The sequence below is a fragment of the Aromatoleum tolulyticum genome (assembly GCF_900156155.1).
Classification (GTDB): Bacteria; Pseudomonadota; Gammaproteobacteria; order Burkholderiales; family Rhodocyclaceae; genus Aromatoleum; species Aromatoleum tolulyticum.
On sequence record NZ_FTMD01000005.1, the window covers coordinates 54,692 to 111,488 of the forward strand.

The 56,797-nt window shown below is 67.1% G+C and carries 51 protein-coding genes and 1 pseudogene (2 of these 52 cut by a window edge); 30 read left to right on the forward strand and 22 right to left on the reverse strand.

Going from position 1 to position 56,797, the window contains the following annotated elements; all coding sequences use genetic code 11:
* Both cysW and BW991_RS08930 read left to right on the forward strand, forming a co-directional pair.
* On the forward strand, positions 1–71 hold the final stretch of the coding sequence (gene cysW, locus BW991_RS08925; RefSeq protein ID WP_076601754.1) for a sulfate ABC transporter permease subunit CysW. 826 nt of this gene lie to the left of the window's left edge; only the last 71 of its 897 coding nucleotides appear in the window; its start codon lies beyond the left edge, outside the window; the stop codon is at positions 69–71.
* Entirely contained in the window at positions 68–1,135 is a 1,068-nt protein-coding gene (locus tag BW991_RS08930) for a sulfate/molybdate ABC transporter ATP-binding protein (protein ID WP_076601755.1), read from the forward strand. The genes cysW and BW991_RS08930 overlap by 4 nt, the downstream gene beginning before the upstream one ends.
* A gap of 21 nt (positions 1,136–1,156) precedes the next feature.
* Here BW991_RS08930 and BW991_RS08935 read toward each other — a convergent pair whose 3' ends face one another.
* From BW991_RS08935 to BW991_RS08970, 8 genes are all read right to left on the reverse strand, one after another.
* Entirely contained in the window at positions 1,157–1,579 is a 423-nt protein-coding gene (locus tag BW991_RS08935) for a VOC family protein (protein ID WP_076601756.1), read from the reverse strand.
* Between the two features lie 40 nt (positions 1,580–1,619).
* Entirely contained in the window at positions 1,620–2,402 is a 783-nt protein-coding gene (locus BW991_RS08940; protein ID WP_076601757.1) for an ankyrin repeat domain-containing protein, read from the reverse strand.
* Between the two features lie 164 nt (positions 2,403–2,566).
* The gene (mfd, locus tag BW991_RS08945; protein ID WP_076601758.1) at positions 2,567–6,028 is read right to left on the reverse strand and encodes a transcription-repair coupling factor; all 3,462 of its coding nucleotides are present in this window, start codon (positions 6,026–6,028) and stop codon (positions 2,567–2,569) included.
* A gap of 70 nt (positions 6,029–6,098) precedes the next feature.
* A complete protein-coding gene (locus BW991_RS08950) occupies positions 6,099–6,836 on the reverse strand; it encodes a dienelactone hydrolase family protein (protein ID WP_244551650.1) in 738 nt (245 codons plus the stop codon).
* Positions 6,833–7,945, reverse strand: coding sequence for an AmmeMemoRadiSam system radical SAM enzyme (gene amrS / locus BW991_RS08955; protein WP_076601759.1), 1,113 nt, complete (start codon positions 7,943–7,945; stop codon positions 6,833–6,835). The genes BW991_RS08950 and amrS overlap by 4 nt, the downstream gene beginning before the upstream one ends.
* 1 nt (position 7,946) lies before the next feature.
* Positions 7,947–8,504: an AmmeMemoRadiSam system protein A gene (amrA, locus tag BW991_RS08960; RefSeq protein ID WP_076601760.1), complete on the reverse strand. Its 558-nt coding sequence runs from the start codon at positions 8,502–8,504 to the stop codon at positions 7,947–7,949.
* Positions 8,482–9,309, reverse strand: coding sequence for an AmmeMemoRadiSam system protein B (gene amrB, locus BW991_RS08965; protein WP_076601761.1), 828 nt, complete (start codon positions 9,307–9,309; stop codon positions 8,482–8,484). Before amrB ends, amrA begins: the two co-directional genes overlap by 23 nt.
* A 55-nt stretch (positions 9,310–9,364) precedes the next feature.
* Entirely contained in the window at positions 9,365–10,636 is a 1,272-nt protein-coding gene (locus BW991_RS08970) for an MgtC/SapB family protein (RefSeq protein ID WP_076601762.1), read from the reverse strand.
* A gap of 151 nt (positions 10,637–10,787) precedes the next feature.
* Here BW991_RS08970 and ispD point away from each other — a divergent pair, with 151 nt between their 5' ends.
* The 4 genes from ispD to BW991_RS08990 all read left to right on the forward strand — a co-directional run bounded on the left by ispD (position 10,788) and on the right by BW991_RS08990 (position 13,197).
* Positions 10,788–11,492 carry a 2-C-methyl-D-erythritol 4-phosphate cytidylyltransferase gene (gene ispD, locus BW991_RS08975; protein WP_170879071.1) on the forward strand — a complete coding sequence of 235 codons (705 nt, stop codon included), beginning with the start codon at positions 10,788–10,790 and terminating at the stop codon, positions 11,490–11,492.
* Position 11,493: 1 nt separating this feature from the next.
* A complete protein-coding gene (gene ispF, locus BW991_RS08980; protein ID WP_076601763.1) occupies positions 11,494–11,991 on the forward strand; it encodes a 2-C-methyl-D-erythritol 2,4-cyclodiphosphate synthase in 498 nt (165 codons plus the stop codon).
* A 31-nt stretch (positions 11,992–12,022) separates the two neighbouring features.
* Positions 12,023–12,547, forward strand: coding sequence for an RNA 2',3'-cyclic phosphodiesterase (thpR, locus tag BW991_RS08985; RefSeq protein ID WP_244551651.1), 525 nt, complete (start codon positions 12,023–12,025; stop codon positions 12,545–12,547).
* Positions 12,548–12,711: 164 nt separating this feature from the next.
* Positions 12,712–13,197 (forward strand): aminoacyl-tRNA deacylase, encoded by a 486-nt coding sequence (locus BW991_RS08990; protein WP_076601765.1) that lies wholly within the window; start codon positions 12,712–12,714, stop codon positions 13,195–13,197.
* A gap of 125 nt (positions 13,198–13,322) precedes the next feature.
* Here the strand turns inward: BW991_RS08990 and BW991_RS08995 are convergent, their stop codons facing one another.
* The 4 genes from BW991_RS08995 to BW991_RS09010 form a co-directional block, all read right to left on the reverse strand.
* Positions 13,323–13,763, reverse strand: a complete 441-nt coding sequence (locus BW991_RS08995; RefSeq protein WP_076601766.1) for a host attachment protein — start codon at positions 13,761–13,763, stop codon at positions 13,323–13,325.
* Between the two features lie 242 nt (positions 13,764–14,005).
* The gene (locus BW991_RS09000) at positions 14,006–14,470 is read right to left on the reverse strand and encodes a flavodoxin family protein (protein ID WP_076601767.1); all 465 of its coding nucleotides are present in this window, start codon (positions 14,468–14,470) and stop codon (positions 14,006–14,008) included.
* Positions 14,467–15,282 (reverse strand): M90 family metallopeptidase, encoded by an 816-nt coding sequence (locus BW991_RS09005; RefSeq protein ID WP_076601768.1) that lies wholly within the window; start codon positions 15,280–15,282, stop codon positions 14,467–14,469. The genes BW991_RS09000 and BW991_RS09005 overlap by 4 nt, the downstream gene beginning before the upstream one ends.
* A gap of 4 nt (positions 15,283–15,286) precedes the next feature.
* Positions 15,287–16,180, reverse strand: coding sequence for a DMT family transporter (locus tag BW991_RS09010; RefSeq protein ID WP_076601769.1), 894 nt, complete (start codon positions 16,178–16,180; stop codon positions 15,287–15,289).
* A gap of 131 nt (positions 16,181–16,311) precedes the next feature.
* Between BW991_RS09010 and BW991_RS09015 the strand changes: the two genes are divergently transcribed.
* Together BW991_RS09015 and BW991_RS09020 are read left to right on the forward strand one after the other, a co-directional pair.
* The gene (locus BW991_RS09015) at positions 16,312–18,516 is read left to right on the forward strand and encodes a RelA/SpoT family protein (RefSeq protein WP_076601770.1); all 2,205 of its coding nucleotides are present in this window, start codon (positions 16,312–16,314) and stop codon (positions 18,514–18,516) included.
* 60 nt (positions 18,517–18,576) lie between these two features.
* Positions 18,577–21,759, forward strand: coding sequence for an EAL domain-containing protein (locus BW991_RS09020; RefSeq protein WP_076601771.1), 3,183 nt, complete (start codon positions 18,577–18,579; stop codon positions 21,757–21,759).
* 11 nt (positions 21,760–21,770) lie between these two features.
* Here the strand turns inward: BW991_RS09020 and ppk1 are convergent, their stop codons facing one another.
* A complete protein-coding gene (ppk1, locus tag BW991_RS09025) occupies positions 21,771–23,852 on the reverse strand; it encodes a polyphosphate kinase 1 (protein WP_076601772.1) in 2,082 nt (693 codons plus the stop codon).
* A 195-nt stretch (positions 23,853–24,047) separates the two neighbouring features.
* Here ppk1 and ppx point away from each other — a divergent pair, with 195 nt between their 5' ends.
* From ppx to BW991_RS09060, 7 genes and pseudogenes are all read left to right on the forward strand, one after another.
* Positions 24,048–25,556, forward strand: coding sequence for an exopolyphosphatase (gene ppx / locus BW991_RS09030; RefSeq protein ID WP_076601773.1), 1,509 nt, complete (start codon positions 24,048–24,050; stop codon positions 25,554–25,556).
* Positions 25,557–25,563: 7 nt separating this feature from the next.
* Entirely contained in the window at positions 25,564–26,688 is a 1,125-nt protein-coding gene (locus BW991_RS09035) for an MlaE family ABC transporter permease (RefSeq protein ID WP_076601774.1), read from the forward strand.
* A pseudogene (locus BW991_RS09040) lies at positions 26,685–27,293 on the forward strand (ABC transporter ATP-binding protein); the annotation flags it as partial. The gene BW991_RS09035 and the pseudogene BW991_RS09040, both read left to right, overlap by 4 nt.
* Before the next feature lie 170 nt (positions 27,294–27,463).
* On the forward strand, positions 27,464–28,417 hold the full coding sequence (locus tag BW991_RS09045; RefSeq protein ID WP_076601776.1) for an MlaD family protein: 954 nt from the start codon (positions 27,464–27,466) through the stop codon (positions 28,415–28,417).
* A gap of 59 nt (positions 28,418–28,476) precedes the next feature.
* Entirely contained in the window at positions 28,477–29,043 is a 567-nt protein-coding gene (locus BW991_RS09050; protein WP_170879072.1) for an ABC-type transport auxiliary lipoprotein family protein, read from the forward strand.
* Between the two features lie 95 nt (positions 29,044–29,138).
* A complete protein-coding gene (locus BW991_RS09055; RefSeq protein ID WP_076601989.1) occupies positions 29,139–29,942 on the forward strand; it encodes an enoyl-CoA hydratase in 804 nt (267 codons plus the stop codon).
* Between the two features lie 52 nt (positions 29,943–29,994).
* Positions 29,995–30,765, forward strand: coding sequence for a TatD family hydrolase (locus BW991_RS09060; RefSeq protein WP_076601777.1), 771 nt, complete (start codon positions 29,995–29,997; stop codon positions 30,763–30,765).
* A gap of 27 nt (positions 30,766–30,792) precedes the next feature.
* Here BW991_RS09060 and BW991_RS09065 read toward each other — a convergent pair whose 3' ends face one another.
* Positions 30,793–31,404: a TetR/AcrR family transcriptional regulator gene (locus tag BW991_RS09065; protein ID WP_076601778.1), complete on the reverse strand. Its 612-nt coding sequence runs from the start codon at positions 31,402–31,404 to the stop codon at positions 30,793–30,795.
* Between the two features lie 184 nt (positions 31,405–31,588).
* Between BW991_RS09065 and BW991_RS09070 the strand changes: the two genes are divergently transcribed.
* The 3 genes from BW991_RS09070 (at position 31,589) to BW991_RS09080 (ending at position 35,156) form a co-directional block, all read left to right on the forward strand.
* Positions 31,589–32,338, forward strand: a complete 750-nt coding sequence (locus tag BW991_RS09070; RefSeq protein ID WP_076601779.1) for an electron transfer flavoprotein subunit beta/FixA family protein — start codon at positions 31,589–31,591, stop codon at positions 32,336–32,338.
* Between the two features lie 2 nt (positions 32,339–32,340).
* Positions 32,341–33,273, forward strand: coding sequence for an electron transfer flavoprotein subunit alpha/FixB family protein (locus tag BW991_RS09075; RefSeq protein ID WP_076601780.1), 933 nt, complete (start codon positions 32,341–32,343; stop codon positions 33,271–33,273).
* An 86-nt stretch (positions 33,274–33,359) separates the two neighbouring features.
* Complete coding sequence (locus tag BW991_RS09080; protein ID WP_076601781.1) at positions 33,360–35,156, forward strand: acyl-CoA dehydrogenase; 1,797 nt, start codon at positions 33,360–33,362, stop codon at positions 35,154–35,156.
* A 107-nt stretch (positions 35,157–35,263) separates the two neighbouring features.
* Here the strand turns inward: BW991_RS09080 and BW991_RS09085 are convergent, their stop codons facing one another.
* Genes BW991_RS09085 through ompR form a run of 6 tightly spaced genes read right to left on the reverse strand, consistent with a single transcriptional unit; the run spans position 35,264 to position 39,451 of the window.
* Positions 35,264–36,046 carry a peptidylprolyl isomerase gene (locus BW991_RS09085; RefSeq protein WP_076601782.1) on the reverse strand — a complete coding sequence of 261 codons (783 nt, stop codon included), beginning with the start codon at positions 36,044–36,046 and terminating at the stop codon, positions 35,264–35,266.
* A complete protein-coding gene (locus tag BW991_RS09090) occupies positions 36,046–36,336 on the reverse strand; it encodes a BolA family protein (protein ID WP_076601783.1) in 291 nt (96 codons plus the stop codon). Before BW991_RS09090 ends, BW991_RS09085 begins: the two co-directional genes overlap by 1 nt.
* Positions 36,333–36,632, reverse strand: a complete 300-nt coding sequence (locus BW991_RS09095) for a YciI family protein (protein ID WP_076601784.1) — start codon at positions 36,630–36,632, stop codon at positions 36,333–36,335. Before BW991_RS09095 ends, BW991_RS09090 begins: the two co-directional genes overlap by 4 nt.
* Positions 36,632–37,240, reverse strand: a complete 609-nt coding sequence (locus tag BW991_RS09100) for a septation protein A (RefSeq protein ID WP_076601785.1) — start codon at positions 37,238–37,240, stop codon at positions 36,632–36,634. The genes BW991_RS09095 and BW991_RS09100 overlap by 1 nt, the downstream gene beginning before the upstream one ends.
* A gap of 41 nt (positions 37,241–37,281) precedes the next feature.
* Positions 37,282–38,742, reverse strand: coding sequence for an ATP-binding protein (locus BW991_RS09105; RefSeq protein ID WP_076601786.1), 1,461 nt, complete (start codon positions 38,740–38,742; stop codon positions 37,282–37,284).
* Positions 38,714–39,451, reverse strand: coding sequence for an osmolarity response regulator transcription factor OmpR (gene ompR / locus BW991_RS09110; protein ID WP_076601787.1), 738 nt, complete (start codon positions 39,449–39,451; stop codon positions 38,714–38,716). Before ompR ends, BW991_RS09105 begins: the two co-directional genes overlap by 29 nt.
* Before the next feature lie 679 nt (positions 39,452–40,130).
* On the opposite strand from ompR, the gene tsaB reads away from it, so the two are divergent.
* The 3 genes from tsaB to BW991_RS09130 are packed head-to-tail and all read left to right on the forward strand — an operon-like array spanning position 40,131 to position 42,162.
* Positions 40,131–40,823: a tRNA (adenosine(37)-N6)-threonylcarbamoyltransferase complex dimerization subunit type 1 TsaB gene (gene tsaB / locus BW991_RS09120; RefSeq protein WP_076601789.1), complete on the forward strand. Its 693-nt coding sequence runs from the start codon at positions 40,131–40,133 to the stop codon at positions 40,821–40,823.
* The gene (rimI, locus tag BW991_RS09125; protein WP_425290209.1) at positions 40,820–41,272 is read left to right on the forward strand and encodes a ribosomal protein S18-alanine N-acetyltransferase; all 453 of its coding nucleotides are present in this window, start codon (positions 40,820–40,822) and stop codon (positions 41,270–41,272) included. Before tsaB ends, rimI begins: the two co-directional genes overlap by 4 nt.
* Positions 41,273–41,304: 32 nt before the next feature.
* A complete protein-coding gene (locus tag BW991_RS09130; RefSeq protein ID WP_076601991.1) occupies positions 41,305–42,162 on the forward strand; it encodes a uracil-DNA glycosylase in 858 nt (285 codons plus the stop codon).
* 39 nt (positions 42,163–42,201) lie between these two features.
* Here BW991_RS09130 and lplT read toward each other — a convergent pair whose 3' ends face one another.
* Positions 42,202–43,455 carry a lysophospholipid transporter LplT gene (gene lplT, locus BW991_RS09135; RefSeq protein WP_076601790.1) on the reverse strand — a complete coding sequence of 418 codons (1,254 nt, stop codon included), beginning with the start codon at positions 43,453–43,455 and terminating at the stop codon, positions 42,202–42,204.
* 178 nt (positions 43,456–43,633) lie between these two features.
* Here lplT and BW991_RS09140 point away from each other — a divergent pair, with 178 nt between their 5' ends.
* The 9 genes from BW991_RS09140 to BW991_RS09180 all read left to right on the forward strand — a co-directional run bounded on the left by BW991_RS09140 (position 43,634) and on the right by BW991_RS09180 (position 56,003).
* Positions 43,634–44,551 carry a LysR family transcriptional regulator gene (locus BW991_RS09140; RefSeq protein WP_170879073.1) on the forward strand — a complete coding sequence of 306 codons (918 nt, stop codon included), beginning with the start codon at positions 43,634–43,636 and terminating at the stop codon, positions 44,549–44,551.
* The gene (gene radA / locus BW991_RS09145) at positions 44,551–45,924 is read left to right on the forward strand and encodes a DNA repair protein RadA (RefSeq protein WP_076601792.1); all 1,374 of its coding nucleotides are present in this window, start codon (positions 44,551–44,553) and stop codon (positions 45,922–45,924) included. The genes BW991_RS09140 and radA overlap by 1 nt, the downstream gene beginning before the upstream one ends.
* Positions 45,925–46,201: 277 nt before the next feature.
* On the forward strand, positions 46,202–46,813 hold the full coding sequence (locus BW991_RS09150; protein WP_076601793.1) for a TetR/AcrR family transcriptional regulator: 612 nt from the start codon (positions 46,202–46,204) through the stop codon (positions 46,811–46,813).
* The gene (locus BW991_RS09155) at positions 46,810–47,994 is read left to right on the forward strand and encodes an efflux RND transporter periplasmic adaptor subunit (protein ID WP_076601794.1); all 1,185 of its coding nucleotides are present in this window, start codon (positions 46,810–46,812) and stop codon (positions 47,992–47,994) included. Before BW991_RS09150 ends, BW991_RS09155 begins: the two co-directional genes overlap by 4 nt.
* A complete protein-coding gene (locus BW991_RS09160; RefSeq protein WP_076601795.1) occupies positions 47,991–49,184 on the forward strand; it encodes an ABC transporter permease in 1,194 nt (397 codons plus the stop codon). Before BW991_RS09155 ends, BW991_RS09160 begins: the two co-directional genes overlap by 4 nt.
* Positions 49,185–49,271: 87 nt before the next feature.
* On the forward strand, positions 49,272–49,973 hold the full coding sequence (locus tag BW991_RS09165) for an ABC transporter ATP-binding protein (protein WP_076601796.1): 702 nt from the start codon (positions 49,272–49,274) through the stop codon (positions 49,971–49,973).
* Between the two features lie 310 nt (positions 49,974–50,283).
* Positions 50,284–53,475, forward strand: coding sequence for a PAS domain S-box protein (locus BW991_RS09170; protein WP_084205023.1), 3,192 nt, complete (start codon positions 50,284–50,286; stop codon positions 53,473–53,475).
* A 1-nt stretch (position 53,476) separates the two neighbouring features.
* Positions 53,477–53,893 carry a response regulator gene (locus BW991_RS09175; protein ID WP_076601798.1) on the forward strand — a complete coding sequence of 139 codons (417 nt, stop codon included), beginning with the start codon at positions 53,477–53,479 and terminating at the stop codon, positions 53,891–53,893.
* Between the two features lie 4 nt (positions 53,894–53,897).
* Positions 53,898–56,003: a putative bifunctional diguanylate cyclase/phosphodiesterase gene (locus BW991_RS09180; RefSeq protein WP_076601799.1), complete on the forward strand. Its 2,106-nt coding sequence runs from the start codon at positions 53,898–53,900 to the stop codon at positions 56,001–56,003.
* Between the two features lie 21 nt (positions 56,004–56,024).
* Here the strand turns inward: BW991_RS09180 and BW991_RS09185 are convergent, their stop codons facing one another.
* A protein-coding gene (locus tag BW991_RS09185; protein WP_076601800.1) for an ABC1 kinase family protein crosses the window boundary here: on the reverse strand, positions 56,025–56,797 show its 3' portion. The gene runs 916 nt beyond the window's last position; 773 of the gene's 1,689 nt are visible here — the last part of the coding sequence; the start codon falls outside the window, past its right edge; it ends in the stop codon at positions 56,025–56,027.

Consider the following 56,797-nt stretch of genomic DNA (forward strand, 5'->3'; position numbering starts at 1 on the left):
AAATGCTGACCGCCGATCTGCCGCCCGAAAAAACCGAACAGACCCCGACCGTGGCCACGGAACGCCCATGAGCATCGAAATCCGCAACATCAGCAAGCGCTTCGGCAACTTCGTCGCGCTGGACGACCTCTCCCTCGACATCCCGACCGGCGAACTGGTCGCGCTGCTGGGGCCTTCGGGCTGCGGCAAGACGACGCTGCTGCGCATCATCGCGGGCATGGAAACGCCCGACTCCGGGAACGTGCTGTTCGGCGGCGAGGAGGCGACGCACGTGCATGCGCGCGAGCGCCAGGTCGGCTTCGTGTTCCAGCACTACGCGCTGTTCCGCCACATGTCGGTGTTCGAGAACGTGGCCTTCGGTCTGCGCGTGCGTCCGCGCAAGGATCGCCCGAGCGAGGCCGAGATCCGCGAGCGCGTGATGGGCCTGCTCAAGCTCGTGCAGCTCGACTGGCTCGCGCAGCGCTACCCCTCCCAGCTCTCCGGCGGCCAGCGCCAGCGCATCGCGCTTGCCCGTGCGCTGGCGGTCGAACCCAAGGTGCTGCTGCTCGACGAACCCTTCGGCGCGCTCGACACCAAGGTGCGCAAGGAACTGCGCCGCTGGCTGCGCCGCCTGCACGACGAGATGCACATCTCCTCGGTGTTCGTGACGCACGACCAGGAAGAGGCGCTGGAAGTCGCCGACCGCGTCGTGGTGATGAACCGCGGTCACATCGAGCAGATCGGTTCGCCGGACGAGGTCTATTCCAGCCCGGCGTCGCCCTTCGTCTATCAGTTCCTCGGCAACGTGAACGTGTTCCACAGCCGCCTGCACGGCAGCTGGGCCGAGGTCGAGCGGGAAGGGGACGCGCGCGCGGCGGGGTCGATCGCGTTCGTGCGCCCGCACGACATCGAGCTCGACGTGGCGCCTATCGCCGGCGGCATGACGGCGGGGGTACGCCACGTGCATCGCATCGGACCGCTGGTGCGCGTCGAACTCGAGCACGATGGCGAGACGATCGAGGTCGAGCTGACGCGCGAGCGCGCGGCGAGCCTCGATCTGCCGGTCGGCAAGACCGTGTGGATCAAGCCGCGCCAGGCCAAGGTGTTCGCCGCCGAAGCGACTGCACCGGCCGGAAAGCAGCCCTTCCTGTTCTGATCGGCTGCCCCCGGCGGGCGGCTACTCTTCCGGAACAAACTGCGGGTTCCACACCACTTCCCACAGGTGGCCGTCCGGGTCCGCGAAATAGCCGGCGTAACCGCCCCAGAACGTGTTGCCGGCCGGCTTCACGATGCGTGCGCCGGCCTGCCGGGCCTGGTCCATGACCGCATCGACGTCCTGTTTCGATGCAACGTTGTGCCCCAGCGAGCATTCGGTGGAGGAGGGGGCGCCGGCAGGCAGTCCCGTATCGTGCGCGAGACTGTTCCGTGGCCAGAGCGCCAGCTTGACGCCGTGCTGGAGGTCGAAGAATGCGACGGCGCCATGTTCGAACTCGGTACCGATGATGCCTTGTGTGGGAAGGCCGAGGCCGTCGCGGTAGAAGCGCACGGCGCGCTCGAGGTCGTCCACGGCGAGGGTCAGGACTGTCAGTCTGGGCTTCATGTTTCCCTCCTGATATGTTGCGGCGTTGCCGGACGCAGGCTCAGCGCGTGGCCCCCTTGTCCCGGATCAGTTCGGCGACGTGCCTGGCTTCCACCGTGTCCAGTTTGCACGCAAGCGCGAGCGCGGATTCGCCTTTGCGGGTGCTGGTGAAGACGTCCGCGCCGTGTTCGACCAGCAGCCGGGCGATGTCCGCCACCCCGCCCGACAGCGACAGCAGGAGGGGCGTGTTGCCCAACGGATCGCGCACGTTAACCTGTGCGCCGCGGATGACGAGCGCCTCGGCAATGCTGCGGTAGCCCTCGGTCGGTTTGCCGCAGGCGACGAGGAGGGGCGTGAGGCCCAGGCGGTCGCGCGCGTTCACGTCCGCGCCGGCGTTCACCAGGATGCTGGCAATCACGGTGAAGCCGCTCTTCAGGGCGAAGAGCAGCGGCGGGGTGCCGTCGACCTCGATGCCGTGGATGCTGAATTTCGCTCGCACGAAGAGGTCGATGAGTGGGCGGTCGCCGGCGCGCAAGGCGGCGATGAATGCTTCCCGGTCGACGGTGATGCCGCGTTCGGCGAGTTCGCGGACCGCATGTTCGCGCCGCTCGGCTTGGCGGAAGGTCTCCAGTTCGCGGAATTCTCGCAGCGTGATGATGTCGGCCAGCACGAGGGGTGGAAAGCCCTGGCGGTCGCCGCGCTTGTCGATGAGGAGATCGCTGAAGTAATCGTGGATTTCGGGCGTATCCCACAGGAATTCGATGCGCGTGAGGATGCGGTCGAATTTCTCTTCGAGGTGGATCGGATACTTGTCGCCCAGGCACTCGAAGAGGGGGTGCTTCATCGATGTAGTTCCAGTCGTCGGGCGAACGCCGGAGTGGCATTCCCGTTATCTCGCAAACGATTTCCATTCTTGCATGATCGAGCCCGTTTCGGGGCCTCGGCGCGGCGGTCGCGGCACGGTCCCCGGACCGTGCCGCCGCAGCGCTGAGGTCGGGGGCGGGGCCGTCAGGCCCTGACCGCGTCGAGCAGCTCCCGTACGCCCTGCACGCGCTGTTTCAGGTTGGGCAGGCTGGCCTTGCGGATCAGCCGGTCGGGGCCGGACATCTTGGTGTTGCGGTCCTTCTGGATCAGCATGATCACCTTGACCGGATCAATCGGCGGGTTGGGCCCGAACTGGACGCTGATCTGCGCGTCGCTGGCGTCGAGCTTGGCGACGCCGTAGGGCTTCACGAGCAGGCGCAGGCGGTGCGATTCGATCAGGGCCTGGGTCTGCGGCGGCAGCTCGCCGAAGCGGTCGATCAGTTCCTCCTGCAGGCTGCGCAGCTCGTCGTCCGCATCGCAGTTGGCCAGGCGCTTGTAGAGCGTCAGACGCTCCTGCACGTCGGGGCAGTAGTCGTTCGGCAGCAGCGCGGGCGTGTGCAGGTTGATCTCGGAGACGACTTCCAGCGGCTGGCTGAGGTCGGGCTCCTTGCCCGCCTGCAGGTCGCGCACGGCGCGCTTGAGCATCTCGGTGTACAGGCTGAAGCCGACCTGCTGGATCTCGCCGGACTGATTCTCGCCGAGCACCTCGCCCGCGCCGCGGATCTCCAGGTCGTGCATCGCGAGGTAGAAGCCGGAACCGAGCTCCTCCATCGCCGTGATCGCCTCGAGGCGCTTCTGCGCCAGTGCCGTCGGCTTGGCATGGGCGTCCGTCAGCAGGTAGGCGTAGGCCTGGTGGTGGCTGCGCCCGACGCGGCCGCGCAGCTGGTGGAGCTGGGCGAGGCCGAAGCGGTCGGCGCGGTTGATGATGATGGTGTTGGCAGTGGGGATGTTGATGCCGGTCTCGATGATGGTCGTGCACAGCAGCAGGTTGGCGCGCTGCGACGTGAAGTCGCGCATCACGCGTTCGAGTTCGCGCTCCGGCAGCTGGCCGTGGCCGACGACGATGCGTGCCTCGGGCACCAGTTCCGCGAGGTCGTCGCGCACGTTTTCGATCGTCTCGACCTCGTTGTGCAGGAAATACACCTGGCCGCCGCGCTTGAACTCGCGCAGCACCGCCTCGCGCACGATGCCCTTGCTGTGGCGCTGCACGAAGGTCTTGATCGCGAGGCGCTTCTGCGGCGCGGTGGCAATCACCGAAAACTCGCGCAGGCCTTCGAGCGCGAGGCCGAGCGTGCGCGGGATCGGCGTCGCGGTGAGGGTCAGGATGTCGATCTCGCTGCGCAGCGCCTTCAGGGCCTCCTTCTGGCGCACGCCGAAGCGGTGCTCCTCGTCGATGATGACGAGGCCGAGGCGCTTGAAGACGACGTCCTTCTGCAGCAGGCGATGCGTGCCGATGATGATGTCGACCTTGCCTTCGGCGAGCTGCTTGAGGGCTTCGGCCTGTTCCTTGGCGCTCTTGAAGCGCGACAGCTCGGCGATGCGGATCGGGAAGTCGGCGAAGCGGTCGGCAAAGGTCTGGTAGTGCTGTTCGGCCAGCAGCGTGGTCGGGGTCAGGACGACCACCTGCTTGCCGTCGGCCACCGCGATGAAGGCCGCGCGCAGGGCGACCTCGGTCTTGCCGAAGCCGACGTCGCCGCACACGAGGCGGTCCATCGGCCGGCCGGATTTCATGTCGGCGATGACGGCGTCGATCGCGCCCTGCTGGTCCGGGGTGGTCTCGAAGCCGAAGCCTTCCGCGAACGCGTCGAGGTCGTGCTGCTTGAAATCGAAGCGGTGGCCGGGGCGGGCCGCGCGCTGCGCGTACAGGGCCAGCAGTTCGGCCGCGGTGTCGCGCACCTGCATGGCGGCCTTGCGCTTGGCCTTGTCCCACTGGCCGGAGCCGAGGCGGTGCAGTTCGACGGCCTCCGGGGCGGCACCGGCGTAGCGCGAGATCACGTGCAGCTGGGCGACCGGCACGTAGAGCTTGTCGCCGTTGGCGTATTCCAGGTCGAGGAACTCGGTCTGCCCCTCGCCGAGGTCCATGTGGATCAGCCCGAGGTAGCGGCCGATGCCGTGCGACTCATGCACCACCGGGTCGCCCGGTCGCAGCTCGGAGAGGTCGCGCAGCCACCCCTCCATCGTCGCCGCCTTGCGTGCGTCGCGGCGGGCGCGCGTGCGCGTGGTGGCGGCATACAGCTCGGATTCGGTGACGATCGCGATCTTCGCGTCGGGCAGCAGGAAGCCGGTGGCGAGCGGGCCGACGCCCAGCGCGAGGGGCTCGGATGATGCGAGAAAGCCCGCGAAATCCGCACTTGCAGCGGGTTTCAGCCCGTATTCGGCGAAGAATTCCGACATCGTCTCGCGCCGGCCCGGGGCGTCGGCCAGCACCAGCATCCGTCCGCCAGCCGCGGCCCATTCGCCTTCGAGGAAGGCTTTGAAACGATGCAGCGGATCGGTCGCCTTGCGCTCCACGGACAAGTCGGGGAGCTGCGCCGCCGCGGCGGCGGTTTCGGCGCCGGCATCCGGTGCGGCGATGTGGACGCGCGGGCGATCCTTGAGCGCGGTGTAGAAGGACTCCTGGCCGAGGAACAGCGCTTCCGGCGGCAGCACCGGACGTGTGCGGTCGCCCTTGAGGAAGTCGTAGCGCGAGCGCGTGTCGCGCCAGAACTCGTCGATCGCGGTCGGAACGTCACGGTGCAGGACCACTGCGGCATCGGCCGGCAGGTAGTCGAACAGGGTAGCCGTGTCGTCGAAGAACAGCGGCAGGAAGTACTCGATGCCCGCCGGTGCGATGCCGTTCGACACGTCCTTGTACAGCGACACGCGCGAGGGGTCGCCCTCGAAGGTTTCGCGGAAGCGGCTGCGGAAGTGCGTGCGTCCCTTCTCGTCCATCGGGAACTCGCGCGCCGGCAGCATGCGGATCTCCGGCACGGGATAGACGGTACGCTGCGTGTCCGGATCGAAGGTCTTGATGCTCTCGACCTCGTCGTCGAAGAGGTCGATGCGGAAGGGCAGGGCCGCCCCCATCGGATAGAGATCGACCAGTCCGCCGCGGACCGAGAATTCACCGGGGCTGACCACCTGCGTGACGTGGGTGTAACCGGCGATCGCCATCTGGTTGCGCAGCTGGTCGACGTCGAGTCTCGTGCCCTGCTTCAGGAAGAAGGTGTAGGCCGCGAGGAAGGCGGGCGGCGCCATGCGGTACAGCGCCGTCGAGGCCGGCACCAGGACGACGTCGGCCTCGCCGCGGCTCACCGCGTACAGCGTCGACAGGCGCTCGGAGATCAGGTCCTGGTGCGGCGAGAAGCTCTCGTAGGGCAGCGTTTCCCAGTCGGGCAGCAGGTGCGTGCGCAGGCCCGGCGCGATCCATGCGATCTCGTCCTGCAGGCGCTGGGCGTCGAGCGGGTTGGCCGTCACCAGCAGCAGGCAGCGCCCGCGCGACGCGAGCTGGGCGACCGCGACCGCGTCGGCGGAGCCGGCGAGGGCGGGGAGGTCGAGGCGTGCGCCGGGTTTCGGGAAGGCGAGGGAGGCGAGCTGCGGAATCAGGGCGTCGAGCGGTCGGGACATCGGGCTGTTGCGGCCGGGCCGCTAACGAACGTGTGGGGAAAGGGTAGAAGGGCGGCAAACGAGGAGCGGATTATAGGGGATGCGCCGGCGGTGATTGGTCCGCAGTTCCCGCTGATGCCGGTTCGGCAGCGGTGCCGTCGTGGATGCGTTGCTCGGCCGGGCCGGGCGCGGGCAGTTTCTCTCGCAGCCATGCTGCAGCGAGTTCGCCGAAGCGTTCGATGACTCCCGGTTCGCGGAATTCGTCCGACGCTCCGTCGAGCACTTGCCAGTCGTGCGGGCAACGCAGATGTTCGAAGGCCTGACGGATCATTGCGGCCTGCGGGTCGTCGCTGCCGACCACCATGCGCAGCGGCACGGCAAGCGTGTTGAGTGGCGTCAGGCCGGCGAGGTCGGGCCGGCCTGCGCGGCAGACGATCGCCGACAGCCTGTCGCCAGCCTTCCATCCGGCGCGGATCGCCGCGCCGCTCGCGGTGTCGGAGGAGACCAGGCCCACTCCGAGTCCGGCCAGCGGCGGCTGGTGGCCGACCCAGTCGAGCACCGCCACCACCCGGTGGGCCATCTGCGGTACGTTGAAGCGGGCGTCCGGGTCCCGCGCTTCCTCGTAGGCGGTGAGCAGATTGATCAGCAGCGTCGCGAACCCGGCACGCTGCAGTTCGCGCGCCACGCGCAGGTCGCGCGACTGTCCGAACGGGCTGCCGGCCGGCCGCAGCACCACGGCAAGGCCATCCACGTCGGGCGCATGCACGAGCTCGCCGTTGAGCCAGATGTGCTCGAAGGGAATGCTGATGTCGGTCGTTCGCAGTTTCACGATTGGGTGGTTCCGGGTCTGGGTTTCGCAGGCACGGCGGGCTGCCGATGGATGGCGACCGGGATGCGCCGCGAACCGAAGGGCGACGAGAAGTGCCCAAAGCGGCCGGCGAGTGCGGTGCCGCACTTGCGGCAGGCGCCCGCGTCGTCGAGCGCGTAATCGAGGATTTCGTACCAGTCGCGTTCGATCAACGCGGTGCCGCAATGCGTGCAGCGCGTGATGCCGCCTTCGCGGTCATGCACGTTGCCGGTGTAGACGTGCTTCAGCCCTTCCGCGAGCGCGATGCGGCGCGAGCGTGTCAGCGTTGCCGGCGGCGTCGGCGGAAGGTCGGTGAGCTTGAAGTCGGGGTGGAAGGCGGTGAAGTGCAGGGGCACTTCGGTGCCCAGTTCCTTCGCGACCCATTGCGACAGCGCGCGGACCTCGTCCTCCGAGTCGTTGAGCCCCGGGATCAGGAGCGTCGTGATCTCCACCCACACATCGCTCTCGTGAACCAGCCACTTGAGCGTATCGAGCACCGGCTGCAGGTGCGCGCCGCATTCCCTGACGTAGAACTCGTCCGTGAATGCCTTGAGGTCGACGTTGGCGGCATCCATGTGGGCGTAGAACTCGGGGCGCGCGAGTTCGGTGATGTAGCCGGCCGTCACGGCAACCGCCTTCAGGCCCCGCGCATGGCACGCCTTTGCCGTGTCGATCGCATACTCGGCAAAGATCACCGGGTCGTTGTAGGTGAACGCCACGCTGCTGCAACCCCAGTCCGCAGCGGTGCGTGCGATCTCCTCAGGGGCGGCGGCGTCCATCAGGCGGTCCATGTCGCGGGATTTGGAAATATCCCAGTTCTGGCAGAACTTGCACGCGAGGTTGCAGCCCGCGGTGCCGAACGAGAACACGCTGGTGCCGGGGTAGAAGTGGTTGAGCGGTTTCTTCTCGATCGGATCGATGCAGAAGCCCGAGCTTCGTCCATAGGTGGTGAGGACGATCGCGTCGCCTTCGCGCATGCGCACGAAGCACGCCCCGCGCTGGTCCGCGTGCAGCCGGCAGTATCGCGGGCACAGATCGCACTGGATGCGACCGTCGTCAAGATGATGCCAGTAGCGCGCGGGGTAGTTCATTTCACGGTTCCTTCCACTTTCGCACCGTGTAGGTCGCCGCCATCAGGTCCGGAGTGGGGCGATCCGGTGCGAGGCCGGCCTTCTGCTTGAGCGCAGCGAGGAACATGCGCGGTTCCGGGAGCTGCTCCCATACCTGCGGCAGGAAGGTCGCGCTGCGACAGCCGGAGAACAGCAGCAGTCCATCGACCCCGGGACGCAGCTTGCGTATCAGCTCGTCCTCGCCCGAGAACTCGACGAACTCGGGGGGCGACAGCAGCGACACCTCGATGTCCACCTTGTCGAGTTCCTCGCGCGACATCGGCGGAAATCGCGGATCCCTCGTTGCGGCACCCACCGCATTGATTACGACATCTTCGCCGAGCGATCGTTGCGGGCGGACGCTGCCGATGCAGCCGCGCAGTTCCCCTTTGCGCCTGATCGTCACGAAAGTCGCGCCGCGTTCGGTGAGCCGTGGATCGCCGTCGGGCGGATCCTTCTCGGCGCCGAGTTCGTGCGCGATCGCGTGTCGCGCACGCGCAAGCAGGATCTGGCCGAGTTCAGTGTCGGGCGGAAGCGGCATGGCTGGACGATTCGCAGAACGCGATGCTGGTGTAGCCGACGACGCGCGCGCGGTCCCCCGCCGTGTCGCCGGAGTTGCGCAAGTCGAGCAGATGCGGTTCGACGCCGTGACGTGCCGCGACGCGCAGCAGTCCGTTGATCGGCGTCGCGCCGCAGGCCTGGTCGTGGTCGAGGCCGGTGCGCAGCTTGAGGATCTGGTCGACCGAACTGCGGTCGGTGCAGCAGGCCTGCGCATAGGGCTGATAGTGCGAGAGGTCCGAGCTGATGACGATCAGTGTTTCGGGGCCGCCCCACAGCGCGTCGAGGATATCCGCGACCTGATCGCCGCTCGCGCCGCCCACCAGCAGCGGGACGAGCTCGAAGGCGTCGAGGATGGTCTGCAGGAAGGGAAGCTGCACCTCCAGGCAATGCTCGAGCGCATGCGGGCGGTCGTCGACGACGACATCGGCGCGTTGCTGCAGCGCGAGCCAGTCCTTGCGGCTGACCGGCACAGGTCCGAGCGGCGTCGAAAACACCTGGGCCGCCGGCAGCGCGAACGATGCGACGGGCATGCGGTGGGCGGGCCCCAGCAGCACCACGCGCCGCACCACGTCGCGCAGCCCTGCCGCCGCCGCATACGCGCTGGCCGCAACCGGACCGGAATAGACGTAGCCTGCATGCGGCACGATGAGCGCCTTCGGCGCGGACACGGCTTCCAGTGGCACGGCGGTCGAGAGCATTTCACCGATCTGGGCCTGCAGCACCTGCGGATCGTCGGGATAGAAGTAGCCGGCGACCGCAGCGGGGCGAATGGAGGCAGTGGCCATGGAATTCCTTTCGGGTGAGGTGGCGGGAACGAACGCGTTGTTCAGCCTTTGCTAATTATAGGCTTCCCGGAAACATTGCGAGCCAGGCGATCCCGCCGCCCAGGCCGGCCGCGACCGCGCCCATGCCGCCGAGAATCTTCATGCCCAGCGGCCGTCCGCCCACGACGACGGCAATGCCGGTCTTGAACGCGAGATTCGCGATCATTGCCAGGCAGATGGCGATCGCCGCGACGTCGAGCGCGAGCTTCCCGAGGTTGAAGAGGCGCATGCTGGACAGCGCGATCGCATCCATGTCGGTGAGGCCGGACACCAGCGCGAGGGCGTACATCCCCTGCTTGCCCGCGATCTCGGAGAGCCAGGCAGAGACGAAGAGCACCACGGCATATACCGCGCCGAAGCCGAGCGCGGCGCGCAGTTCGGTCGGGTTGCGCGTTTCGGGCATGAAGGCCTGGCCGCTCGTCTGCTCGCGCCAGTACCAGAACAGGCTGAGTGCGCCGAGGAGCAGGGCGGGGGCGATCGCCAGCGCCAGCGACTTCACGACGCCCGGCGCCACCACCGCCGCGATCACGGCGACGCGGATCATCATCACCAGGTTCGCGAGCACGATCACGAGTGCCGCCATCGGGGCGGAGCGCGGTGTTTCGCGCGCATTGCGTGCGTAGATGAGCGTCGTCGCGGTGCTCGATGCGAGTCCGCCGGCGATGCCGACAAAGGCCGCGCCGTAGCGCGCGCCGACCAGGCGCAGCGTCGCGTAGCCCGCAAGGCTCAGGCCCGAGATCAGCACCACCATCCACCAGATCTGGCGCGGATTGATCGCGTTGTACGGGTCGAAGGTTTCGTCCGGGAGAAAGGGCAGGATGACCAGCGACAGGACGGCGAACTGGAAGATCGAGATCCATTCCTTCGCCTCCAGCCGCGTCGCGACGCCCCGCAGCTCGGTCTTGAAGTAGAGCAGGATCGTCGTCGCAACCGACAGGATCACCGCCACCATCGCATGTCCCAGCCATACGGCGACCCCCAGGCAGTAGCACACCAGCAGGGCGGCCACGGAGGTCGTCCCCGGATCGACCGGATCCGGATGGCGCAGGTAGGCGGCGATGATCATCGCGCCGATGATCGCCATGCCGACGACCACCGGCGCGATGGAGACGAGGTGCTCGCCGAGCATCGCGGCCAGCGCGCCGAACAGGCCGACGATGCCGAAGGTGCGGACGCCGGCTCGCGCCGACGCGACGCGCTCGCGCTCGAATCCGATCAGCAGACCGATGCCGATCGCGATCAGGAAAGCCTCGATCTGGGCAAGATCGACCGGTTTTGCAAAGGGCACTGCGGGCTCTCCTTTCACTCGTTCTGTGCGGGTTTCGCGGGGCGGCCTCGTTCCTTCCTTCCTGTTTGCAACTTTATTCCAATCGCCGCCGGCGCGCACGCGATGGGCGGAGTTTCGCCAGGCCTGGTGCGGCACGGTTAGAATCCGCGCCATGCAGAACTTTCATCCCCGCCATTTCGCGATCGTCCCGGCTGCCGGCAGCGGCAGCCGCATGGGCGCATCGCAGCCGAAGCAGTATCTCGAGCTGCTCGGCAAGCCGCTCATCCGGCATTCGCTCGAAGTGCTGTGCGCGACGCCGGAGATCGACAAGGTCTTCGTCGTGCTCTCGGTCGGCGATGCGGAGTGGAAGCGCCACGACTGGTCCGGCCTCGGCCCCAAGCTGGTGCCGCTGTTCTGCGGCGGCGCCACGCGCGCCGACAGCGTGCTGGGCGGCTTGCGCGCGATTGCGCGCGAGGCGGAGCAGTCGGACTGGGTGCTCGTGCATGATGCGGCGCGCCCCTGTCTCGCCCGCTGGCACATCGAGAAGCTGATCCGCGATCTCGCCCACGACGAGGTCGGCGGCATTCTGGCGGTTCCCGTCGCCGATACGCTCAAGCGTGCCGACGCGCATCGCCACGTGCTCGAGACCGTGCCGCGCGACAGCCTGTGGCAGGCGCAGACGCCGCAGATGTTCCGCTACGTGATGCTGCGCCGTGCGCTGGAGGCCGCGAGCAACGTCACCGACGAGGCCAGCGCGATCGAGGCCGCCGGCCTGCGGCCCCGGCTGATCGAGGGCGACGCCACCAACCTGAAGGTCACCTATCCGCTCGACCTGCACCTGGCCGAGTGGATCCTCACGAACAGGGAGTCCCGTTGAGATGAAAGTACCCTTCCGCATCGGCCAGGGCTTCGACGTGCATGCCCTGGTGCCGGGACGCCCGCTGATCGTGGGCGGGGTCACGATTCCCTATGAGCGCGGGCTGCTCGGCCATTCCGACGCCGACGTGCTGTTGCACGCGCTGACCGATGCACTGCTCGGTGCCGCGGGTATGGGCGACATCGGGCGCCTGTTCCCCGACACCGATCCGCAGCACGCCGGCGCGGACAGCCGCGTGCTGCTGCGCGAGGCCTACGCCGCCGTGCGTGCTGCCGGCTTTGCGGTCGTCAACGTCGACGCCACGGTGATCTGCCGCGCACCGCGGATCCTGCCGCATGCCCCGGCGATGGTCGCGAACATCGCGGCCGACCTCGGGATCGAGGAAGCGGTGGTGAATATCAAGGGCAAGACCACCGAGAAGCTCGGCTTCACCGGTCGCGGCGAAGGCATTGCCGCCCAGGTCGTGGCCCTGCTCGTACAGGATGACGCGGCTGCCTGATCCTGCGCCCGGCGCAAGGCAGCGCGCGCGGGTGTACTTCGCCCTCTGGCCCGCGCCGGCGGTCGCGCGCAGGCTGCACAAGGAGGCCGAGTGCGCACACGGACTCGCCGGTGGTCGCCGCATGCGCCGCGACACCCTGCACCTGACGCTCGCCTTCATCGGCGACATTCCGCGCGCGCGCCTCGACGACCTGCGCGCGGCGGCGGGCAAGGTCGCATTCTCGCCGTTCATGCTCCGGCTCGACCGCGTTGCCGGCTGGCGCCACAACCACATCGTGTGGGCGGGGGCGAGCGAATTGCCGGAGGAACTGGAATCGCTCGTGACGCAGCTCAACGCCGCGCTCGCCGAAGGGGGCTTCCCCGTCGAACGCCGCAAGTTCGCCGCGCACGTCACGCTGCTGCGCAACGCACGCGGCGAGTTTCCGGCAGCGGAGCTCGATCCTCCGATCGAATGGCCGGTGGGCGAATTCGTGCTGGTCGAGTCCGATCCCAAGCCCGAAGGGGCGCAATACACCGTGCTCGAATCCTGGCCGGGCACAGCCGGCGCGCAGGACTGAGCCGGCGGGCAGGGGGGTGCTGCATCCCTGCAAGCTCGCCGCCGGCATCCTAAAATACATCGTCGGCGAACGCGCAGGGGCGCCGCAGGGAGGGTTTCCGGATCCCAATATTGCCAAGGGCGACGTACAAGAATTGCCCGCACCTGATGACCAGGAGAACTGCCATGGCAATCCCGTCGAGAGTTCACGAATACATGATGGAGCACGGTCTGCGCTACGACGTGCTGAGCCATCCCCATTCCCACAGCAGCATGGATACCGCGCACCTTGCGCGCATTCCGGCGAGCAGCCTCGCGAAATCGGTCGTGCTCGAGGACGACCACGGCTACCTGATGGCCGTGCTGCCGTCGACACAGCACGTGCAGCTGGGCATCCTGAGCCGGGCGATGCATCGCGAGTTGCGCCTGGCGAGCGAGTCCGAACTGTCCGAGCTGTTCGGCGACTGCGAAGCCGGTGCGGTGCCGCCGCTGGGGGCGGTCTACGGCATGCGCATGATCGTGGATGAAAGTCTCGCCGACGAGGACGAGATCTACTTCGAGGCTGGCGACCACGAAAAAATCATCCAGATGAGCCGCAGCGACTTCATGACCATGATGGAAATGGAGAATGCCGAGCGCATGCAATTCAGCGGGCGCCAGTGGCGGCATTGAAATTACGGCGCGCGCGCAGCGCAGGTGAAAAAAAAGCGGGGCGCCAAGCGCCCCGCTGCTCTTCGGGACCGCTCATCACGGTCCCATCGTCTCCTGAAGAGAGACGCTCGAAGAATCGGCCGGAATCAGACGAACAGGCAGGACGCGAGGCGTTCGCGCAGCACCGGTTCGGGTTCCTTGGTGTAGTCCTTTTCGAAGCGGTCCGTGATCAGCTGGGCGGTCGGGTTGTCGAGCACCGAATTGAGCATTCCCATGAATGCCGGCGGCGCGAAGACGATGGCCCGGCCGAATGCGTTCGTGGCTCGTCCTTTGTATAGCTCCTGTGCAATCTCCTGGGCAAAGACCTTGGCCTCGTGAGTCTTGGGCTGCGTCTGTGCCTGCTTCGAACCCGATGCGTTGCCTGCCGAGGGTGACGCTCCGGCGCGGTCTGTTACGAGTTCGGAATTCTTCTGTCGACTTTCGGGGTGGATCAGCTCCTTAACCAGCGTCAGGCCCTTGTTGGGACCAAGGTTCGCATACAGTTTGGCCAGGCTGGCATTGGCAACCAGAATCCAGGTAATCGCCATGAATCGTCCTCCGGGATTTGAGTCGAACGGACAGCACGCTGCGCCTGCGAAAGCAGCGATTCCAGCTTAGACCGGCTGTCACAGGATCGCAATCGAATTTCGTCTGCGGCGTTTGCAGCGATTCGCGAAAGGCGCGCAGGACCTGGATTCACAGGACTTTTCGGGTGCCGGACATACGCCATAAAACCCTTATGGAATATCAGCGCACGCATCGTTCGTGCCCGTGCGGGCCGGCCGGGCGGTCAGAAGATCCCGAGCGCGAGTCCGCTTGCGATCGCCTCGCCGAGTTCCTCGCATTGCACGAGCGCGTCGTCGGTGACGAGCTTGCGTACGATCACCGCTTCCGCCACCGCCTTCCATCCATAGCCGCGGGCGATGCGTTCGATCTCGCGCACCGCGCCCGTCCCGTCGTTCCCCGCGCTGACGAACACGGCGTAGGGCAGGGCCGTGAGCTTGCCTTCGCAGGGGTAATAGGTGCGATCGAAGAAGTCCTTGAGCGCGCCGGACATGTAGCCGAAGTTCTCGGGCGTGCCGAGCAACAGGGCGTCACAGGCGAGCAGGTCGTCGACGCCCGCATCGAAGGCCCGCTTCACGACGGTTTCGGTCTCGGCCACGCGTCGCGCGCCGCGCACGACCGCCTCCGCCAGACGGCCGGTATTACCGGACTGGGTGTGATACACGACCAGCAGCCGCTTGCGTTCGCTCATGGCGATTCGACGCCCGCGTCCCGCGGCGGTTCGCCGTACACGCGCCGTTCGCCGGCCGCGGGGTCGGCGCCGTAGAACTGCCGCAGCTGCTCGTAGATTGCCGGGAAGTCCTCCTGCAGCAGGCAGGGGGCTTCGAAGAAGGTCTCGGACGCGACGGCGAAGAACTCGCCCGGGCTCTCGGCGCCGTAGGGGTCGAGCGCCGTCTCCTGGTGTGTGTCGACCTGCCGGCAGAAGCGCTCGTAGCCCGCGGAGAAGGCCTGCGCCCACGCCTTGCGCGACATCCCCGCGGGCAGCAGGGGCAGGCCGTCGACCTCGCCGTTTTCCATGTCGAGCTTGTGGGCGAACTCGTGGACCACGACATTCACACCCTCCGGCGCGTCCTGCTCGTCATGCCACGACACCAGCACCGGGCCGCCTTCCCACGCTTCGCCGAGCACCTCGTCGTCGTATTCGTGCACGACGCCGGTCTCATCCATGATCTTGCGCGGAATGACGAAATCCCCCGGGTACACGATCACGCCGATCCAGCCGCGGTAGGCGTGCAGCCCGATGCGCAGTACCGGCAGGCAGGCCTGCAGGGCGATCGTGACGATGACCTCGTCGGTGAGCGCGAAGCCGCGGGCGCCGTAGAACTGCTTCTCGGCGATGAAGGCGCGCGCCAGTTCGCGCAGCCGCCGGCGGTGCTCCGGCCCGAGGTAATCGAGGAAGGGCAGCCGCGCTTCCGCACGCGCCCACATCTCGTCGGAAACCGACACCGCATCGACGCGGCGCGTCCTGCGCCAGCGGCGGAAGCGTTCGAGGATGCCGATCATCGCGTCAGCGCCCCGGGCCGCGCGTGGCCAGCACGATGCCCGAAAACACCAGCGCGATCCCCACGAAGTGGTACCACAGCGGCCGCTCGCCGAGGAAGACCGCCGCCAGCAGGGTCGTGAACACCGGCATCAGATGGATGAACTGCGCGCCGCGGTTCGGGCCGACGGCTGCCACGGCGGCGTTGTAGAACACATAGCCGAGAAAGCCGGGGAAGATCCCCGTGTACAGAATGCCGGCGATCGACGCGGCGCTGACGGCAATCGTCCGTCCTTGGTCGATTTCCCACAGATAGGCGGGGATCAGCGGCAGCAGGCCGACGAGCGTGAAGGCGGCGAGCAGCAGCATCGGATCCACCCCGGCAGGGCGCCGCTGCAACCCGACGGTGTAGATGCCCCAGGTCAGCACCGCGAGCAGCATCCACAGGTCGCCGTGGTTGAGGCTCAGTCCGAGCAGGGTCGCGATGCTGCCGTGGCTCACGATCGTCATGACGCCGGCGAAGGACAGCACGATCGCCAGCGTCTCCAGCCGTCCGAGGCGCTTGCCGAGGAACAGGAACGCCAGCACGATCGTCGCGATGGGCGTGAAGGAGTTGAGCAGCGTCGCGCTCGTTGCGGTCGTGTACTGGAGCGCGATGTAGGCGAAGGTGTTGTAGCCGCCGACGCCGACGAGGCCGAGGAACACCACCGTCGGCCAGCGCGCCCGCAGTTGCGGCCACTGGCTGCGCAGGTGGGGCAGTGCGAACGGGAGCATCAGCATCAGCGCGATCGTCCAGCGCCAGAAGGCCAGCGCCAGCGGCGGGACCGCGCCATGCAGGCCGCGGCCGACGATCATGTTGCCGGACCAGAACAAAACGGTGAGGGTGAGCAGGAGGTAGGGGTTGGCGAAGGTCTTTTTCATTTTGCGTGTGCGCCCCGGGTGCCTGTCGGCGCATCCGCAGGGCGCATCGGTCGGGCCGAAGATGATCTCACACTGCGCGTGTGTGGCGTGCTGCGCGGCGTGTTTGGCGCACCATATGGGATAATCCGCACATGGTTTCCGTCACGCATGCAATTTCCCAGTCCGAGTCCGCAGCCCCCATCGACTTGCTCGCCGAAGGGCTGAGCACGGAGGAGCGCGCGGCCATCGTCGATGCCGTTGCCCTTGCCGAGGGTGTCTATGAAGGACATTTTCTCGGCACCGGTGAATCCGTCTGGACCCACGCGATCGGCATGGCGCTGATCGTGGCCTCGTTGCGCCTCGACGTCGAGACGCGGATCGCGGCGATCCTGTTCGCTGTCGGCGACTACATCGACGGCGCCACCGACAAGATCGCGGAAAAGTTCGGCCAGCCTGCCGCGCGGCTCGTCGACGGGCTGCGCCGCCTGAACGGCCTGCGCCTGCTCACGCGCATGACCGCCACCGCGACCGCGCCCGAGATCCGTGCCCAGACGGAAGTCCTGCGCAAGATGCTGCTCGCGATGGTCGAGGACATCCGCGTCGTGCTGCTGCGGCTCGCGTCGCGCACGCAGACGCTACGCTATTTCACCGAACACAAGGTCGACGTTCGCACCGATGTCGCGCGCGAGAGCCTCGACATCTACGCGCCGCTCGCGAACCGTCTCGGCGTGTGGCAGCTCAAGTGGGAACTGGAAGACCTGTCCTTCCGCTTCCTCGAACCGGAGACCTACAAGCGCATCGCCAAGATGCTCGACGAGCGCCGGGTCGAGCGCGAGGAATTCATCCAGTCGTCGATCGAGCGGCTGCAGAAGGAAATCGCCGCAGTCGGAATCGAGGCCGAGGTCTACGGGCGGCCGAAGCACATCTACAGCATCTACAACAAGATGCGCGCCAAGCGGCTCGACTTCTCGCAGGTCTACGACATTCGCGCGCTGCGCGTGCTGGTCGACAACGTACGCGACTGCTACACCGTGCTCGGCATCGTGAACCAGCTGTGGCAGCCGATCGGCCAGGAGTTCGACGACTACATCACGAACCCCAAGGGCAACAACTACCAGTCCCTGCACACCGCGGTGCTGGCCGGCGACGGCCGCGCGCTGGAAGTCCAGATCCGCACGCACGAGATGCACCGTCACGCGGAGCTGGGCGTCGCCGCGCACTGGCGCTACAAGGAAGGCAGCAAGAGCCACGGCAGCGACTACGACGAAAAGATCGCGCTGCTGCGCAGCCTGCTGTCATGGCGCGACGAAGTGACCGACTCGGCCGACTGGGTCGAGAAATTCAAGCGCGCCTCGCTCGACGATGCCATCTACGTGCTTACGCCGCAGGGCAAGGTCGTGGACCTGCCGCGCGGCGCCACGCCGATCGACTTCGCCTACCGCCTGCATACCGACCTCGGACACCGCTGCCGCGGGGCCAAGGTGGACGGGCACCTGGTGACGCTCAACACGCAGCTCGAGAACGGCCAGACCGTCGAGATCACCGTCGCCAAGGAGGGCGGTCCCTCCCGCGACTGGCTGAACCCGACGCAGCACTACGTCGCGACCAGCCGCGCGCGCAACAAGATCCGCCAGTTCTTCAGCCAGCAGGAAGAGGAAGAGCTGCTGGCGCGCGGGCGCAGCTTCGTCGCGCGCGAACTGCAGCGCGAGCGCCAGTCGCGTGCGAACATCGACGAACTTGCCGGCAGGCTGGGATTCAAGAACGCGGAATCGATGTACCTCGCCGCCGGCCGCGGCGAAGTCGGGCCCCGCTCGGTGCAGATGGCGCTGCGTGAGGGCGAGGCGCCCGAAGCGCCTGTTCCGGAACCCGAGATCGTCATCGGCCGCAGTCATAAGAACGAGTCCAACGACAAGGTGCTGGTCGTCGGCGTCGGCAAGCTCATGACCTCGCTCGGCCGCTGCTGCAAGCCGGCCCCTCCGGATGCGATCGAAGGCTTCGTCACCCGCGGCCGCGGAGTGTCGATCCATCGCATCGATTGTCCCGACTTCCAGCGCCTGGTGCGCGACCATCCGGAACGGGTCATCAAGGCGGATTGGGGCGAACAGGCCTTCAACAACCGCGAGTCGGTCTTTCCGGTCGACGTCGCCGTTCAGGCGGCCGACCGGCAGGGGTTGCTGCGCGACATTTCCGAGGTCCTGTCGCGCGAGAAACTCAACGTCATCGCCGTGAATACGATCACGAAGAAGGGTACGGCGTTCATGCGCTTCACGATGGAGGTCAACAGCGTCGCACAGGTGCAACGCGCGATCGCGCTCATCCGCGAAGTGCGCGACGTGATCGACGTGCAACGCAAGTGACGTGCGGTTCCGGAGGAGGAGCAGGAAGCGTAACGAGGTCCTGAAGCCGAGCGTCCGATCATGATTTCACTGGACTGGTGTCGCCCCGACAGGCTGCGTGCAGGCGTGGCGAAGTTGTGCGCCGGGCTCCTGCTCGTCCTGACCGCCGCGGGCGTGTCGCTCCACCTGGGCGTTGTCCACGCGAAGGAGGCGCCTGCGGGGGGAGTCGCACACGATCCCGTCGAGTTCGCCGTCCTGTCGTTCAGCCCGCTGGATGAAGCCCGCGCGCGCTGGCAACCGCTTGTCGATTACCTGAACGGTGCCGTCGAGGGCAGGCGCTTTGTCCTGCGCGTGCATCACCTCGACGACCTCGTCGCAGCGCTGGCGAACGGGCACATCGACTTCGTGCTCGTGAATCCTGCGCTGTACGTGCAGCTGACCTACCAGCACCACCTCTCCTCGCCGCTCGTCACCCTGGTGAACAAGGAAGACGGGGTGCCGGTCAGCGCCTTCGGCGGGGTCATCTTCACCCGCGCGGACCGTTCCGACATCGATTCCTTGGACGATGTCGGCCATGTTCGAGTCGCGACGGCGGGGCGCTCCGCATTCGGCGCCTACCAGATGCAGGTGGCCGAGTTGCTGCGTGCCGGTGCGCAGCCGCCGCGCGTGCAGCTTCTCGTCGAAACCGGACAGCCCCAGAACAAGGCCATCGACGCCGTGCTGGAAGGGCGCGCCGACGTCGGTTTCGTCCGTTCCGGCGTGATCGAATCGCTCGCGCGCCAGGGCCGGCTCGACCCCGCGCAGCTCAAGCTGATCGGCTCGCGGCGCTATCCCGGCTACCCGTTTCCGGTCAGCACGCGGCTGTATCCCGAATGGCCGGTCTTCGCAATGCCGCAGGTGCCCCACGATCTCGCCCGGCGCGCGACCGCGGCGCTGCTCGCCTTGCCTCACGACGGTGCAGTCGCCGACACGCTGCGCATCTCCGGTTTCACGATTCCGGGCGATTACCGCCCGGTGGACGACCTGTTGCGCGAACTGCGGCTGCCGCCTTTCGACCGGGCGCCGGAATTCACCCTCGTCGACGTCTGGCAGCGCTGGAAATCCTATGCCGTCTCCCTGCTGCTGGCGGGCTTCGCGCTGGTCGCGTTCGCGACCTTCCGCCTCGGCTGGATCAATCGCCGCCTTGCGCGCGCGCAACAGGAAAGCCAGCGACTTGCGGCAAATCTTTCGCAGGCGCAGTCCGTCGCACGGATAGGCAGCTGGAACCTCGATGCGCGAAGCAACACCCTCGTGTGGTCGGACGAAACGTACCGGCTATTCGACGTCCGGCCGGGAACGCCGGTCAGTTACGACGATTTCCTGCAGTTCATCCATCCCGACGATCGGGCAGCGATTGACCTGGCTTGGCAGGCCGCACTGCAGGGCGCGCCTTACGACGTCGAGCACCGCATCCTGCGCAACGGGGGAGTCGCGTGGCTGCAGGAGCGGGCCGACCTGCGTTTCGACGCGGACGGCAAATTTCTGGGGGCCATCGGCACGGTCCAGGACGTTACCGCGCGCAAGCTCGCCGACGACGAGCTGCGCAAGCTCTCGCTCGCCGTCGAGCAGAGTCCGGAGTGCATCTTCATCACCGATCCCGACGGACATATCGAATATGTGAACGATGCACTGGTCCGCATCACCGGTTTTTCCCGCAACGAGGTGCTGGGACGCAACCCGCGCATCTTCAAGTCGGGCAAGACCTCGTCCGAGACTTTCCGCGAGATGTGGTTGACCCTGCAGCGTGGCGAGATCTGGCAGGGCGAGATCGTGAACCGGCGGCGCGACGGCAGCGAGATCATCGAGTATTCGATCATCGCGCCGGTGCGGGAGTCTGACGGCACCGTCAGCCATTACCTCGCAATCCAGCAGGACATCACCGAACGCAAGGCCGCCGCCGAGCGCATCCATCATCTCGCCTTCTACGACGAGCTGACCGGGCTGCCGAACCGCAGCCTGCTGATCGACCGCATTTCGCAGGTGCTGGCCTCGCGCCAGCATCAGGGCTACAGGGAGGCCTTGCTGCTGTTCAACATCGACCGTTTCAAGGTTGTCAATGACGCACGCGGCAGCGTGCTCGGCGACGCACTCCTGACGGCGGTGGCGGCGAGACTGCGCGACGTCGTGCGCGAAGGCGACACCGTGGCGCGCATGGCTGGCGACGAGTTTGCCCTGATGCTGCCCGTGGTCGACCGTACGGCCGAGGCCGCCAGCCGGCATGCGTTGCAGGTCGCCCGCAAGATCCGGGCGGCGCTGGAAACCCCGTTCGAGCTGGGCGGGGAGACGGTACGCATCACCGGCAGCATCGGCATCACGCTGTTCCCGGAAGAAGACAGCGACACGCCGAGCGAAATCCTGCGTCGTGCCACCACGGCGCTGCATCGTGCCAAGGAGAGTGGCGAAAGCCACCCGGCATTCTTCGAAGCCAGCATGGGCGAAACGGCTGCGGAGAGCTTCCGCATCGAACGCGAACTGCGTGCCGGCATTCCGCGCGGCGAGCTTCGCCTGTTTCTCCAGCCGCAGTTCAGTGCATCCGGCGATATGGTCGGTGCGGAAGCGCTGGTGCGCTGGCAACACCCGCAGCGCGGACTGGTGGCTCCGGGCGTCTTCGTGCCGATCGCCGAAGAATCGGATCTCATCGTCGAACTGGGCATCTGGGTCATGAACGAGGCCTGCCGGCTGATCGCGGTCGCGGCGAGGCAGGGTCTTCCGCTCGCGCTGTCGGTGAATATCAGTCCACGGCATTTCCGCAGGCCCGAGTTCAATTCCTGGGTGCGGGAGGTGCTCGACAGGACCGGCGCCGAGCCTGCACGGCTCACGCTCGAGATCACCGAGGGGCTGATCATCGACAACGTGAGCGACGTCGTTGCGAAGATGAACGAGCTGTCGGCCCTCGGCATCCGTTTTTCGATCGACGATTTCGGTACCGGCTACTCGTCGCTCGCCTACCTCAAGCGCCTGCCCATCGACGAACTCAAGATCGACAAGACCTTCGTGCAGGATGCGCCCCATGACCCCAGCGATGCCGCCCTCGTGGAGACCATCCTGGCGGTGGCACGCCAGCTGCAGCTGAAGGTCGTCGCGGAAGGGGTGGAAACGGCCGAGCAGGCCGAGTTCCTGAACAGCCGCGGCAAGGTCGTGCATCAGGGCTATCTCTTCGGCCGCCCGGCGCCTGCCGACGAATGGATGGCGCGCTGGACCGCGAAAGCGGGGGCCGACGCCTGACGCAGGCGCCCTCAGTTGCCCTTCGCGAGTTCCGCCAGCAGGATGATCTGTGCCGCGCGATGCACCCCGCGCGGCGTCTTGTGCCGGTAGCGGCCATCTTCCAGCATCTCCCACGCCTGGCAGTTGTCGCCGAGGTAGGCGCGCAGGCCTTCCTTGATCACGCGGCGCTTGAGGCGCTGGTCGAGCACGGGAAAGGCGATCTCGATGCGGCCGAAGAAGTTGCGGTCCATCCAGTCCGCGCTCGACAGGTAGACGCGGTCCTCGCCGCCTGCGCGGAAGTAGAAGATGCGGTGGTGTTCGAGGAAGCGTCCGACGATGGAGCGCACGCGGATGTTGTCCGACAGACCCGGTACGCCCGGACGCAGGGCGCACGGGCCGCGCACGATGAGGTCGATCTCGACGCCGGCCTGTGACGCCGCGTACAGCGCCTCGATCGTTTCCGGCTCGAGCAGCGCGTTCATCTTCGCCATGATCTGCGCGCGTCCGCCCTGACGCGCAATCTCCGCTTCGGCCTCGATCGCCTCGATCACGTTGCGCTGCAGCGCGAAAGGCGCCTGCCAGAGATGCTTGAGGGTGGACGCCTGGCCCAGACCGGTCAGCTGCTTGAAGACCTCGGCAACGTCCTGGCCGATTTCCTCGTTGCAGGTGAGGAGGCCGAAATCGGTGTAGAAACGCGTCGTGCGCGGGTGGTAATTGCCGGTGCCCATATGCACGTAACGGCGCAATGCGCCGTCCTCGCGCCGCACCAGCATGAGCAGTTTCGCGTGGGTCTTGTAGCCGAACACGCCATATACCACGTGGGCGCCCACCTCCTCGAGCTTGTTCGCCCAGGTGATGTTGGCCTCTTCGTCGAAGCGGGCGCGCAGCTCCAGCACCACCGTCACTTCCTTGCCCTTCTGTGCCGCGCGCACCAAGTGATCCATCAGCACCGAATCGGTGCCCGTGCGGTACACGGTCATCTTGATCGCGAGCACCTGCGGGTCGTCGGCCGCTGCCCGCAGTAGCTCGATCACCGGGCTGAAGCTCTGGAACGGGTGGTGCAGCAGGATGTCCTGGCGTCGGATCGCGTCGAAGATCTCGACACGCTGCTCCAGCGCCTTCGGCAGGCTCGGCTGGAAGGGCGGGTAGTTCAGGTCCGGGCGGTTCACCCAGTCCGGCACCTGCATCAGCCGCACCAGGTTCACGATGCCCGGCGTGCGATACAGCTCCTTCGGGGTCAGGCGGAAATGCTGCAGCAGGAAGGCGGCCATTTCCTCCGAGCAGTTGTCGGCCACTTCCAGGCGCACCGCGTCGCCGAAATGGCGCTGCTGCAGTTCGCCCTTCAGCGAGGCGCGCAGGTCCTTCACTTCTTCCTCGTCGACGAAGAGGTCCGAGTTGCGCGTCACGCGGAACTGGTAGCAGCCGTGCACGTGCATGCCCGAGAACAGCTCCCCGACGTGGCGGTGCAGGACGGAGGACAGGAACACGAAGCTGTACTCGTGTTCGCAGATCTCGGCGGGCAGGCGGATCACGCGGGGCAGCGCGCGCGGCGCCTGCACGATCGCCGCGCCCGAGTCGCGCCCGAAGGCGTCGAGGCCTTCCAGTTCGACGGCGAAATTCAGGCTCTTGTTCAACACGCGCGGGAACGGATGCGCCTGGTCCAGTCCGATGGGCGTGAGCACCGGCATCACTTCGCGCATGAAATAGTCGCGCACCCAGGCCCCCTGCGCCTCGCTCCACAGGCTGCGGCGCAGGAACACGATGCCCTGGGCTTCCAGCGCCGGCAGGATATCGTCGTTCAGCAGGGAATACTGCTCCGCAATCAGCGCATGGACTTCCTGGCTCACGCGGTCGAGCAGCTCGTTCGGCAGCAGACCGTCGGTGCCCGGGGTGCGGCTGCCGAGTCGGATCTGCTCCTTGATCCCCGATACGCGAATCTCGAAGAACTCGTCGAGATTGCTCGACACGATGCACAGGAAGCGCAGGCGCTCGAGCAGCGGCACCGTCTTGTCCGCCGCCTGCGCCAGCACCCTGCGCTGGAACTGCAGAAGCGACAATTCGCGGTTGAAGAAGTGGTCGGTGGGGAAGTTCTGCGGACGGGCTGGTCTGTGCATCGGTGCGTTTCTTGTGCGCGGAATCGGTCGCACAATTATGTGACATTTGTGTTGCGGAATCATGACGACGTGCGGCCGGCATGAACGGCTGCGCGCGGGGCGGTGATTGCCGCGAGCGCGTGTGCCGGGCGGCCGTCGCCCGGGGTGGTAGAATGACCGCCATTGCCCTGTAGCCGTCGCCCCAGTCCCCTAGCCATGATGCACGAGCTGATCGCCGCGATCGATCTCGGATCCAACAGTTTCCGGCTGCAGGTCGGAAGGATCGTCAACGACCAGATCTATCCGCTGGACGGACTCAAGGAAGCGGTGCGTCTTGCGGCCGGTTTGTCCCCCAACAAGATTCTCGACACAGCGGCGCAATACCGCGGCCTCGCGGCGCTGCAACGCTTCAACGAGCGTCTGCGGGGCTTCGACGGCGACTCCGTGCGTGCGGTGGCGACGAACACCCTGCGCGTGGCGAAGAACGCTCCGGAGTTCCTGGTGCAGGCGGAGGCCGCGCTGGGCGTGCCGATCGAAGTCATCGCCGGTCGCGAGGAAGCGCGGCTCATCTACGTCGGCGTCGCGCACACGCTGCCCGATCCGCACCGCCAGCAGCTCGTCGTCGATATCGGCGGCGGCTCCACCGAGTTCATCATCGGCAAGAGCTTCGAGCCCATCCTGCTCGAATCGCTGTACATGGGCTGCGTCAGCTACAGCCTGCAGTATTTCCCCGACGGAAAGATCGACAAGCGCGGACTGAAGGACGCCGAAATGGCGGCCAGCCGCGAGCTGCAGGCGATTGCCCACGCGTACCGCGAGGCCGGCTGGGAAGTGGCCGTGGGGTCGAGCGGCTCGGCCAAGGCACTCGTCGAGATCCTCGAGCAGAACGGCCTGTCCGACGGCGGCGTCACGCGTGAAGGCCTGGAGCGCCTGAAGGCCATCCTGCTGCGCGCAGGCAGCCTCGACCGCCTGCAGCTCGCCGGACTGCGGGGGGATCGCCTGCCGGTCCTGCTCGGCGGCTTTGCGATCATGTCGGCGGTGTTCAAGGAATTCGGCCTCGAGCGCATGGTGTTCTCCGAAGGTGCGTTGCGTCTGGGGGTGCTCTACGACCTTCTCGGACGCTACCACCACCATGACCTGCGCGATGCCACGGTGTCGGCCTTCGTCGCGCGCTATGGGGTGGATCGCCGTCAGGCCGACGAGGTCGCGAACACCGCGGCGCATCTTTTCGGCGGGCTCGTTCCCGAGAGCGTGCACGGCGACGGCGTGCATCCCGACCTGCGCTTCCTGCGCTGGGCCGCGTCACTGCACGAGATCGGCATATCGGTCGCGCACTCGAGCTACCACAAACACAGCGCCTACATCCTTGCGAACGCGGACATGCCCGGCTTCTCGCGCATGGACCAGGGGCGGCTCGCGCGCCTCGTGCTCGCGCATCGCGGCAAGCTCGAGCGTGTCGCCGCGCTCGATCCCGACAGCCCCGACTGGCCCCTGATCGTCTGCCTGCGCCTGGCAGCCGTCATCCACCGCGCGCGCGACGGCCGCGGCGTTCCGCCGATCCAGCTCCGCCGCGACGGCCGCGGCTTCATCGTCACCGCGAAGGATGGCTGGCTCAAGCAGCTACCGCTCACGGCGGCGGCGATCGACGAGGAACAGCGGCAGTGGTTCTCCGTCGGACGCAGCCTCGTCCTGCACACGCATACAGGCCGCACGCTCGCCGCCTGAGACCCGAATGCGCAGCCCCGAGATCGCAATCGATCCGGCGACGGTGCCCGGCGCACGCAGCCTGGTGCGCCTGCAGGGCGACTGGACGCTGCGCGCGCTGTCCTACCGGCTGCGGAGTTTCCGCGAGCAGCTCGCGGGCAGGCGCGACGACGCGGCGTGGTCCTTGACGGGCATAACGCGTCTCGACAGCTTCGGCGCCGCGCTGCTGTGGCATGCGTGGGGCAGGCGCTGGCCGGAATGCATCGAAATCCCGGACGACCTGCGCGCGATCGTCGGCCGCGTCGCTGCCAGTGCGGAGTCGCCTCTGCCGCGGGTACGGCGCTTCGGTATCGTCGACGCCGTCATCGTGCTCGGCGGCGCGCTGCTTTCCTTCCGCGACCACGCGCTCGATTTCACCCGCCTGCTCGGCCAGTTGTGCCTCGATCTCGCCTACCTCGCGCGCCATCCCGCGGAGTGGCCGCTGCGCGAGATCTCCGCCAACGTGTACAAGGCGGGGTTCAAGGCGATGCCGGTGGCCGCGCTCGTGGGCTTTCTGATCGGCGTCGTGATGTCGTATCTTTCGGCGCTGCAGCTGCGCGCCTTCGGCGCGGACATCTTCATCGTCAACATCCTGGGGCTCGGCATCATCCGCGAGCTCGGGCCGGTGCTGGTGTCGGTGCTGGTCGCCGGCCGTTCCGGTTCTGCAATGACCGCCCAGCTTGGCGTGATGCGCGTGACCGAGGAGATCGACGCCCTGTCCGCGATGGGAGTCTCGCGCACCATCCGTCTCGTCCTGCCCAAAGTCATCGCGCTGACCCTCGCCATGCCCTTGCTGGTGCTATGGACCTCATCGGTTGCGTTGCTCGGAGGCATGCTGTCGGCGTGGTTGCAGCTCGATCTCGGCATGGCCTTCTTCGTCGAACGGCTGCCGCAGGTCGTGCCGCTTGCGAATCTCGTCATCGGCTTCGCCAAGGGGGCGGTGTTCGGGCTGATGATTGCCCTCGTGGCCTGTCATTTCGGGCTGCGCGTCAGCCCCAACACGGAAAGCCTGTCGGCCAACACGACGGCGTCGGTCGTCTCGTCGATCACCGTCGTGATCCTGGTCGATGCGCTGTTCGCGATCGCCACGCGCTCGATCGGGGTGCCGCGATGAGCGCGTCGCCGGTGATCGAACTGCGCGGCATCGTCACGCGCTTCGGCGCCACGGTCGTGCACGACGGCCTCGACCTGACCGTGCATCGTGGCGAAGTCGTCGCACTGGTCGGCGGTTCCGGCAGCGGCAAGACGACCCTGCTGCGCCACATCATCGGCCTCACGCGGCCGGCCGCAGGCGAGGTTTCGGTGTTCGGTGCTCCGCTGTTTTCGGGCAGTGTCCGTGAACAGCGCACGCGACGCCGCCGCTTCGGCGTCCTGTTCCAGCACGGCGCGCTGTTCTCCGCGATGAACGTCGCCGAGAACATCGGCTTTCCGTTGCGGGAACTGCGCATCGCGACCGACGCGGAGATCGCCAATCTCGTCGCCCTGAAACTCTCGCTGGTCGAGCTCGAGCCCGCGACCGCGCTGCTGATGCCGGCGGAGCTTTCGGGCGGCATGGTCAAGCGCGTCGCGCTCGCGCGGGCACTCGCGCTCGAGCCCGAACTGCTGCTGCTCGACGAACCGACGGCCGGCCTGGATCCGGACCGCAGCATGGCCTTCGTCGAGCTCGTGCTCAGCCTGCAGCGCCAGCTCGGCCTGACCGTGGTGCTCGTCACCCATGACGTCGACACGCTCGCCGCGCTGGCGACAAAAATCGCGATACTCTCGGATCGACGCATCGTGAGCTGCGTCTCGCTCGAGGAAACGATGGAACTGGACCACCCCTTTGTCGAAAGCTTCTTCCGGCAACCCTTCCGCTATCGGGCCGGTGTCGGCCGGGGAGGCGCGCGCTGATGGAGAATCGTGCCCATGCACTGGCCGCCGGACTGTTCGCCATCGTTCTTGCCACTGCGCTGCTCGCGTCGCTGTGGTGGTTTTCGGACGATGGCGACTCGCAGCGCACCTACATCCTCGAGTCGGCCGGCACCGTCACCGGCCTCAACCTCGAGGCGCGGGTGCGCTATCGCGGGATGGCCGCCGGCAAGGTGTCGGACATCACGATCGACCCCGCGGATCCGCGCAAGATCCTCGTCTACATCCGCCTGCGCAGCGACATCCCGCTGACGCAGGGAACGCGGGCCAGTCTCGCGTACCAGGGGGTCACCGGGCTCGCCTACGTCCAGCTCAACGACCGTGGCGAGAATCCGGAGCCGTTGGTCGGGGCGGGCGACGAACCCCCGCGGCTCAGGATGGAGCCGGGGACGATGGAACAGCTTGCCGATACGGCCCTCGACGCTGCGCGCAGGCTCAGGCTCGTTGCCGACAAGCTCGGCGATCTGGTCACGGACGAGAACATCCGCCGGGTCGGAAATACCCTGCACAAGCTGGAATCCGCGGCGGCGGGAGCCGACCGGACGCTGGCCGACGCGCCGAAGACGCTGGCATCGATCCGCGCGGTCCTCAACCAGGAGAATCTCGCCCGGCTTTCTAACACGCTGCAGAACCTCGAGCGTGCGAGTGTCGATGCCGGCCCGGCCATCGGCGAACTCAAGGTGCTGATGGCCAGGCTCCAAGGGCTCGCCGAGCGCGTGGATGCCGCGACCGCTGCCACGGGCGAGCGGGTGGCTGACGAAACCCTGCCGCAACTCAATGCCCTGCTCGAGGAGCTGAAAGGAACCTCGCAACGTATCGGGCATCTCGTCGAGGAAGTCGACGCGTCTCCGCAAATGCTGTTGCTCGGGCGGCAGCCGGCGCCGCCCGGACCCGGCGAGACCGGATTCAATTCCACCGCGCTCCCGGCGCGATGAACCACCACGGAACTCTCATGACACTTCGAGCCTGGAAGCGGGGGGCAAGGACCCTCGGCGTGCTCGCCGCCGGCCTCGCGCTGGGCGCATGCGGCGGGTTGCCGCAACGGCCGGTCGTGCCCGCCATCTATGATCTCGGTCTGGCCGGAGCGGTTTCCCCGGCGCCTGCCGTCGTGCCGTCGCAGATCGAAGTCCGGGCGCCGTCCTGGCTCGCGACGTCGGCGATGCAGTATCGTCTCGACTACCGCCAGCCGGCACAACGCCAGGTGTTCGCCGAAAGCCGGTGGGCCGCCCCGCCGGCCGAAATGCTGCAACGGAGGCTGCTGCAGGCCCTGTCGGCGCCGTCTTCGACCGGCGGCGGCTGCCGATTGCACCTTGAAATGGACGAATTCACCCAGGCATTCGACTCCCACGAGGCCAGCACCGCGGTCATCGTCGCGCGTGCCGAACTGCTGCCGCCGCGCGGTGAATATGCGCTCGCGCAGCGGATGTTCGCGCTACGCGAGCCCGCGTCCAGCGCCGACGCGAAGGGTGGCGTCACTGCATTTCGAAAAGCGGGCGAACGGTTGACGATCGAAATCGCGGGCTGGATGGCGGATTCCGCCGCGGGGGCGTGCCGCCGCTAGGGCGCCTCGCCGGCGTGTCACGGCCTCCGTTTCGTCGCAGGATCGGGCAAAATCAGCTATTCATTACATGCACGAATAACACGGGAGAGATGACGATGAGCGCACTGCCTCAGCAATCCGACAACGCACCGCTGCTGCTGCGCCGCGACGAGGGCGGGGTTGCATACCTGACCCTGAACCGTCCCGGGCAGTTCAACTCCCTCTCGCGCGCGATGCTCGAAGCCCTGATTGCCGAGATCGACGCGATCGCGAAGGACGCGAGCGTGCGCGCCGTCGTGCTGGCGGGCGAGGGCAAGGCCTTCTGCGCCGGGCACGACCTGAAGGAGATGCGCGGCAACCACACCCTGCAGTTCCAGCAGGATCTCTTCCGCCTGTGCGGCAAGTTCATGGTCAAGCTCACCGAGCTGCCGCAGCCCGTCATCGCCCGTGTCCACGGCATCGCGACCGCGGCGGGCTGCCAGCTGGTGTCGATGTGCGACCTTGCCGTCGCCGCCGATGTCGCGCGCTTCGCCGTATCGGGCATCAACGTCGGTCTGTTCTGCGCGACCCCCAGCGTGGGACTGTCGCGCAACATGGGACGCAAGGAAGCGTTCGAAATGCTGGTCACCGGCGATTTCATCGACGCCGCGGAAGCGCAGCGCCGCGGGCTCGTGAACCGCGTCGTGCCGGTCGAAGAGCTCGACGCCGAGATCGCGAAGCTCGCCGCCGCGATCTGCGCCAAATCCCCTCTCGCGATCCGCATGGGCAAGCAGATGTTCTACCGCCAACTCGAGATGGGCATGGAAGCCGCCTACCAGATGGCGGCCGAGACGATGGCGTGCAACATGATGAGCGAGGATGCCGCCGAGGGCATCGACGCCTTCATCGCCAAGCGCAAGCCGGAGTGGCGCGGGCGCTGAGCGTCCGGGGGCAGGGGCATCGGCGCCTGCCCGCGAGCCTGGTGTCGATGCAATGCTCGTCGATACGCACATCCACCTCGACGCCGCCGAGTTCGACGCCGATCGTGCCGCGGTGATGGCAGCGGCGCGTGCGGCGGGCGTCGCCCGCTTCGTCGTACCCGCCGTCGAGGTCGCCAACTTCGACAGGGTCGCGGCCCTGTCGGCCGCCCATGCGGACATCGTCCACGCGTTCGGCATCCATCCGCTGTATGTCGGTGGTGCCCGCAAGGAAGATCTCGACATCCTGCAGGAGCGCCTCGCGCACGGACAGGCGGTCGCGGTCGGGGAGATCGGTCTCGACTTCTTCGCACCGGATCTCGACCGCGCCACCCAGGAGCTGTATTTCGTCGAACAACTGAAGCTCGCCCGCCGCTTCGGGCTTCCCGTCATCCTGCACGTCCGGCGCGCGGTCGACGACATCCTCAAGCACCTGCGCCGCATCGATGTGCCGGGCGGCATCGCCCACGCCTTCAATGGCAGCCGTCAGCAGGCCGACGCTTTCATCGGGATGGGTTTCCGGTTGGGCTTCGGCGGAGCGATGACGTACGACGGCTCGCGCCGCATCCGCGGCCTCGCGGCGAGCCTGCCGTTGGACTCGATCGTGCTCGAAACGGACGCACCGGACATCCCCCCCGCCTGGGCGCAGGGAGGGCGCAACGAACCTGCCGATCTGCGCCGCTTTGCCGAAGTGCTGGCCGGGTTGCGCGGTGCGTCGCTGGCCGAAATCGCGCAAGCGACGGGACGGAATGCCTGTGCCGTCTTCCCGGCGCTTGCGTCCGGCTGATCCGTGCAACCCTGTCCCGGCGGCGCCTCAGTGGCTGGCAGCCGCGGCCGTGCGCTTCATGCTCGCGGACTGGGCGATGAGGTCGGCGATGTCGCGCTTCAGGCGTGCCACGTCGCTGTCGAACTTGTCATAGATCATCAGCGAGATGCCGAACACGTAGGCGTAGAGCAGCATGCAGCGGCTCGACGCTTCTTCCATCGGCACGCCGCACGCGAGGAACAGATCGCGCGCGCAACGCAGGCGGATGTCGTCCACTTCGGCGACGATCGCTGCGGCGTCGACGTCGCGCCGCGCCCAGTCGCGCACCGCGAGTTCGATTGCAGCGCCGCGCCGGCTGCGGCTCGTGCTATAAATGTCGATGACGTGGTAAATCTGTTCCAGCTCCCGGCCGGGCTGGGCGCGCGTCTGTTTGACGATGTCGCGGATCCGCCCGTCCTTCCACACCTGAAGGACGGCCAGCAGCAAGTCCCGACGATCCTGGAAGTGCCAGTAGAAGCTGCCTTTCGTCACCTTCAGGCGCTTTGCGAGCACTTCCACGCGAAGCCCGGCGATGCCCTCTTCGGCGAGGACCTCGGTGGCAGCGCTTACCCATGCATTGCGGTCTAGCTGGACGCGCGGTTTTAGAGGCTTGTTTTCCATACCACCTAGTATTGACTAAAGGATGACCATACGGTACCGTATGCACTCCATACCTATGCGTATGGAACGATTTTTTCGGTCGGCGGTCAAGTGTTCATCGCAACGGCGTATTTTTCGCTTGGTGGCGGTAACATAATTCCCTTTCCACAATTTCGACCGACCTAACACGCAAAGGAGCGCGGCATTGAAGATCCTGGTACCTGTCAAACGCGTAGTCGATTACAACGTCAAGGTGCGAGTGAAGGCTGACGGCACGGGCGTCGATATCGCGAACGTGAAGATGTCCATGAACCCCTTCGACGAAATCGCTGTCGAGGAAGCCGTGCGGCTGAAGGAAGCCGGCATCGCCACCGAGGTCGTGGCGGTGAGCTGCGGTGTCGCGGCCTGCCAGGAGACGATCCGCGCGGCGATGGCGATCGGTGCCGACCGCGGCATCCTGGTCGAGAGCGACGCCGAGCTGCAGCCGCTGGCGGTGGCGAAGCTGCTGAAGGCGCTGTGCGACAAGGAGCAGCCGACGGTCGTGATCTGCGGCAAGCAGGCGATCGACGACGACTCGAACCAGACCGGCCAGATGCTGGCGGCGCTGATGGGCTGGCCGCAGGCCACCTTCGCGTCCAAGGTCCAGCTGGGTGACGGCGTTGCGACGGTGATGCGCGAGATCGACGGCGGTCTCGAGACCCTCGAGATCAAGCTGCCGGCGGTCATTACCACCGACCTGCGCCTGAACGAGCCGCGCTACGCGACGCTGCCCAACATCATGAAGGCGAAGAAGAAGCCGCTCGACACCGTCAAGCCGGCGGATCTGGGCGTCGATGTCGCGCCGCGCCTGGCGACGCTGAAAGTGGCCGAACCGCCCAAGCGCAGCGCCGGCGTGCGCGTCGCGGACGTCGCGCAACTCGTCGACAAGCTCAAGAACGAAGCGAAGGTGATCTGAACATGGCGATCCTGGTTATTGCAGAACACGACAACGCGAGCCTGAAGGCCGCGACCCTCAACACCGTCTCGGCCGCGGCCAAGCTCGGCAGCGAGGTGCATGTGCTGGTCGCCGGTGCCAACTGCGGCGCGGCGGCCGCGGAAGCCGCGAAGGTCGCGGGCGTCGCGAAGGTGCGCGTGGCCGATGCCGCCCATTACGAAACGCAGACGGCGGAGAATGTCGCTGCGCTGGTCGTCGCCAATGCGGCGGGCTACAGCCACATCCTCGCGCCCAGCACCGCCAACGGCAAGAACGTCGCGCCGCGCGTCGCCGCGCTGCTCGACGTCGCGCAGATCTCCGATATCGTCGCGGTGGAATCGGCCGACACCTTCGTGCGCCCGATCTACGCCGGCAACGCAATGGCCACCGTGAAGTCGGCGGACGCCGTGAAGGTGATGACCGTGCGCACGACCGCCTTCGAAGCGGCGGGGCAGGGCGGCTCGGCGACGGTGGAAGCGGTCGCCGCCGCTGCCGACCTGGGCCTGACCAGCGTCAAGGGGCGCGAGCTGACCAAGAGTGCGCGTCCGGAACTCGGCGCCGCCAAGATCATCGTCTCGGGCGGCCGCGGCCTCGGCAACAGCGAGAACTACCACAAGCTGCTCGAGCCGCTCGCCGACGCCCTCGGTGCCGCGCTGGGCGCCTCGCGCGCCGCGGTCGACGCGGGCTACGTGCCCAACGACTACCAGGTCGGCCAGACCGGCAAGATCGTCGCGCCGCAGCTCTACATCGCGGTCGGCATCTCGGGCGCGATCCAGCACCTCGCGGGCATGAAGGACTCCAAGGTGATCGTCGCGATCAACAAGGATCCGGAAGCGCCGATCTTCCAGGTGGCGGACTACGGTCTGGTGGGCGACCTGTTCGAAGTCGTGCCGGAGCTGGCCAAAGCCGTCGGTTGAATGCTGTAGAAATATAAAAAAGCGGTACAAGGACTGCGCCCGAATGGGCGCAGTTTCACAATAAGCAGGTCTCGGGAGAAGAACACATGAGTCAATACACTGCGCCGATCCGCGACATGCAGTTCGTCATGCGCGAGCTGGCTGGCCTCGACGAAGTCGCGAAGTTGCCCGGATGCGAGGAAGTGTCCGCCGATCTGGTGGATGCGATCCTCGACGAGGCGAACAAGTTCGCCAGCGGCGTCCTCGCCCCCCTGAACCGGATTGGCGACCAGGAAGGTGCCAAGTGGGACAACGGCGACGTCCGCACCGCGCCGGGCTGGAAGGACGCCTACAAGCAGTTTGCCGAAGCCGGCTGGACCGCGCTCGCATGCGAACCCGAATTCGGCGGCCAGGGCCTGCCGAAGCTTGTCGCGACCGCAGTGATGGAAATGTGGAAGTCGGCCAACATGGCCTTCTCCCTGTGCCCGATGTTGACCAGCGGTGCGATCGAAGCGGTCACGCTGCGCGGCACGGACGAACAGAAGGCAGCCTATCTGCCGAAGATGGTGAGCGGCGAATGGACCGGCACCATGAATCTGACCGAACCGCAGGCCGGTTCCGACCTCGCGGCCGTGCGCACCCGCGCCGAGCCGCAGCCTGACGGCACCTACAGGATCTTTGGCCAGAAGATCTTCATCACCTACGGCGAACACGACATGACGGACAACATTGTCCACCTCGTGCTCGCCCGCCTGCCGGACGCACCCGAAGGCGTGAAGGGCATCTCGCTCTTCGTCGTGCCCAAATTCCTGCTCAACGCCGACGGCACCCCGGGTGCGCGCAACGACGTCCACTGCGTCTCGATCGAACACAAGCTGGGCATCCATGCGAGCCCGACCTGCGTGCTCGCGTTCGGCGACCACGGCGGTGCGATCGGCACCCTCGTCGGCGAGGAGAATCGCGGCCTCGAGTACATGTTCATCATGATGAACGAGGCGCGCTTCGCGGTCGGCATGGAAGGCGTGGCGCTGTCCGAGCGCGCCTACCAGCATGCACTTGCGTACGCCAAGGATCGCGTCCAGGGGACCGAGATGGGCGTGCGTGGCGGCCCGAAGGTCTCGATCATCCATCACCCCGACGTCCGCCGCATGCTGATGTCGATGAAGTCGCAGACCGAAGCCATGCGCGCGCTGGCCTACGTCGTGGCGGCCGCGAACGACGCTGCGCATCGGGATCCGGACGCCGCCGTACGCGCGGAGAATCAGGCTTTCGTCGACCTCATGATCCCGGTCGTCAAGGGCTGGTCGACCGAGAACTCGATCGACGTCGCCTCGACCGGCGTACAGGTGCACGGCGGCATGGGCTTCATCGAGGAAACCGGCGCCGCGCAGCATCTGCGCGATTCGCGCATCACGACGATCTACGAAGGCACGACCGCGATCCAGGCGAACGACCTCATCGGCCGCAAGACCGCGCGCGAGGGCGGCGTCACCATCAAGGCCCTGATCGCGGAAATGCGCGGTGTGGTCGCCCAGCTCGGCGAGCACGGCGGCGACGAGGCGTTCGTGGCGATCCGCAAGTCCCTCGAGTCGGGCATCGCTTCGCTGGAGGCCGCAGTCGAATACGTTCTCGCCACCTATGGCAAGGACATCAAGGCTGCCTCCGTGGGCTCGGTGCCCTTCCTCAAGCTCCTCGGCATCGTGGCCGGCGGCTGGCTCATGGCGCGTGCCGCGCTGGTGTCGTCGATGCGCATCGCGGAAGGTTCCTCCGACGAGTTCTACAAGACGAAAATCGTCACCGCGCGCTTCTACGCCGACCACATCCTGCCGCAGGCGCAGGCGCTGTCGTACTCGGTCGTGAATGGCGCCGCGGGTGCGCTGGCGCTCGACGAAGCACAGTTCTGACGCCGCCGCGGAGGAGGGCGGGAGCTCTCCTTCGCGTGTCGGGTTCCGGAATGCAAAGGGCCGCCCCGATCGCTCGGGGCGGCCCTTCGTGTTTCAGGTCGGGGCGCTTACTGGACCTTGGCCTTGGCGCGCAGGTCCATGATGTGCTTCTCGATCTTCTGCTGTTGCAGACGCTGTTCGAGCTGCGGCTTCACTTCGTCGAAGTCGGGCGCCTTCAGGTCGCGCACGTCGTCGAGCTGGATGACGTGGTAGCCGAAGTCGCTCTTGACCGGCGTGTCGCTGTACTTGCCCTTCTCGAGCTTGACCATCGCGTCGGAGAACGGCTTCACGAACATGCCCGGATTGCTCCAGCCGAGGTCGCCGCCGTTGTCCTTGGAGCCCGGATCCTTCGACTGCTTGGCGAGAGCGTCGAACTTCTCGCCGGCCTTGAGCTTGGCGATGATCGCCTTGGCCTCATCCTCGGTTTCGACCAGCACGTGACGGGGCTTGTATTCCTTCGAGCCCATCTTGCTCTTGACGCTGTCGTATTCCTTCTTCAGGTCGGCGTCGGTGACCGGGTTGGTCTTCACGTAATCCTGGATGTAGGCGCGCAGCAGCACTGCCTGGCGGGCGAGGTCCATCTGGGCCTGCACTTCGGTCTTCTTGTCGAGCCCCTTCTTGGCCGCTTCCTGGGCCAGGACTTCGCGGCGGATCAGCTCCTCGCGCACCGCGTCGCGGAGCTGCGGGTTGTCGGGAGCGCCCTGGGCGCGCTGCTCGTTGAACATCACGTCGGCGCGCGCAGCGGGGATCGCGGTGCCGTTCACCGTGGCAGCAGGGCCCGCGGCTTGGGCCGCCTGGCCGATCAGGCCGGCCATGAGACAAAGAGCGAGACGGCTGGGAAAGCGAATCATCAAAGTTCCTTCCTGGTGGGTTGAGTGTTGGCCTCTTCGGCCGTCAGGGCGCGAATGGCGAGAGCATGGATGCGGGTACGCATCAGTTCGCCCAGCGCGCCATATATGAGTCGGTGACGTGCAACCGTATTTTTGCCGATAAATGCGTCCGACACCATCGTCATGCGGTAGTGTCCGCCGCCGCCCTTGGCGCCGGCATGTCCGGCGTGCAGGGCGCTGTCGTCCTCGATCTCGATCGAGAGGGGGTTGAGGACCGCGAGCCGGTCCCTGATCTCGTCGATCACCGTCACGGCAGGACCTTCTTGTACGGGCGGACGCTGGTGCGCGCGAAGACGCCGTTGGTGACGTACGGGTCGGTCGCGAGCCAGGCTTCGGCGTCGGCCTGGGACGGGAATTCGGCGATCACGAGGCTGCCGAAGAAGCCCGCCGGGCCGGGGTCCGGCGAGTCGATCGCGGGCATGGGGCCGGCCACCACGAGCCGCCCCTCGTCGCGCAGCGCTTCGAGGCGCGCGAGGTGCGCCGGGCGCACGGCCATGCGGGCGTCGAGTTTGCCCGGGGCGTCTTCGCCCGTCAGCACGTAAAGCATCAGCTGGTTTCCTCCTGGATGTGTTTGGAGAGGTAGAGGCCCTGGGCCAGAACGAACAGAAGCATCAGGCCCATGCCGCCGAAGAGCTTGAAATTGACCCAGGCTTCTTCGGAAAAGTTGTAGGCGACGTAAAGGTTGAGGACGCCCATGCCGAGGAAGAACGCGGCCCAGGCATGGCTGAGGCGCGCCCACACCGGTTCGGGCAGGCGTACCTGCGCTTCGAGCATCTTGCGGATCAGGTTGCGGCGGAACAGCAGTTCCGAGCCGGCGAGGGTGATGCCGAACAACCAGTAAAGTGCGGTCGGCTTCCACTTGATGAATGTGGGATTGTGGAAGAACAGGGTCGCGCCGCCGAATACGACGATGATCGCGAGACTGACCCACAGCATCGTGTCGACCTTGCGGTGCCTGAACCATACCCAGGCGATCTGGCCGGCCGTGGCGAGGATCGCGACCGCAGTAGCGATGAGGATGGGAGCCTGCGTGGCCTGGATGCCCTCACCGAGGAGCCGGGTGGCGAGGTCGTGCGCCGTTGCCGGATCGTGTCCGGCGAACTTGTAGGCGACAAAGAAAAGGATGACGGGAAGCAGGTCGAAAAGAATCTTCATGCGCGAGGATTATAGCGATTCGGCGCGGCAATCGGTTTGCACTACTCGTCGCCCGTTTCGCTGTCTGCGGCGAGCAGGCGGCCGCGCCCGCGCGTCGGCCCTTCGCGGGGCAGGTGGATGATCGCGCGCAGGCCGCCACCGCTGCGGGCGCGCAATTCGAGCCGGCCCTCGTGGGAGGCGACGATGCGTTCGACGATGGCGAGGCCGAGGCCGGCGCCCTTGGTGTTCGAACGGGCGGTCTCGAGCCGCGTGAAGGGATGCCGCATGCGGTCCATGTCGGCTTCGGGAATGCCGGGGCCGCGATCGGCGACTTCGATCAGGGCTTCGTCGCCGCGGCTCGAAAGGGTGAGGCTGATGGGGTTTGCTTCTCCGGCGTAGCGCACCGCGTTGTCCATCAGATTGCGGATTGCGCGGCGCAGCGGGAGGGTGCGCACCGGCACCGCGAGGCTCTCGGGCGCGCTCAGGCGCACCTTGATCCCGCGCAGGCGGTAGGGTTCGGCGAGGTCGGCGAGCAGGCCGGGGAGGTCCTCGATCTGGAGGGGTTCCTGCGGTTCGCCGCGACCGAAATCGAGGAACTGGCCGATGATGCGGTCCATTTCCTCGACGTCCGTGACCATTGCGCGAACGTCGGTATCGGGCGCGCCGGACATCTCGATGCCAAGGCGCAGGCGTGCGAGGGGGGTGCGCAGGTCATGCGATACGCCGGCGAGGATCAGGGCGCGGTCGGCGTCGGTGCGGGCGAGGTCGCCGGCCATCTGGTTGAATGCCCGTGCAACCGTGGCGATCTCCAGCGGCCCGCTTTCCGGCAGGTGCGGCGGCGTGCGTCCGCTGCCGACGACGCGCGCCGAGCGGGCCAGGTTGCGCAGGGGGACACCGATGCGGGAAACGATCATGTAGGCGCCGATCAGTGCGGCGAGGAGTGCGCCGCCTCCCCAGATGAGCCATTCGACAGCGCCAGTCTGTTCAATGCGTTCGGACGGGAGCATCAGCCAGAAGTCCTGGTCGTCGTCGGGGTCGAGCCGGAAGCTCACCCAGAAGCCGTCGAGGGTCTTCCAGCGCGAGGCGAAGCGCGTGTGGGTTCCGAGCTGCCGGCGGACTTCGTGCGTCAGCAGCTGCATCCCGCGCGTGTCGGGCAGCGGTTCGAGTTCGTCGCTGGGCTCGGCGGGGTAGATGCGCATTCCCTCCAGCGCGGCCAGCTCGATCAGCAGCTCGGTGCGCCGCTCCACTTCCGAGTTGATGAGCGCCGTGCGCGTGAGATTCACGACGCTGGCGACCATCTGGGCCAGGCTGCGCGCGCGCGCCGGCTCTTCGAAATGACTGAAGATCTGCGACCAGGTCGCCAGCGCCAGCGTCAGGAGCAGGGCGATGAGGAAGAAGGTCTGCCAGAGGAGCGTGCGCGGCAGGAGCTGCGCAAGGAACGGCTCCTGGCTGGCGGGATCTGGCGAGGCTTCCCCTGCGTCTGCCGCGGGCGGCTCAGGCTTCGTTGGCAGGCTTCGATTCATCCGGCACGAACACGTATCCGAAGCCCCACACGGTCTGGATGTAGCGCGGCTTGGCAGGGTCGTCCTCGACGAGCTTGCGCAGGCGGCTCACCTGCACGTCGATGGCACGGTCGAAGACGCCGTATTCGCGGCCTCGCGCCAGTTCCATGAGCTTGTCGCGCGACAGCGGTTGGCGCGGATGCTGGAGCAGGACCTTCAGCAGCGAGAACTCGCCGGTCGTGAGCGAGATTTCCTCGCCGTCGCGCACGAGCGAACGCACGCCGAGGTTCACCTGCACGTTGCCGAACTTGACGACTTCATCCTCGATCGTCGGTGCGCCGGGCAGCGTCGGCGGCTGCCGGCGCATCACGGCGTGGATGCGGGCGACGAGTTCGCGGGGGTTGAACGGTTTGGCGAGGTAGTCGTCGGCGCCCATCTCGAGGCCGATGATGCGGTCGACGTCGTCGCCCTTGGCGGTGAGCATGATGATGGGGATGGCGTTCTGGTCGGCCCGCAGGCGCCGGCAGATGGCAAGGCCGTCTTCGCCCGGAAGCATCAGGTCCAGCACCATCACGTCGTAATGCTCGCGGTGCAGGGCCCTATCCATGGACGCGGCGTCCACGACGGCCTTGACGGTGAAGCCTTGTTCCTGAAGGTAGCGCGACAACAGTTCGCGCAGGCGCGCATCGTCGTCGACCAGCAAAACTCGATATCGGATCTTGGTGTTCATGGTGCGAATCCTATCCGGTTACATTTTTACGTGCCAGCACCGAATTCGATGATTCGCCGGCAACGGGTAACGTTTCGTAAGGGCTTGGGAAATACGCAACACGCCCTTACACGTTGGTCTTTAAATCTTCGTCCAGAAGCGCCGTAAATACCAATACGAGGGTATGGTTTCATCGTCCGAACCCGTAATACGAACTCCGCCCGCAGCGATCATGGCAAACAGCTGTTCAACTTCCTGTACGGCATGTTCCCCCGGCGACCTCGGGTCGCAGGGGCGACGGTCCCGACGTCGGGCGACGGGCATCGTCCTTTTCCTGTTCGCGCTTGCGTCGACACTCGCTGCAGGTCCCGCGTTCGCACGCGAGAGCGCGTCGTCGCGTGCGGGGAAGGAAAGCGTGACCGCGCCGGCACATGCAAGCGCGCGGGACAAGCGCCGGGCCGAGCTTCGCCGTGCCCTCATGAGCGGCCCCGAGGCTCCACGTCCCGCTGCGCAGGAGCCGCGCCGTCTGTCGCGCGAGCAGCGTGAAGCACTCTATCAGGAACTGCGGGAGGCGATGCGCGACGCGAACCGTCCCCGCAGCGTGACGGAACGCTGAGCGGGATCCTCCCGCGTGCCCGCCGCGCACAATCGCGGTACGGGCTCTCCGCAGTGGGGCTGCTGCCGGTAAAATGGGCGGCCTATGAAAATCCTCTCGATCGAGACCTCGTGCGAGCACGCGAGCGTCGCCCTGCTGCTCGACGGCGAGACCGTCGAACGAACCCTGGAAGGGCACTCGAATCATTCCGAGCGCCTGCTGCCCACTCTTAAGACCCTGCTCGCCGAGGCGGGCGTCGCGCTCGGGTCTCTCGATGCCGTGGCGTTCGGCGCCGGTCCGGGGGCCTTTACGGGCTTGCGCCTCGCGTGCGGGGTGGCGCAGGGTCTGGCGATGGGCGCGGACCTGGGAGTTGCGCCGATATGCAGCCTCGAGGCGCTGGCGCTGCAGGGTCGAGGAGACTCGATCTACGTCGCGACCGATGCGCGCATGGGCGAGGTGTATTCGGCGGCCTGTCGGCTCTCCCACGGGCTCCCGGTGATGCTCGCGCCGCCGACGTGCTGCCCGCCCGAGATGCTGGCATTGCCCGCCGAGGGCCGGTGGACCGGCATCGGATCGGCGTTCGCAGTGTACGGCGATCGGATTCCGCAGGAGGTGCTGGATCGGCTGGGGCCGCAGCAGCAGGATGCGGTACCTCGTGCTGCGGACGTCGCAAGGCTGGCGGTGCGTCTCGTCGAAGGCGGAGCCCTGGTAGCCGCCGAAGTCGCCGCGCCGCTGTATGTGCGCGACAAGGTGGCGCTGACGACCGCCGAGCGACTGGCGCGCGGAGGGCGGGCGTGACCGCGGGATTCGGCTTCGTCCCCATGACGGATGAGGATCTGCCGTGGGTGGCCGAGAACGAGCGCGAGCTGCACGCCTTTCCCTGGAGCGAAGGCAATTTCACGGATTCCCTGCGTGCGGGCTACAACTGCTGGGTGATGCACAACGGGCCGGAGCCGGTCGCCTACGCGGTGATGCTCACGGTGATCGACGAGGCCCACCTGCTCAACATCAGCGTCGTGCGTGCGGTGCAGCGCCAGGGCATCGGCGGGATGCTGCTCGAATACCTGTCGTCGGAGGCGCTGCGGGCGGGGGCGACGCAGTTCTTTCTCGAGGTGCGGCCCTCGAACACCGCGGCCCTTGCGCTGTATGAGCGCCATGGCTTTGTTGCGATCGGGCGGCGGAAGGGTTATTACCCGGCGCCCGGCGGTCAGCGCGAGGATGCGATCGTGATGAGGCGCGAGCTGTGAGGTACGCGCGGCGCGATGCCGTGCTGCGCGAAATGGGGCTTGCTCCCGTGTGGCGTTTGCGCGCGGGGGGCGAAGATGGCGCTGCGGAAGCGATCGACGTGATGCCGGAGTCGGCGCCGGTCGCGGCGGGACCGGATCGGGGCAACGCTCAAGCGTCGCTGCCGGCGCCGCCCTTGCCGACGGAACCGGTGCCCGAAATGCGTTCCGCGCGTGCAGCGATTCCCGTCCGCGACCTGATTCCGCGCCCCTCAGGGGCGGCCTCTCCGGCTGCGGCATCGGAGCGGCGCGACGATGGCGATCCTGCCCGGGCGGGCCGCATCGCACGGATGGATTGGGACGAGCTGGAAAACGACATCCGCGCGTGCGGGGCGTGCCGTTTGTGCGAGAAGCGCAGGCAGGCCGTTCCGGGTGTCGGTGATCGGCGCGCGGAGTGGATGTTCGTCGGGGAGGGCCCGGGGTCCGAGGAGGACCAGCGCGGCGAGCCCTTCGTCGGTGCCGCGGGCAAGCTGCTCGATGCGATGCTCGCCGCGATCGGGCTGAAGCGGGGCGAAAACGTCTATATCGCGAATGCGGTGAAATGCCGGCCGCCGCACAATCGTACGCCGCAGGCCGACGAGATCGCGACCTGTCACCCTTATCTCGCGCGTCAGATCGAGCTGGTGCGGCCGCGCGTGCTGATTGCGCTGGGCCGTCCCGCAGCCCTGGCGCTGCTGGATGCCGAGATCAGCATCGGCGCGTCGCGCGGCCGGGTGTTCCACCGCGGCGATACGCCCGTGGTCGTGACCTATCATCCCGCGTACCTGCTGCGGAATCAGGCCGACAAGGCCAAGGCGTGGGAGGATCTGTGCTTTGCGCGCCGCCTGATGCGGGAGTTCGCCGAACGAGCCTGACGGGCGCAGGGCGGGCCGCGTTGGCGGCCCGTGTGCCGGTCAGTGCGTGTGGTCTTCGAGCAGCGCGACCGAATCGACTTCGCGCTGGTTGAGGTTGTGCCGGCGCAGCACGAGGTACATCGCGCCGGCGACGAACAGGCCGAACATGACGATGACCGCGCCGATCGACAGGCCCGACATGATGAGCAGGGCGTACAGGCCCGTCATGATCAGGATCGACAGGTTCTCGTTGAAGTTCTGCACGGCGATCGAATGGCCGGCGCCCATGAGGATGTGGCCGCGATGCTGGAGCAGGGCGTTCATCGGCACGACGAAGAAGCCGGCGAGACAGCCGACGACGACCATCAGGAACATCGCCAGCGTGGGCTGCGTGACGACGACCATGACCATCACGACGAGGCCCATGGCGATGCCCAGCGGGATGACCCGGACGGAGCGGCGCAGGCTGATCATGCGCGCGGCCAGCACGGCGCCGAGCGCGATTCCGACCGCCACGACGCCCTGCATCATCGATGCCTTGGAGAGATCGAAGCCGAGGTTGTGTTCCGCCCACTTGATCACGATGAACTGGAGCGTGGCACCGGCGCCCCAGAAGAGGGTCGTGACGGCGAGGGAGATCTGGCCGAGTTTGTCGCGCCACAGCAGCTTCATGCAGTGCACGAAGTCGTGGACGAGGTATACCGGGTTGTTCTTGAGCGGCTTGTGGTCGACGCCGGTGTCGGGGATGCGCAGGTTGAAGGCCGCTGCGGCAATGTAGAGCAGGCCGACGATGGCGATGGTCGCCTGCAGGGCATCGTCCGTCACGAAGGGCAGGCCCAGGCCGGCGATCCAGTTGCCGACGTCGGGACGGATCAGCACGCCGCCGATGACGGTGCCGAGGATGATCGCGCCCACCGTGAGGCCTTCGATCCAGCCGTTGGCGACGACGAGCAGGCGGTGGGGCAGGTATTCGGTGAGGATGCCGTACTTGGCCGGGGAGTAGGCGGCGGCGCCGAGTCCGATGACGGCATAGGCGAAAAGCGGGTGCGCGCCGAGGAGCAGCATGAGGCAGCCGCCGATCTTGATGGTGTTGCTGATGAACATCACGCGCCACTTGGGCATCGAGTCGGCAAAGGCACCGACGAAGGCGGCCAGCGCGACATAGGAAACAGTGAAGAACAGCTTCAGCAGCGGTTCGTACGTTGCCGGGGCGGACATCTCGCGCAGCAGCGCGATGGCAATGATCAGCAGCGCATTGTCGGCCAGCGCAGAGAAGAACTGCGCCGCCATGATGATGTAGAAGCCGAGCGGCATCGGGTGGGAGACGGCCGTCTGAAGGTGAAGCGCGGTTTATATCACGACATGTGTCTGTTTGTTGTGATTTGGCTCATTGCCCGTGCGGGGGCCTTGCCGTCAGCGGGTTGTCAGACATTTCGCGTAATGCATGAGCTGTGCTTTAATTGTGGGTATAAACGAGACTTATGGGGTAGTCGTGGCTGATCGCAGACTTCAGGTATTCAGCGCCGTGGCCAAGTACGGTTCGTTCACGCGGGCCGCGGAACATCTTTTCATGACGCAGCCGGCCGTGACCTTCCAGATCAAGCAGCTGGAGGAGCACTTCAACACGCGTCTGCTCGAGCGCGGGCACGGGCGCGTGAGCCTGACCCCGGCCGGGGAGGTGGTGCTGGCCTACGCGGACCGGATTCTCGATCTGTCCGACGAGCTGGAGTCGCGGGTGTCGGAGCTGACCGACGAGCTCGGCGGCACGCTCAACATCGGCACCAGCACGACGATCGCGGCTTACTGGCTGCCGCAGCTGCTGGAAGGATTCAAGCGCAAGTATCCGCGCGTGGTGCCGCGCGTGGTGGTGGGCAACTCGCAGCTGACCGAGGACCGCGTCGCGTCGCGCGAGCTCGACCTCGGGCTGATCGAGATCGTGTCGGAGCAGCCGGCGATCGAGCGCATGACCGCAACGCGCGACGAGCTGTTCGTGATCTGCTCCCCGAAGGATGCGCTGGCGAAGCACAAGAGCCTCAGTGCCAGGGTGCTGAAGGATCATCCGCTGATCACGCGCGATCCGGGCAACGCGATCCGCGTGCTGGCCGAGGACTTCTTCGCCGCGGCGGGCATCGGTATCGACGAGCTGACGATCTGCGCGGAACTGGGCAGCCTCGCAACGGTGAAGTACCTGGCGGCCGAGGGGATGGGGTTCGCGATCGCGTCGCGCGCCGCGATCCAGCGCGACATCCGCGACGGGCGCCTGGTCGGGATTCCGCTGGAGCCGCGCCAGTACACGCCGCTCGAGGTGATCGTGCCGCGCGACAAGTTCCGCTCGCGTCTGATCACGACCTTTGCGGAGTATGCGGTGGCCGAGTTCAAGCGCATGGCGGTCGATGACGTGAGCGCGTGATGGCGAAGGCGAAGACGAGCTTCGTCTGCAGCGAGTGCGGCGGACAGGCGCCGCGCTGGCAGGGCCAGTGTCCGCAATGCAAGGGCTGGAACACGCTGGTCGAGACGGTGATCGAGGCTACGACGCCGGGCAGCAGCAGGTTCGCGGCGCTGGCCGGTACGACCGGCAGGCTGCAGTCGCTCGCCGAGCTCGAGCCGCGCGAAGAGCCGCGCACGCCGACGGGGATCGAGGAGTTCGACCGCGTGCTCGGCGGCGGACTGGTCGCCGGTGGCGTGGTGCTGATCGGCGGCGATCCGGGCATCGGCAAGTCGACGCTGCTGCTGCAGGCGCTGTCGGCGCTCGCAGCGCGGCAGGCGGCGATCTACGTGAGCGGCGAGGAGTCGGGCGAGCAGGTGGCGCTGCGCGCGCAGCGCCTGCAGCTCGATCCGGCGGGGCTGAAGCTGCTGCCCGAGATCAACCTCGAACGCATCCTCGCGACGCTGAAGGAGGCGAAGCCGCGCATCGCGGTGATCGACTCGATCCAGACGGTGTATTCGGAGGCGCTGCAGTCGGCGCCCGGTTCGGTGGCGCAGGTGCGCGAATGTGCGGCGCAGCTCACGCGCTTCGCGAAACAGAGCGGCACGTGCCTGATCATAGTCGGCCACGTGACCAAGGACGGCACGCTGGCGGGGCCGCGCGTGCTGGAGCACATCGTCGACACGGTGCTGTATTTCGAGGGCGACACGCATTCGAGCTTCCGCCTCGTGCGGGCGTTCAAGAACCGCTTCGGCGCGGTGAACGAGCTGGGCGTATTCGCGATGACGGAGCGCGGTCTGCGCGGCGTGAGCAATCCGTCGGCGATCTTCCTGTCGCAGCACAGCCAGCAGGTGGCGGGCAGCTGCGTGCTGGTGACGCAGGAGGGCACGCGGCCGCTGCTGGTGGAGATCCAGGCGCTGGTCGACGGCGCGCACAGCCCGAATCCGCGCCGTCTGTCGGTGGGGCTGGAGCAGAACCGGCTGGCGATGCTGCTCGCGGTGCTGCATCGCCATGCGGGCGTGGTGTGCTTCGACCAGGACGTGTTCGTGAATGCGGTGGGTGGAGTGAAGATCGCCGAGCCGGCGGCGGACCTCGCGGTGCTGCTGGCGATCGTGTCCTCGCTGCGCAGCCGGGCACTGCCGCGCGAGCTGGTGGTGTTCGGCGAGGTGGGCCTCGCGGGCGAGATCCGTCCCGCTCCGCGCGGCCAGGAGCGCCTGAAGGAAGCGGCCAAGCTCGGCTTCACGGCCGCAATTATTCCGAAGGCCAATGCGCCGAAGCAGGCGATCGCCGGCATGCGGGTGATCGCGGTGGACCGGATCGAGGAAGCGATCGAGCAGGCGCGCGAGATCGAAGCCTGAGGTTTGCCGTCGGGCGCGGGATTGGTTTCTACTGAGTGGGTTTAACCGATCTCCACCTCAATCCTTCCTTGAAGGGAGTGGCGCAGGGGTTTCGCGGAGCAGCGCTCCGCGCCTGCGGACCGGCGGAGCGAAGCGGAGACTCCCGGGTGCGACGGTACAGCACTTGACCTGACATCACGCAATCACTTGCCCGGCACGTAAGACGGATCTGACGGGTATACATCGTGATTTGCTTATACTAAGCTAGTAATTAATTACTTACTATCGGGTCGTCACGATGGAATCTCCGCGCATCCGGCGTTCATCGGAGTTCAGGCAGGCCGAGATCGTTCAGGCCGTGCTCGCCCTGGCGGCCGAAAGCAGCCCCGCGGACATCACGACCGCGCGCATCGCGGCGGCCATGAATCTCACGCAGGGGGCGGTATTCCGCCACTTCCCGACCAAGGAGGCGATCTGGCTGGCAGTCGCCGAATGGATCGAGGAGAACCTGCTCGGTGCGATCGAGGAGGCGTCGCTTTCGAGCAGCGAGCCGCTCGCGCAGCTTCGTGCGATGTTCTGCGCGCACATCGGGTTCGCCGCGGCCTACCCGGGCGCGCCGCGCCTGATCTTCCACGAGCTGCAGCAGCCGGGCGACAGTGCGGTGAAGCGCCGCATCCGCGCCCTGCTCGCCAGTTACCGGGGAACCTTGCTGCAGGTCCTGAAGTGCGCGAAGGACGGCCGCGCAGCGGGGCGCGAGCTGGATGTCGAGCCCGCGGCGACGCTATTCATCGGTGCGATCCAGGGACTGGTGATGCAGTCGATGCTCGCCGGAGGGATGCGTGGCGTGGAGGAAGCGGCCGAAGGGGTGTTCGGGGTCTATCTGTCGGGCATCGTGGGGAGGCGGACATGAAGCGGCCAATCCTGCGTGTGGTCGGTTTGTCCGTCCTCGGGCTGGTCCTGCTGGCCGGATTCGTCCTGCTGATGGTGAGGAGCGGACCCTTGGCTCCGGTGCGGGTGACGACGGCGGTGGTCGAGCGCGGGGCGTTCGAGAACGCCGTGTTCGGGGTCGGCACGGTGGAGGCGGAGAGGAGTTACGCGATCGGGCCGACGGTTCCGGGCCGCGTTCTCGCGGTGCACGTGGATGTCGGCGGCGAGGTGCGCGCGGGGCAGTTGCTCGCGGAGATGGATCCGGTGGAACTGGACGCGCGCCTGTCGGCGTCGCGGGCGGCTGCGGCTCGCGCCGTCCATGCGTTGGAGGCGGCGCGTGCGCAGGTGCGCGATGCGGAGGTGCGTCAGGAGCTCGCGGGGCGCAACGCGCGGCGCTATGCGTCGCTCGGCGAGCAGGCCTTCTTCAGCGATGCGGCGGTCGAGGCGAAGCGGCAGGAGGCGGGTTCCGCCGGCGCACAGTTGCAGGCCGCGCGGGCGCAGCTCGATGCGGCGCGAATGGATCTGGAGCGGCTGGAGGCGGAACGCTCGGCGGCGGAACGGCAGCGGGCGAATGTGCGCCTTGTCGCGCCGGTGGCGGGGGTGGTGACGGCACGCGACGCGGAGCCGGGAACGACGCTGGTGGCCGGGCAGACCGTGCTGCGCATGGTCGATCCGGCGAGCGTGCGTGTGCGGACGCGGATCGACCAGGGGCGCGCCGGCGGCGTGCATGCCGGGCAGAAGGCCTCCATCGTGCTGCGTTCGCGGCCGGGGCTCGTCTTGGCGGGGCGGGTTGCGCGCGTCGAGCTCAACGGCGACGCGGTGACCGAGGAGCGCATCGTGCAGGTGGTGTTCGACGAAGTGCCGACGGATTTCGCATTCGGCGAACTGGCCGAAGTGACGATCGCGACGACCCGCGGCGGGGACGTGCTGGCCGTACCCGGCGCGGCGGTGCATGAGTACGGCGGCCGGCGCGGCGTATGGACCGTTGCGGACGGGGCGGCGGGCTTCGTGCCGGTGCGCACGGGGGATACTTCGCTCGACGGGCGGGTCGTGGTGCTGGAGGGACTGCAGGCGGGCGATCGCATCGTCGTCCATAGCGAACGCGAGCTCGGCGCGGGGGACCGGGTGAGTCCGGCCGAGTCGCTCGCCGGGGTGCGTCGATGATCAGCCTTGCCGGGCGCGACATCCTTCACCACTGGGCGAAGTACGTCTTCACCGGCGTCGGGCTGGGCCTGCTGATCGGCGTGACGCTGTCGATGGCGGGAATCTACCGCGGCATGGTGGATGACGCGCAGGTGCTCCTGCGCAGCAGCGGCGCGGATATCTGGGCCGTGCAGCAGGAGACGCTGGGACCGTACGCGGAGCCATCTAACCTGCGCGACGATGCGTACCGCGCGATCCTCGGGATGCCGGGCGTCGCGGAGGCGTCGAACGTGACGTACCTGACGATGCAGATCGGTCAGGGCGAGCGCGATGTGCGCGTGATGGCGGTGGGGTTCGAGCCGGGGCGTCCGGGCGAGCCGCCCTTCCTCGTGGCCGGCCGGCGCATCGCGCGCAGCCATTACGAGGTGGTGGCGGACGTGCGCACGGGTTTCCGGCTCGGTGAGCGGGTGCGCATCCGCCGGCACGAGTACGAGGTGGTGGGGCTCACGCGGCGCATGGTGTCGTCGAGCGGCGATCCGATGGTGTTCCTGCCGTTGAAGGATGCGCAGGAGGCGCAGTTCCTCAAGGACAACGACGCGATCGTCAACGAGCGTGCGCGCACGGCGGCGAACCCGGCGCTGAACCGTCCGGGTGTGCCGGGGCTGCTTGATGCGATCCTGACGTCGCAGACGGCCAGCCGCAACGTGAATGCGGTGCTGGTCCGGGTCGCGAGCGGCCACGAAGCGGAGCAGGTGGCCGAGAACATCCGTCGCTGGAAGCACCTCGAGGCGTACACGCGGGCGCAGATGGAGGAGATCCTCGTGTCGAAGCTGATCGAGACCTCGGCGCGGCAGATCGCGACTTTCCTGGTGATTCTGGCGATCGTGAGCGCCGCGATCGTGTCCTTCATCATCTACACCATGACGCTGGGCAAGATCCGCGAGCTCGCGGTGCTGAAGCTGATCGGGACGCCCAATCGCACGATCGCGGCGATGATCCTGCAGCAGTCGCTGGGGCTCGGGCTGATCGGTTTCGTGATCGGCAAGACGGTCGCGACGCTGTGGGCGCCGTATTTCCCGAAGTACGTGCTGTTGTTGCCGGGAGATGCGGTGCGCGGACTGGTCGCAACGATGGTCGTGTGTGCGATCGCGAGCCTGCTGGCGATCCGGGTCGCGCTGAAGGTCGACCCGGCGACGGCGATCGGGGGCTGAATGGAACGGCCCCCACGCTCACTTCGTTCGCTGCCCCCCGAGGGGGTGCTCAGTGGCTTCGGGCGGCCGGGCGCCACTGAGCTGGACATGCCGGCAATCGAGGTCAGGGGCTTGAGCAAGCGTTATGGCGAGGGGGATGCCGCGGTCGATGCGCTCAAGGGCGTGGACATGAGGATCGCCCCCGGCGAGGTGGTCGGCCTGATCGGGCCGAGCGGTTCGGGCAAGAGCACGCTGTTGAAGTGCCTCGGCGCGGTGATCGAACCGACCGGCGGATACATGGCGCTGGGCGGGCGGACCGCCTTCGATGGCGGCTGGAAGATCCGCGACCTGCGCAGCCTGCGGCGCGACAACATCGGCTTCGTGTTCCAGGCGCCGTATCTGATCCCGTTCCTCGACGTGACCGATAACGTTGCGCTGCTGCCGATGCTGGCGGGGAAGTCGAACCGCGAAGCGCGTCGGCAGGCCGTCGAACTGCTCGAGGCGCTCGACGTCGGCCACCGTGCCAAGGCTGCGCCGTCGGAGCTTTCCGGCGGCGAGCAGCAGCGCGTGGCGATCGCGCGGGCGCTGGTGAACCGGCCGCCCGTGGTGCTCGCCGACGAGCCGACCGCGCCGCTCGACAGCGAACGCGCGCTGAACGTGGTGCGCATCCTGAACCGGATGGCGGAGCAGTACCGCACGGCGATCATCGTCGTGACGCACGACGAGAAAATCATCCCGACATTCCGGCGTCTGTATCGCATCCGCGACGGGCGAACCTTCGAAGAGGCTGGGGAGGGGCGCGGGCCGTAGGGGCGACGCCCGGCGGCAGGTTCGCGGACCCGGAATGGTCGGTCGGGGATTTTCCGCAGGTGGAGGACTGGTTCGGGCGCATGCCGGCGCCGGGCGCACCCGCCGCGTGGTGCGGCACTTTGCACTGGACAAGTTGTTTTACTAGGTCGAAAGTAATACGACTTGCGGCGCCGGAACCGGCTTCGAAGGCGCCAGAATGCGGTTCGTCGACCGCTGCGATCGCGTCACGGTGTCGGCAGTATTCATCGCGCGATACGTGTCGTAGCGGGCGGGAGCTGTCGGCGACCTCACCATTCCCGAGGGGGACACCATGAGCCCCGGTCGATCCACTCTGCGATATCCGGACGTGGGGCCACCTGCCGGGCGGCTCCGGCAGTCGCTGCGCGCGGCGCTGCTGCGTCTCTCGCTCGCGTCCCTCATGCCGCTGGCGCTCGTGACGGCGGCGTTCTTGTGGATGCAGTGGGACATCCATCGTACGGCCGCAATCGAAGGTTTGCGTCAGCGGGTGCAGACGCTCGCGCTGGCGGTGGAACAGGAACTCGGCGTGAACCTGGCCATCGTGGGGACGCTCGCTGCCCTTCCGGAGATCGACGCGCGGGATTGGGCCCAGTTCCATGCCGTCGCCACGGCTGCGATCCGGCCCCGTGGCTTGAGCTGGATCGTGCTGGTGGAGCCGTCCGGGCAGCAAGTGGTCAATACGAGCGGTCCGTTCGGCGCACCGCTACCCAATCTGCTGCAGATTTACGCGAAGCGGCAGGACATCGAATGGCAAGGGCGGCAATTGCCTTCCTACGATGCGAAATTCGAGTCGGTGCTCGCGGGGCAGCCGACCGTCAGCGATCTGTTCTACGGGCCGGTGGTCAAGCGACCGGTGCTGAGTGCGGGCGTGCCGGTGCTGCGCAACGGTTCGTCGAGTTTTTTTCTGCTCATGGCGGTGACGCCTGATGCACTGAGCGCGCTGCTTGGGAAGGAAGGCACGTCGAGCACGGGACTTTCGGCGATTTTCGACGGCAGCGGGCGAATCATCGCGCGCAGCGTCGATGCAGCCCGGTTCATCGGTCTGCGCGCTCCGCCGCCGTTCGACCAGAGCGCCATGCTGCCGCAGGAAGGCGTGGGCGAAACGAACAATCTGGAAGGCGTGCCCGTCGTCTATGCCTATCGGCATCTGTCGCTTGCCGACTGGACCGTCGCGGTCGCCATTCCGCGGCAGGAGATTTTCGCCCCGGTGTACCGCACGTTTCTTCCGTGGCTCGCCGCGACACTGCTCCTGCTCGGTATCGGGATCTACCTCGGTCAGCGGCTGCAGCGCCGGCTCGTCGTCCCGCTGACTGCACTGGCTGCGTCCGCCGATGCGATGCAGCGCGGGGAGATGCCCTTCATCCCGGCGACCAGCATTCGGGAGGTCGACACCTTGTCCCATGCATTGCAGCAGGCTGCGCGGGCGGAGCGGGCGGCACGCGAGGACCTGGAGCAGCGCGTCAGGGAGCGCACCGCCAGCCTGGAAGACAAGTCGCACCAGCTGGAACAAACGGCTGCGGCCTTGCGGGCAAATGAAGCACAGCTGGAGGCGTTGATCGAGAATACGCCGGCGATCATCTTCATGAAGGATCCGGACGGACGTTACGTCCTCGTCAACCGCCACTTCGCGCAAACTTTCAATCTGCGCCGCGAAGAGCTCGTCGGCAAGACCGTCGGCGACATCTTCCCGCCGGACATTGCCGAAGCGCTGCGCGCGGCCGACCGCCGCGTGCTCGCCGGGGGCGTGCCGCAGGCTCTCGAAGAAGTCCTGCTGCAGGCGGGTGAGCTGCACACGTATCTTTCCATCAAGTTCCCGGTGCGCGATGCCGAAGGGCGTACCTACGCGCTGTGCGGCGTCGCCACGGACATCACCGAGCGCAAGCGCACCGAGCGTGCGCTGCAGCAGGCGCTCGCCTTCCAGCGGGCGATTCTCGATAGCGCGAGCTACGCGATCATCGCGACCGATACGACGGGCGTCATTCTTACGTTCAACCCCGCCGCCGAACGCATGCTGGGCTATACCGCCGCCGAAGTGGAAGGCAAGGCGACGCCGGAGCTTTTCCACGATCCGGCAGAGATGGCGGTGCATGCGGAAGCGCTGGCGCGCGAGCTGGGCGAGCCGGTCGGTGCCGGCTTCGAGGTGTTCACGGTGAAGCCGCGGCGCGACCAGGCTGACGAGGAGGAGTGGACCTACGTGCGCAAGGACGGTACGCGCATCCCGGTGCTGCTGGCGATCACGGCGCTGCGGGACGCGCAGGGGGAGATCACGGGCTATCTCGGTATCGTCTCCGACATCAGCGAGCGCAAGCGCGCGGACGCGGAGATTCGCGCCGCCCGGGCGCGCTTTGCGGGGATACTGGAAATCGCCGCGGACGCGATCGTATCCATCGACGAGGCGCAACGCATCACCTTGTTCAACAGGGGGGCGGAAAAGGTTTTCGGCTATCGCGCCGAGGAAGTGCTCGGGCAGCCGGTCGAGATGCTGGTTCCGGAACGCTACCGTGCGCGGCATCGCGAGTATGTCGCCGAGTTCGCGCGTGCCGGGGACGTCACGCGCCGGATGGATCAGCGTGCCCCGGTATTCGGATTGCGCCGCGACGGAACGGAATTCCCTGCCGAGGCGTCGGTCTCCAAGCTTGAGCTCACGGGCGAGATGGTGTTCACCGCGATGCTGCGCGATGTCACCGAACGCAGGCAGGCGGAAGCCGCGATCGAGCACCTCAACCGCGCACTGGCGCGGCGCGCGGCCGAACTCGAGGGCGTCAACCGCGAGCTCGAATCGTTCTCGTATTCGGTGTCCCATGACCTGCGCGCGCCCTTGCGCAGCATCGACGGCTTCAGCCAGGTGCTGCTGGAGGATTATGCGGACAGGCTGGACGACGACGGGCGCGACTCGCTGCGCCGGGTGCGTGCCGCCAGTCAGCGCATGGCGCGGCTGATCGACGACATCCTCAAGTTGTCGCGCCTGTCGCGCGCGGAGATGCGCCGCGAACCGGTGGACCTGTCGGCCATCGCGCGGACGGTGGCGGACGAGCTGCGCGCAACGGAGCCGGAGCGCGAGGTGGAGTTCGTCATCGCCGAGGGCGTCACCGCCGCAGCCGATGCGCGGCTGATGCTGGTGGTGCTGGAGAATCTGCTCGGCAACGCGTGGAAATACACTGCACGACACCTGCGGGCGCGTATCGAGTTCGGCTCCGAATGCGGCGCGGACGGCTCCGTGGTCTATTTCGTGCGCGATGACGGCGCGGGCTTCGACATGGCATACGCCGGCAAACTCTTCGGCGCTTTCCAGCGGCTGCATGGCGAGGCCGAGTTCCCCGGCACCGGCGTCGGCCTCACCAGCGTGCAACGCATCGTGCATCGCCACGGCGGCGAGGTGTGGGCGGAAGGTGCCGTCGAACGCGGTGCGACGCTCCGGTTCACCCTGCCTGACGAACGCGCCGTGGGGTATCCGATGGACAAAACCTTGTCGGGAGAGACTTGATATGGACAACCGGATCGTACTGCTGGTGGAAGACAACGCCGACGACGAGGCGCTTACGCTGCGCGCCCTGCGCAAGCACAACATTACCAACGTAGTGGTCAAGCGCGATGGCGCCGAGGCCCTCGACTACCTCCTCGGCGACGATGTGCTGCCCGCCGTGGTGCTGCTCGATCTCAAGCTGCCCAAGGTGGACGGACTCGAGGTGCTGCGCCGGCTGCGCGCCGATGCGCGCACGCGCATCCTGCCGGTGGTGATCCTGACCTCGTCCAAGGAGGAAAGCGACCTGCTCGAGGGGTATGGACGCGGCGCCAACAGTTACATCCGCAAGCCCGTGGATTTCGTCGCGTTCATGGAAGCGGTGCGCCAGTTGGGTGTGTACTGGCTCGCACTCAACGAGCCGCCGCCGGTGCGGAGATAGGGCGATGGCCGGACTGCGGCTCAAGGTGCTGATCGTCGAGGATGTGGAGGACGATGCGCTGTTGATCGCGCGCGAGTTGCGGCGCGGCGGCTACGATCCGGTGCTCACGCGCGTGGAAACGGAGCCGGCCATGCGTGCTGCGCTGGACGAATGCAGCACGGTCGACATCATCATCTCCGACTACACGCTGCCGCAGTTCTCCGGTCCCGCGGCGCTGGAGGTGTTCACGCGCTGTCGTTGCGATCTGCCGTTCATCATCGTCTCGGGCACCATCGGCGAGGAAACCGCGGTGAGCCTGCTCAAGGCGGGCGCCCATGATTTCATCCTCAAGAGCAACCTGGCGCGACTGGTGCCGGCGGTGGACCGCGAGCTGCGTGAAGTCGAGGTGCGTCGCGCGCGCCGCCGCGCCGAGGCATGCCTGCGCGAGAGCGAGGAACGCTACGCGCTCGCGGCGCAGGGCGCCAACGACGGGCTGTGGGACTGGGATCTGCGCGCAGGGAGCGTCTATTACTCGCCGCGCTGGAAGGCCATGCTCGGTTACACCGAGGATGACATCGGCGACCGCATCGACGAATGGTTCTCGCGCGTGCACGAGGACGACCGGCCGGCAGTGGAAGCGCGGCTGCAGGCGCACCTTTCGGGCGCCACTGCGCATTTCGAGAGCGAACACCGCATGCGCAACAGGCGCGATGAAATCCTCTGGATGCTCACGCGCGGCCTCGCGGTGCGCGATGCGGATCGGCAACCTTACCGCGTCGCCGGTTCCCAGACCGACATCACCGAGCGCAAACTGGCCGAGGAGCGGCTGCGCTTCCAGGCGCTGCACGACGCCCTTACGGGCCTGCCCAACCGTACCCTGTTCATGGAGCGCCTGCAGTGCGCGCTCGAGGGCGGCGGAACGGGCGAACGCCGCTTCGCCGTGATGCTGGTCGACCTCGACCGCTACAAGATCATCACCGACAGCTTCGGTCACAGCGTCGGTGACGCGCTGGTGCTGGCCGTCGCGCGCACGCTTCAGGCCCGGATCGGCCCGCGGGATACCGTGGCCCGCCTCGGTGGTGACGAGTTCGCCGTGCTGGTCGAGGGGATGACCGGTGCCGACACGGCCGTCGCCTTTGCCGAGAGTTTCCAGTCGGCATTGACGGGGCCGCTGCCCATCGACGGCCACGAGGTGTTCACCACCGCCAGCATCGGCATCGTCTTGGGCCCCGAGCGATACACCGCGCCCGAGGAGATGTTGCGCGACGCAGACACCGCCAATCAGCGCGCCAAGGCACAACGCAAGGGGCACTGCCAGGTGTTCGACACGGCAATGCATACCTTTGCGGTGAACCAGTTGCGCCTGGAAACAGACCTGCGGCGCGCGGTGGAGCGCGACGAACTGGCGCTCTACTACCAACCACTGGTAAATCTCGCGAGCGGCGAGATCGACGGCTTCGAGGCCCTGCTGCGCTGGCGCCACCCCGAACGCGGCCTGATGTCGCCGGCGGAATTCATCCCGGTCGCGGAAGACACCGGCCTGATCGTGCCGCTTGGAAACTGGGCGCTGCGGGAAGCCTGCCGTCAGTTGAGTGCGTGGCAGGTGCAGTTCCCCGCGCTGCGTCCGAAGGTGAGCGTCAACGTTTCCGCGGTGCAGTTCGCCCAGCCGGACCTCGCGGACGTCGTCCTCCAGGCGCTGGCCAGCGCTCATCTGGAGGCCCGTTACCTGAAGCTCGAGATCACCGAAAGCGTTCTCATGGACAGCGGCGACGCGGCCATGCAGACGCTCGACCGGTTGCAGGACCAGCAGATCAAGTTCCTGATGGATGATTTCGGTACCGGCTATTCGAGCTTGTCCTACCTGCACCGCTTTCCGCTCGACATCCTCAAGATCGATGCCTCCTTCGTGCAGAAGATGGAAAAGGAGGCCAAGCACGACGAGATCGTGCAGGCGATCGTCGCGCTCGCGCGCAGCCTGAACATGGAGATCGTGGCCGAGGGGATGGAAACTCTCGGCACACTGGCGCGGCTGCGCGAGCTCAAGGTCGGCTTCGGCCAGGGGTACCTCTTCTCCCAGCCTCTGGACGCGGAGGCGGCCGGCCGCCTGCTGGCGAGCCGGCGGCACTGGTAAGGCTTGCGCCGGCTGCGAGGGTCAGTTGTCGCGCCCGCCGCGCCAGATCGACAGGAGCACCGCCACTCCACCCGCGACGGCGCCGAAGAAGCCCAGCAGTCCCAGCGTATTGAGCGCGGCGAAGCCCGGTTCGCGCGCGACCGTCATGACGATGGCCGAACCGATGATCAGTGCCGCGGTGACGATGCCGATCGTCATGCGCGTGGCGGCGCGGTCGAGCTGCTCGCCGAGGCGCTTGAGCGAGACGATGTCGACCTGCACCTGGAGTTTGCCGCGCCGCGCCGAGCGCAGAAGCTGGCTGAGGTCGCGCGGAAGGCCCGTAACCAGGTCCACGGCCTGCGCGAGTGTGCGCCAGCCGCGCTTGGCGACTGCTGCGGGGGCGTGGTGGGCGAGCAGCACGCGCCGCAGGAAGGGGGCGGCCTCGGCGCCCATGTCGAAATCCGGATCGAGCTGGCGGCCCATGCCTTCGAGCGTGATGAAGGCCTTGATCAGCAGCGACAGGTCCGACGGCAGGGCAATGCCGTGCTCGCGCAGGATCATCACGAGATCGGACAACATCGCGCCGAGGTCGAGCTGCTTGAGGGGAACGCCCTTGTACTGGTCGACGAAGGTGTCGATCTCGTGGCGCAGTCGTTCCGGCTCGGTATCCGGGGCTTCGGCGTCGCGCCATTCGAGCAGCACGTCGGCGACGGCCGCCGCGTCGTTCGAGACGAGGCCGTTGAGCAGGACGGCGAGCTCGTAGCGGCGCGATTCGGAAAGCCGGCCGACCATGCCGAAGTCGATGAAGGCGATGC

Excerpts from the sequence above, each read along its gene's own strand:
- BW991_RS08930 (WP_076601755.1), top strand. The coding sequence starts at position 68 with ATGAGCATCGAAATCCGCAACATCAGCAAGCGCTTCGGCAACTTCGTC.
- BW991_RS08935 (WP_076601756.1), bottom strand. The coding sequence starts at position 1,579 with ATGAAGCCCAGACTGACAGTCCTGACCCTCGCCGTGGACGACCTCGAG.
- BW991_RS08940 (WP_076601757.1), bottom strand. The coding sequence starts at position 2,402 with ATGAAGCACCCCCTCTTCGAGTGCCTGGGCGACAAGTATCCGATCCAC.
- mfd (WP_076601758.1), bottom strand. The coding sequence starts at position 6,028 with ATGTCCCGACCGCTCGACGCCCTGATTCCGCAGCTCGCCTCCCTCGCC.
- amrS (WP_076601759.1), bottom strand. The coding sequence starts at position 7,945 with ATGAACTACCCCGCGCGCTACTGGCATCATCTTGACGACGGTCGCATC.
- amrA (WP_076601760.1), bottom strand. The coding sequence starts at position 8,504 with ATGCCGCTTCCGCCCGACACTGAACTCGGCCAGATCCTGCTTGCGCGT.
- amrB (WP_076601761.1), bottom strand. The coding sequence starts at position 9,309 with ATGGCCACTGCCTCCATTCGCCCCGCTGCGGTCGCCGGCTACTTCTAT.
- ispD (WP_170879071.1), top strand. The coding sequence starts at position 10,788 with ATGCAGAACTTTCATCCCCGCCATTTCGCGATCGTCCCGGCTGCCGGC.
- ispF (WP_076601763.1), top strand. The coding sequence starts at position 11,494 with ATGAAAGTACCCTTCCGCATCGGCCAGGGCTTCGACGTGCATGCCCTG.
- BW991_RS08990 (WP_076601765.1), top strand. The coding sequence starts at position 12,712 with ATGGCAATCCCGTCGAGAGTTCACGAATACATGATGGAGCACGGTCTG.
- BW991_RS08995 (WP_076601766.1), bottom strand. The coding sequence starts at position 13,763 with ATGGCGATTACCTGGATTCTGGTTGCCAATGCCAGCCTGGCCAAACTG.
- BW991_RS09000 (WP_076601767.1), bottom strand. The coding sequence starts at position 14,470 with ATGAGCGAACGCAAGCGGCTGCTGGTCGTGTATCACACCCAGTCCGGT.
- BW991_RS09005 (WP_076601768.1), bottom strand. The coding sequence starts at position 15,282 with ATGATCGGCATCCTCGAACGCTTCCGCCGCTGGCGCAGGACGCGCCGC.
- BW991_RS09010 (WP_076601769.1), bottom strand. The coding sequence starts at position 16,180 with ATGAAAAAGACCTTCGCCAACCCCTACCTCCTGCTCACCCTCACCGTT.
- BW991_RS09015 (WP_076601770.1), top strand. The coding sequence starts at position 16,312 with ATGGTTTCCGTCACGCATGCAATTTCCCAGTCCGAGTCCGCAGCCCCC.
- BW991_RS09020 (WP_076601771.1), top strand. The coding sequence starts at position 18,577 with ATGATTTCACTGGACTGGTGTCGCCCCGACAGGCTGCGTGCAGGCGTG.
- ppk1 (WP_076601772.1), bottom strand. The coding sequence starts at position 23,852 with ATGCACAGACCAGCCCGTCCGCAGAACTTCCCCACCGACCACTTCTTC.
- ppx (WP_076601773.1), top strand. The coding sequence starts at position 24,048 with ATGATGCACGAGCTGATCGCCGCGATCGATCTCGGATCCAACAGTTTC.
- BW991_RS09035 (WP_076601774.1), top strand. The coding sequence starts at position 25,564 with ATGCGCAGCCCCGAGATCGCAATCGATCCGGCGACGGTGCCCGGCGCA.
- BW991_RS09045 (WP_076601776.1), top strand. The coding sequence starts at position 27,464 with ATGGAGAATCGTGCCCATGCACTGGCCGCCGGACTGTTCGCCATCGTT.
- BW991_RS09055 (WP_076601989.1), top strand. The coding sequence starts at position 29,139 with ATGAGCGCACTGCCTCAGCAATCCGACAACGCACCGCTGCTGCTGCGC.
- BW991_RS09060 (WP_076601777.1), top strand. The coding sequence starts at position 29,995 with ATGCTCGTCGATACGCACATCCACCTCGACGCCGCCGAGTTCGACGCC.
- BW991_RS09065 (WP_076601778.1), bottom strand. The coding sequence starts at position 31,404 with ATGGAAAACAAGCCTCTAAAACCGCGCGTCCAGCTAGACCGCAATGCA.
- BW991_RS09075 (WP_076601780.1), top strand. The coding sequence starts at position 32,341 with ATGGCGATCCTGGTTATTGCAGAACACGACAACGCGAGCCTGAAGGCC.
- BW991_RS09080 (WP_076601781.1), top strand. The coding sequence starts at position 33,360 with ATGAGTCAATACACTGCGCCGATCCGCGACATGCAGTTCGTCATGCGC.
- BW991_RS09085 (WP_076601782.1), bottom strand. The coding sequence starts at position 36,046 with ATGATTCGCTTTCCCAGCCGTCTCGCTCTTTGTCTCATGGCCGGCCTG.
- BW991_RS09095 (WP_076601784.1), bottom strand. The coding sequence starts at position 36,632 with ATGCTTTACGTGCTGACGGGCGAAGACGCCCCGGGCAAACTCGACGCC.
- BW991_RS09100 (WP_076601785.1), bottom strand. The coding sequence starts at position 37,240 with ATGAAGATTCTTTTCGACCTGCTTCCCGTCATCCTTTTCTTTGTCGCC.
- BW991_RS09105 (WP_076601786.1), bottom strand. The coding sequence starts at position 38,742 with ATGAATCGAAGCCTGCCAACGAAGCCTGAGCCGCCCGCGGCAGACGCA.
- ompR (WP_076601787.1), bottom strand. The coding sequence starts at position 39,451 with ATGAACACCAAGATCCGATATCGAGTTTTGCTGGTCGACGACGATGCG.
- tsaB (WP_076601789.1), top strand. The coding sequence starts at position 40,131 with ATGAAAATCCTCTCGATCGAGACCTCGTGCGAGCACGCGAGCGTCGCC.
- BW991_RS09130 (WP_076601991.1), top strand. The coding sequence starts at position 41,305 with ATGGGGCTTGCTCCCGTGTGGCGTTTGCGCGCGGGGGGCGAAGATGGC.
- lplT (WP_076601790.1), bottom strand. The coding sequence starts at position 43,455 with ATGCCGCTCGGCTTCTACATCATCATGGCGGCGCAGTTCTTCTCTGCG.
- radA (WP_076601792.1), top strand. The coding sequence starts at position 44,551 with ATGGCGAAGGCGAAGACGAGCTTCGTCTGCAGCGAGTGCGGCGGACAG.
- BW991_RS09150 (WP_076601793.1), top strand. The coding sequence starts at position 46,202 with ATGGAATCTCCGCGCATCCGGCGTTCATCGGAGTTCAGGCAGGCCGAG.
- BW991_RS09155 (WP_076601794.1), top strand. The coding sequence starts at position 46,810 with ATGAAGCGGCCAATCCTGCGTGTGGTCGGTTTGTCCGTCCTCGGGCTG.
- BW991_RS09160 (WP_076601795.1), top strand. The coding sequence starts at position 47,991 with ATGATCAGCCTTGCCGGGCGCGACATCCTTCACCACTGGGCGAAGTAC.
- BW991_RS09165 (WP_076601796.1), top strand. The coding sequence starts at position 49,272 with ATGCCGGCAATCGAGGTCAGGGGCTTGAGCAAGCGTTATGGCGAGGGG.
- BW991_RS09170 (WP_084205023.1), top strand. The coding sequence starts at position 50,284 with ATGAGCCCCGGTCGATCCACTCTGCGATATCCGGACGTGGGGCCACCT.
- BW991_RS09175 (WP_076601798.1), top strand. The coding sequence starts at position 53,477 with ATGGACAACCGGATCGTACTGCTGGTGGAAGACAACGCCGACGACGAG.
- BW991_RS09180 (WP_076601799.1), top strand. The coding sequence starts at position 53,898 with ATGGCCGGACTGCGGCTCAAGGTGCTGATCGTCGAGGATGTGGAGGAC.